The following is a 57,671-nucleotide window of genomic DNA, read 5'->3' on the forward strand; positions in this document are numbered from 1 at the left end:
TACAAAACCGGTGACCTTGCCCGCTTCCTAGACAACGGCGACTTGGTGTATCTCGGTCGTAACGATGAGCAGGTGAAAATTCGTGGTTATCGTGTCGAATTAGGCGAGATTGCCGCTGCTATTGTCGACCAGCAAGGCGTACAAAACGCTGTAGTGATTGATGTGCCTGCACCGCAAGGTAAAGCATTAGCCGCTTATCTTGTCGCAGAGCCTGACCTTGAAATTACCGAATTAAAGCTCACCCTAAGTGCTGCTTTACCTGAATACATGGTGCCCAGTCACTTTACTCTAATTGAACATATTCCACTTACGGGTAATGGTAAGCTTGACCGCAAGGCACTCCCCGCGCCAGAGCTTCAAGCCGACAACCTTTATGTAGCACCACGCAATGCTTTAGAGACCCAGCTTTGTGAGATTTGGCAACAGGTACTTGGCCTTGAGCAAGTGGGGATTGAGGATAACTTCTTCCAAATCGGCGGCGATTCAATTGTCAGTATTCAGCTGGTTTCACGCTTAAGAGAAGCAGGATTAACGGTACAAGTTAAAGAAATATTTGCCGCCCCAACTCCCGCGCGGCTGGCAAAGCTTATCAGTGCGAATGGCGACAAGAAGGTTACGATAAAAACCGAACAAGGCCAGCTTGAAGGCGAGTTCGATCTACTGCCTATCCAGCAGTGGTTCTTCGCAAATCAGTTTGCTAATCCCGCACACTTTGCCCAAACTTTTGCCACTGTAATGCCAAGCGCAATCAGTGATGAGAGATTAGTTGAGCTATTGTCCGAGCTTGCTGAGCAACATGATGTGCTACGCCTTGTTTTCAATCAAAAGACGGCGCATATTACCCAGCAGTACCAACAAAATAATACCATGGCGCCTCTAGTTAAACTTGATGCAGACACACTCAGTGACGACGAGCTTGCCAAGCAATTAACCCGCTTGCAGTCACAGTTTGCGTTAAATTCAGGCCCTTTATGGCAGCCAATTCGTGTCAAACGCCAAAGCCAAGATGTATTGGTACTGGCCTTCCACCACCTGATCATTGACTTTGTCTCTTGGCGGATCCTAATTGAGGACTTAAATAGCCTTTATCAAGGCAAAAAATTGGCGCAAAAAACCTCAAGCTATCGTCAATGGGTTGAGACCTTAACCCAATACGCACATGTTCAAGCCGAACAAATCGATTACTGGCAAGAAGTACTTGATACTTGTCAAACACACTTAGCAGCGAAGAACACACCGACAAACCAAGTGATTAGACTTGACTCTGCATTTACACAAACGCTGCTGTTTGACGCTAATCAAGGCTACCACACAGAGCCTCGAGACCTTGTCGTCGCTGCGCTTTCACTAACTCTCGCCCATATCACTGGTAGTAATGATCAGGTTATTGCGCTTGAAGGACATGGTCGTGAACACATCGCCGAAGATATAGATCATTCACGCACCGTGGGCTGGTTTACGTCATTATATCCACTAGCACTCCATGCGGGTTCTAGTCTCGAAAGCGCTATTGTCAATGCCAAAGAGCAGCTGCGTAAATTGCCAGACAATGGCGTTGGTTTTGGTCAATTCTATTTTTCCAAACAAGTGACGGGGACTTTACCAACCGTTGCATTCAACTATTTAGGCCAAATCGGTGGCACAAAAACGCAGCAACCCAGTGGTGACTTCTACTTAACTGAAGCCATTACAGGTCAACCAGTCGCAAGCGAAAATAATGGTCATTACGTTCTTGATATCAACGCGGCTATTATTCATGGTCAGCTTGTCTTAAATTGCACCACGGCATTGTCTGAAACCGAATTTGCCCTATTCCAAAGTCAGTTCACTGCCAGTCTGCAAGCGGTGCTGGACACGGCATTACATACCAAAGCGCTTGGCGCCAAACAAACGCCGAGCGACTATAACCTGACAGGCGTCAGCTTCGCCCACTTAGATGCACTGCGCACACGCTACGACCTAGCCGCGGTTTATCCCGCAACAAACTTGCAGCAAGGTTTTATCTTCCACCAGCTTAATAGCCCAGAAGATACCGCCTATCGGGTGCAGTCACAGATGCAGTATTTCGATAAAGTTGACACTGCGCTTTACTGTCGTGCGTGGCAACTAACCTCACTGCAATACCCAGCGCTGCGCTGTGCTTTTGATGTTGAAGAAACCATGCTGCAACTTATCGTAGATCACACCTGTGTTGATGAAGATAACTTTAGCGTGATTGACATCAGCCACTACTCAAAAGCAGAACAACAAGCACACATAGAAAAACTTGCAAACCAAGTGCTAAATCAGCCATTTAATTTTGCAAGACCGGGGTTATTTACACTGCATTTGGTAAAACGCGGTGAAGCGCATTATCACCTAATAAAAACAGAGCATCACAGCATTTGTGATGGCTGGAGTGGCCCGTTAGTTATGCAGACCGTTCACCAGAACTATATGCAATTACTACAAGGTCAAGAACCTGTTTTACCGGTGGATAACGCCTATTTAGATGCCCATGCTTACCTAAGAGATAATCAGGCCGCTACCAAAGCATTTTGGCAATATCATGTCGCTGATTTATCACAGGCAAACGATCTTAACACCCTGTTTAGTCACTCAACAGATTTAGAAACGCTCCGTCATAATCATGACCCGCAGACGCTGCATTTTGCTCTACCAAACGAGGCGTTAAGTAAGTTGCAGCAAGCGTGTCAGCAACATTCTGTCACGCTCAATGCTGCGGTACAATTTGCCTGGCATAAGCTTATCCAAATCTATACTCGCGACGAATTTACTTTAGTAGGTACAACTATCGCAGGTCGTGACTTACCAATTGACGGCATAGAGCAAAGTGTTGGAGCTTACATCAATACGCTACCGCTTTATCTTGATTGGCCTACAGATGCTACCATCGCGCAACAACTCGAGAAGATCCAAACTGCCATTTTGGACTTAAATAGCCATGCGAATGTGTCACTTGCGTCACTGCAACAAGGCGGTAATCGGCTATTCCAAAGCCTAGTCGTTTTCGAAAACTACCCAAGCCTTGAAAATGAACAAGCAGAGGCACAACAAGCTCGCTGGCAGTTTGACGCAGCACCAGAGCAAGTTGAATACCCACTTGCATTGATAGCAAAGGAGCAAGGAGAGCTGCAACTTGAGCTGATGTACGACGCCAGCTTGCTTTCGCCAGCACGTGCCGTACAACTGCAATCTCAACTGCTACTTATCCTCAAGCAAGTCGCTGACAATACTCACTTACCGCATCAACACATTGAAATTGCCAATACAGTGGAAAAGGCCCGTATTCTCAACGAGTGGAATGAAACCGAGCGCCAGTCATGTGGCTTCGAGAACTTCAACGACTTATTTAGTGAAAAAGTCGCCGTATTCCCGGATGCAACCGCTGTGGTCTGGCAAGATGAAGCACTAAGCTATCAAGCACTCAACCGCCAGGCTTGCCTGCTTGCCCAGCAATTATTGGTGATTAAGGCTGAGATTTACGGCAACGAGTATCAAGGTGATTTCCCAGTCTTATTGCTGCATGAAAAACAGTTGGATTCTATCGTTGCGATCCTCGCTATTCTTAAAGCAGGCGGTGGTTATGTTCCTGTATCACCGGAATTTCCTGACTCAAGGATTGAATATATTGCCAAGGACTGTGGTGCGAAAATCGTGGTCACCCAATCGGGATTAATGGATAGAGTTGAGAGTACAACACTTGCATCACTGACACATGTGCTCAGCGATGCACCAATGGAGGAAACAAGCTTAGACCAAGCGGTATCGGTGAGCCCGTCTGATTTGGCTTATATTATCTATACCTCTGGCACCACAGGTAATCCTAAAGGCGTAGAAATCAACCATGAGGCACTATTAAACTATGCCACGGACGACCATTTTATCGACCCCACACAACTGAACAAGGTACTTAGCTTATCGAGTATTAGCTTCGACGCGTTTATTTTTGACTGCTTTGTCACACTCAGTAACGGCGCAGCGCTACACCTGATAGATAAACAGACTCAACTTGATCCAGAACGACTGATTGAGTACTGCCAAGCACAGCAGATTGATACGTGCTTTGTAACCACTGCGCTATTTAATCGTTTAGCTAGCGAAGACTTCTTCTTACACGCCGGACTTAAACAGATTAATTTTGGTGGAGAGGCGGTCGACTTAGCTATGGTTGAGCGAGTAAAGCATCAAGCGCCAGAGCTGATGCTTTACCACGCCTATGGCCCAACAGAGACCACCGTTTATGCGACTTGCTGCTTACTTAACTCTGTAAATCACGGAGCACCTATTGGCCGCGCTATTGCCAATAAATCTGCTTACGTGTTGTCACCTGCTGGCAAAATACTTCCACCGGGCGTGGCAGGAGAACTTTATATTGGCGGCGCGGGTATGGCAAGACGCTATTTACACCGTTCAGATTTAACCGAACAAGCATTCTTAGTTAATCCGTTCGCATCGGATAGATACCTCGCAAGCGGTTGGAACAAAATGTATAAAACGGGAGATTTGGTTAAATGGCGTGAAGATGGCTTATTAGAGTATGTTGGTCGTAATGATTTTCAGGTGAAAATTCGTGGTTACCGCATCGAACTTGGCGAGATTGAAACTGCAATTAAGCAACAAGCGCAAATTCATACTGCGTTTGTAAACGTGAATGAACAAGATGGGGTTAAACGTATCGTGGCCTACTTGGTCATGGCAAATACTGAGTCACTAGATGAGGCAAAGCTCAAGCAAACACTCTCTCACATGCTACCGAGTTATATGCTGCCAAGTGCCTACGTCACATTAGACGCCCTACCGGTGACGGTTAATGGCAAGATTGATGCCCGAGCACTGCCGCAGCCCGATTTTAGCCAAACTGAGACTCACCATGCTCCAAACACAGAACAGCAAAAACATATCGCTAAAATCTGGTGTGCTGTATTGGGAATTAAGCAGATTGGCTTGGAAGATAACTTCTTCCATATTGGTGGTGACTCAATTATGAGCATTCAGCTTATGTCGGCTCTCAAACGTGCTGGCTATTCGCTGTCGACCAAAGATATATTTACATATCCAACCCTAGAAACGCTTTGTGCATTTTTGGCAAATAATGAACAGGTAGAAATCGAGGCTGAACAAGGTGAGCTCAGCGGAGAAATCAAGTTATTACCTATCCAGCAATGGTTCCTCAACTCCCATTACCGTCATAAAGCGCATTTTAATCAGTCGGTCATGCTCGCACTTCCACACAATACCGCGCTAGATACTTTGGAGCGTGCACTTACACAGCTGCATCAACAACATGACATGTTGCGCGCTCAGTTTAGCAAAACCGAGACTTGGCAATCCCAATATCAAAGCGTTGCTGCTTGTCCAACACCAAAGCTTATCCATTTGGACACCTCGGGGCTTGATGAGCAGCAAACCGGTCTGGCGTTGAGTAAAATACACGCCCGTTTTGAACTCGGTTCAGGTGCTTTGTGGCAACCAGTTTTACTCAGCGATGATACGCCGCTAACTAGGCTTGTACTTATCGTTCATCACCTTGTTATTGATGGTGTTTCGTGGCGTATTTTGGTCGAAGACTTAAGCCGCTTGCTACAAGGCGACACCTTAAGCGACAAAACCAGCAGTTATCGCCAATGGTCAGACGTTGTGGCCCTGCATCCTTTTGAACAACAAATACCGTATTGGCAAAATGTGCTAAGCACACAACAAAACGTACCTTACGGTAAATCACAACAGCGTCTTACGCATCAATTTGATACTCAGCTTACTGAGCAATTGCTACGCCTTGCTCCTGCTGGGTTTAACACAGAAATCAATGATCTCTTAATGAGTGCGTTTACTCGGGCTTGGTGCAATACCTTTGCTACAAACTATTGCCATCTCACGTTAGAAGGCCATGGCCGAGAACATCTGAGTGACCATACTGATACCTCAAGAACACTAGGCTGGTTTACTAGTATGTTTCCGGTTGCTCTGAAAAATGACACGGATTTATCGACGCTGATTATTCAAAGCAAAGAAACGCTTCGTGCCATTCCAGATAAAGGGCTAGGCTTCAGCGAATTGGTCAGACGTGGGGAATTTTCCTTCAATCAATTACCTAAAGTTAGCTTTAATTATTTGGGACAACTTGATAGCAACAATGATGCACAAGATCAGGGCATACGAATGCTAAATGCACACTCAGGCGATGCCAGCAGCAAGGATAATCAGGATGAAATGGCACTCATCGTTAATGCTGAAGTGCGTCAAATGAAACTGCAAGTGAGCATTGCAAGTCAGTTAGATGAGGCGCAAACCACCGCATTCATAGAGCAGTTCGACGCTGCCCTTCGAGCCGTCGTTTCACATTCGATTACAGCCGCAAATCCCCAAGGCATAAAAACCCTAAGCGATATTGAGATCGGCGTATTGGTGAATGAAGCCGATGCTCCTATTGAATGGTTTTTCTTCCCTCCTGGTGGCGGTGGTGCTGAGAGTTACTTGCAATCCATTGCTCCCAAGATTTCCGCGCCTTGTTATTGCTTCAATAACATCTATGCCGCACAGGAAAAACCAAAGGGCTCGCTCGCCTATGACTATTATCAGTTCCAAACATTGGCGTTGCAGTATGCTATTCATCTTAAAAAGCTAAAGCCTAGTGGTCCTTATCGGATTTTTGGTTGGAGTTTTGGCGCAACGCTAGCACTTGAGGTTGCCAAACTGCTGCAAAATGAGGGGGACACAGTCGAACACTTGGTGTTCGTCGACCCTTGTTTTGACTATGCCGCGATGCATGATGAAGTTTTTGCTCTACACCCAGAGTTCAGTCATCTTGAGCCCGATAGAATTAATTATCACTACCAAAATGATCCGGCATTTTCTAGCACCGCAAAGGTGACGCTATTTAGTGCTGGTTGTGCGGTTGAAGTGGCTCAGTCGGATAGCCTAGAGTTGCAACTTTCCAGTCATATAATCAACCGATACCTTGATAAGAATCAAAATCTTATTGAAGAAGCAATGCAACCCAGTCAGGTTCAAGTGTTCACCATGAAAGGGTCGCACAACAGTTGGGTAAAAACACCGGAAGACTTAATAAAAATGTCAGAAATTATGAACACTCTTTAACAATTTATTCGTTAATATAATGTTAAATTAGATTTTCTAGAGTGAGGCATTAAAGGGAGCTCCCCTCTTCACTCTAGGATTAATTAATTGCCACATTTTCTCACAATATATGATTAAGGAATTACAAAATGGCTAAGGAAAATGTAGATGTACTTATTATCGGCGCTGGACCTGCTGGGACAATGACCGCTGCAAAGCTAATTCAAGCAGGATTAACCGTGAAGATCGTTGAACGTAGCCACTTTCCGCGCTATGTCATCGGTGAAAGTCTTCTACCACAAAGTATGCAGCATTTGGAAGATGCTGGATTTATGGATGCGTTAGTTGCACGCAATTACCAAAAGAAAATCGGTGCTAATTTTAAACAAGATGACTTCCAAGAGTTTTTCGATTTCTCTAAAAATTACACCGATGGCTGGACATGGACATGGCAAGTTCCAAGAGATGACTTTGACAATGTACTGGCTGAAGAAGTGCAAAAAATGGGTGCCCCTATCGAATTTGGCACTTCAGTAGTCGATGCCAACATGGATCTAGAAGAGCCTATCATTAAGGTAGTCAATGAGGCCGGTGATGTGCAGGAAATTCAAGCAAAATTCGTTGTTGACTCAAGCGGCTATGGCCGAGTACTCGCAAACCTGCTTGATTTAAATGAACCTTCATCAGCGCCAACTCGCGCAACTTTGTTTGCGCAATTTAAACCTGCTGATGGCATAGAGACTGGGGCTGAAAACAATAAAGTAACGATTCTGGTTCACGAAGAGGATGTATGGGTTTGGCTAATACCTTTCTCTGACGGTCGTGTTTCAGTCGGTTTTGTTGGTAACCCTGAGTATTTGGAAAGTGCAGAGGGCGATGCTAAAACACGCTTTTTAACCTACCTTGCTCGCGATCAACATGCATCAGCAATGTTGGAAGGAATGGCACTGTGTATGGAGCCAAAGGAAATTAAAGGCTACTCAAAAGGTATTAAACAGCTGTTCGGCAAAAACTTTGTGCTAACCGGTAACGCCAGTGAATTTATTGACCCTGTATTTTCAGCCGGTGTTATGTTTGCGATTGAATCAGGCGCGCGCGCCGCTGATCTCATAGTCGCTCAGTTAAATGGCGAGGAAGCAGATTGGCAGCAAGATTATGAGGCGCATATGCTTAAAGGTATTGCTGTCATGCGCACCTACATTGAAGGCTGGTACGACGGACGTTTGCGCCGCCTATTTTTCTCAGACAACAAGCCTGAAAAAATTAAGAGCCAAATCACTTCTGTGCTTGCGGGCTATGTATGGGATGAGACTAACCCATTTGTAAACCGCAGCGAGAAAACCCTGAACCTGCTATCTGAACTCCATAACAACCCTGAAATGGCGTGATTTTAGCTTTTTAGACCGGCGTGGGAATAGTTTCTCACGCCACATAATATACTAACAAAGATGCGTTTCAGTAGTAGTGAAAGTAGTTGTGTGATGCCTATAGTTTCCCTAATTGATGATTAAGCAAAGTGGGAGAATTTTATTGTAGGCCGACCATAGATGTGGCACTTGGCGCTTTAAAGGACTTAGACAATGAAAACTAACTTTGTATACACTGCTGCACTTTCTGCGTTATTAACAGGCGCTGCACTTGCAACTCCCGCGCAGGCCGCTGAATATAAAACAATTCTAATTCATGGCTTTCAAGCAGACCAACTTAACCGCCCTAACAGTACCAATGTCGAGCTTGAGGGTGAAGAATATTGGTCATCTTTTTGGATAAACCACGCTGATGAACGTATTGATTGGCCTTCTTATGAACGTTTGCAAGGCAAAATCGCAACAGATTATATTTGGCCAAAGCTAAAAGCATTTGCAGAAAATGGCACTTGTAATCCTGGCTGTGTCTTTGTTACCCACTCAACGGGTGATTTGGTTGCGCGCTATATCTTAGATAATCAAGCAACTTGGCTTGAAAATGCGGGCCTTCAACCACTTAATATCGTTGCTACTTTTGACCTTGCAGGTGCGGGTGGCGGAAGCGAACTCGCAGACACGGCTATCAACGCTGCAACTTCAGGTGGTGTAGTTGGTGAACTAACTCGCCAAGCTGTTGAGGCTTGGCTTGGTAGCATGCCTGAAGAGTTTGGTATCATGTGGGATTTAAAAGTAAATAACGCGCGACAAGTTGCTCAGTACCCAAGTGACAACGCACCTCGCCTACGTTTCGTCGCTGATGCAAGCGACTACTACGGCCTCACTTCAGGTTTCTTACCAGGTAATGATGATGGAGTTGTATCAACACATTCTTCTTGTGGTGCATCGACAAAAGGTGACTTTGGTAGTTGTAGTACAAGCGTTGCTATCAACGGTCAACTAGCCTCTCAAGATGATGCGGTAACTAGCTTTATGCCATACCACTACCCATTACTAATGAGCGCGGAATATAGCCACGGTAACCTGCCAGATGCTGGATACCAAGGCAAAGTAACAGCGGCTCGTACTCAGTTTAACGCGGGTTATAAAACGATTAGCTACAACACCTATGAAGAAACAACGGGTAGCTGGTTTTGGAAAAAAACTTACCGTTATGTTAGCGAGTCTAACTCACAAAGCTTTTCACAGTTAATACTAAACTCACTGTAACTTAACGGTTATTTTGCTAATTTCTATACCCAAGGAACTGCTCCATGCAGTTCCTTATATTAACCGAGTATTGCTATGAAAAAGTTTTTGTTGATTAGTGTCATTCTTATTGTAATCTGTATCACTGCAGGCTATTTTGCCTTGCAGCGCGAAGCTCAGCCCTCACCTGAGTTACCAGCACCACAAGTCACCACAGCTATTTTGACACCACCAACAACGCAACCCACTACACCTAAAACTGCGATAACACAAAAACAATCACTGGTTGAATCACTACCACTGGCACAAGCTGCGCAAACAGCTGCGGCACATTATGAGTATAGTATTTCTTTACCTCCTTATTCACAGCCCCTTGGCAAAGGTGATTTTGATAGGCTCAATCCAAATCATTTTTATGCCGTCGAAATGCCAATTGAAGAAAATAACGAACAGGTGTCTTTGTCGCTGAATCAATATCGCTTTGTGCACCCCGCTACTATCGAGATAAGTTTATCTGGTAGTCAATTTTCTAATGCAACCGCAACGATACTCGACCCTACATCACAGCAAACCTTATCCACCACCCGCCTCAAAGAGTCTGATGGTATTTGGCTTGGTGCAGTCGATGGTGAGACAACATGGCCTCAAGAGCTGAATGTCGTCGTGCGTGCTAAGCCAAGCTCGGCTAAGGCTGTTGCATTAACGGCAAGTATCCGTTATTACCAACCCAGCGCCACACTGCTCGCTATTGCTACACCTTACCCCGAGCAAGCAGACTTGATAATTCCATTGCAGCTTGAAGTAAAGCAAAGTGGTACTTATCGTATCCGTGCAAACCTATTTACTCGCGATGGCACACCAATCAGTCATTTGGTTGAAAAACAAAAGTTAAGCGAAGGGAAACAGGTATTCAACTTAAAAGCACATCAGTCGGTGCTTGCTCCTTTTTCAGCTAAATCCGGTCCATCGCAATTCACGTTAAAGACATTTGTGATTGAGAGAATGTCGCCAATGCCCGGAGAGCTTGCGCAGTTTGGTGATAGCAAAATAACCGAATACCACATCACTGATTTCTACTTTGACGCACTGGAGAAGCGCCCATATCAGCCCTCGGCTGCCGAGCGTCAACGTCTGGGTTACTTGCAAAAAATGGCGGGTAAGTAAAGTAACTAACCTTTGCTTCGGATAATTAAACGGTGACCTTTTTTAGGTCACCGAGTTAGCTAAGCTATATCGCTTCAGCCGTCGTCTTAGGCTTCAGCTCAGCAATGCGATAAAACCCAAGCGCGGTGATAGATACTAAGGTCATGATGATAAACAGCATCATGCCGGAGTAAAAATCTAATATAAGTCCGCCTAAAATGGGTGCTAATGCATATCCTAATGAACACAAGCCAGCAGCACCAAAATAGCTAGCTTTCAGGTTATCTGGTGCCAACCTGTCAATATAGACATTGATGTTAGTAAACATAATTGCTTCGCTCAGACTCAACACCATCATGGCTGCAATCCACCCCCAGATATTTTGCACATCATTCAAGGCCATCATGACTTGTGAAATGATCAATATCACGCCACCCGCATAGAGTCTATTTTCAATACGCCAATTACGCATCAGATGTAGTAATGGAAACTGACAAACGATGATCACACTAGAATTAGCGATGATTAAGCTAGAAATTAGCCAAGCCAGATCGGGGACCTCTGCACGCGTCAAATACTGCACTAAACTAGAGTCACATTGCGCATAAACCAAATACACTAAAGTTGTAGCGATTAGCACAATTAAAAAGACTTTATCTTTTCGTAAGATCCCCAGCCATTTTGCGAACTTAGGCACCGACTGAGCGGCAGACTGCAAAGCGAAAGTCTGCGCTTCACTCAGTTTAGGTCTAAAGTAAAGCAGCGCGAGCAACAAACCAATATACGAAATGCCAGTATAGATAAAGCTAAACTGCTCACCATTAAGCCCCGCCCATAGCCCGTATAATGGCCCTAAAGCCGCCCCCACATTCACGAGAAAATAGAGTAAATGCAGTGCAAGCTCTCTGTCTTTTGCGTCAGCAAGTTCTTCAGTAAGTAACGCTTTACTAGGCGCATCCCAAAGCGTCCTAGGTAGACAAGCTAAAAACACTGAGGTTGCAAACAACCACAACGACTCAGCCACAGCCAACAGTGAAAAAGAAATCACACCAACAAACACTGCCGTGTAGAGCATTTTGGTGCGACCAAAGCGATCAGCGAGATTCCCCGTATAAAACCCCAAAAATACGGCGAAAGTCGCTGACACCGTCAGCAATAAACCGACCTCTGTTGCACTCAGTCCATAATTTTCGTAAAGAATAACAGCCAAAAAAGGCCATACCATGTAGTAACTAGCGCGAACGAAAAAGTTACCAACAAGCATTACCCAAACTAAAGGTGTAAAGCGCTTTAACCGCTCAATTGCAGAGCTATTCTCCATTGATGTTCCTTGATTATTATTGATTTACGCAGAACCCTAATTCCTAAACCTTAGTTTAGGTCAAGCGTTTAACTGCATTCTATTATCTTGGAAGCTGGAACTCTATAAAGGAAAAATGACGTTATTTAGTAAGAAAAAATTTCATCCTTGAAATCACAAAGGGAGATAAAACTAAATCAATGACATTAAGCGTTAAAACCGCTTAACATAGAACACATTTAAAAAATCAAGACCGGGGTTGTGGTCGCTCAAACCTGCATTAGAATAATGCAGATATCGGATCCCAACTTTAGTATTGGGATTCAAATTAACACTAAGTCCAATGCGGTCTTCAAACTGATAGTGAACACCAATATCTTTGCCCGCAAATCGAGTATCACTGACGTAGGTCATGCCAATCCCAAACTCAAAATTTACCGGCTTTCCAGCAAACTCGGTCAGTGGAACACTAAGCACTGGTGACAGTGCAATAGCAAACGTCGTGTCCGAGCGTTTTGGTTTGCCGTATTCCCAATAGTTGGTGCTCAACTCAAAATAAACATAGGCACCTTCGCCAAAACCATAATCCGCTAAACTATAATGCAAGGGACGATACCCAAGCCGCAGTCCTTTTACATCCCCCTCTCCCATCACATAATCAACTGCAACTTCACTAGCATATGAGTAAGTAGACACAAACAACATAAGCAAGAATAAAACTAAGCGCATAACGACTCCTCTACAACAAGAGCAATTTTACGCCGTTATTTAATTCTTAAAAGACACCAAAAAACCATATAATAATTGCCAATAAAGCACCAATATGGAATTTTAATGGGTACATTAATTTAACCAAAACCAATAACAAATTATGAGTTATACTGTTAAAAACGATCTTGAGAATGTGGTATGCAGTATATAATTGGGAGCGTTATAGGGATATTTAGTGTATTTAGTGCCTTAGCCGCAGCACCGACAAAAGTAGATATCTATACCGAGCATTTTCCTCCGTACCAGATAGAGCAAAAGAACGGCACCATTACTGGGCTTGCCACTGATATCGTACGCCTCATTATGTGGGAAGCAGAGCTAAGTTATCAAATTTATATGTTGCCTTGGACTCGCGCAAAAGCCTTCTCCAAAAAATCCCCTTATTCATTGCTCTACTCGATCGCCAGAACGGAGCAACGTGAAGAAAACCATGTCTGGATTGCGCCACTTTGTGAGCTAAAGGTCGCCTTTTATAAGCGTGCTGATATCGCCGATCAGCAAGAGTGGGAAATATGGAAAATCAAACAACATGTTGTCGCTGTTGCGGCTGATCAACTCTCCGAAAACTATTTAAAAGCACAAGGCTTTGTCGCCGATAAGAACATGCTATCAGTAACTAGTTTGAGTCGTGCAGGTGAGCTGCTTGAAAGAGGTAGAATTGACTTTATTTTTGGTGCCGAAAATTTTGTGGATAGAATGGCTGCTAGAATGGGTTTAGTGGAGCAATGGGACAAAGTGCTAGAAGTTCCAGAGTTAAGTAAAACCCTCTATTTAACCGCCAACCCCAGCGCCCCTCCAGAATATATAAATCGGCTACGCGCCGCCGCTGAACGAGTACAGATGCAACGCAAAAAGGTTGACGTCGGCTGCCCCATCGACGAGTAATTCATCGTTTGCTACTGAACTTTGTACGTCGCTATGATAGCATTTTAAAAATTGTATACTTTATTCAAAAAATAAAAATGAAAGTACTCACTGGAATGGTATTACTCATGCTCTTTGTAGCATGCGAAACGTACGCGAGCCCAAAAGTCATCAACGCGGTTTCACGCTTTGGTCACCCTCAGGTAATGAAGCCCGCAGACAAGTTTGGCCATAGTCCCTATTCACCACTGTTTGATAACGGCGCATGGCATGGTCACTTACTTCCTGATAGCGCTGCGGAATATGGTGGTTTCACGGGTAACGCGATTATCACCGAAGAGTATTTAACGTATTTATTTGAACGTATTGAGCGCCTACAAATTTTTCATGGTGAGACCAAATTGCAATTTGATGCAGTACTGTACAGCCTGCCTGGAGAGCTGGTGCAAACACTTAGACATGAGCTCGCGACAGTGACGATCCGCTTACGCTTTGTTAGCGAGCGTGTTTCTCTTATTCAAACCACGATTCATACAAAGCAACGACTTACTTTAAAATTGGACGGCAAATTACTCCACCAGCTTAATGATCAACAAACACTGGACCAACAATACCCTAAGCTCGCACCAACTATGGTTGCCAGCGAAAGTGGGATCAGTACCACTTTTGGTCGTGTTCGCGATCCGTGGGCGCTTCTGACCTCTGGTAGCAACGAGTACTCAATCGCCCGCACAATCCCTTTCAAAAATGCGGTAGAAAACAACCGTTATTATAGCGAGACGCAAACTTCTGGTGATCTGCAGTTTTATACCGCAATAAGCTATGTCCACAATCAACAAGAGCGCATACAAACAGCAAAGGCCGTTGCCAAAATTCTCTCATCCCCAGTTACGTATTGGCAACGCTCTAAAGCTCGCTGGACGGGCTATTTAGCACGCTATCAAACCTTACCACGAGATAAACAAACATTGGCGATAAAAGCCGTTGAAACCCTCATTGGTAACTGGCGATCTCCTGCAGGGGCAATCGCGTTTGATACCATATCGCCTTCGGTCACTGCTCGCTGGTTTTCCGGCAATTTAACTTGGCCTTGGGACAGCTGGAAACAAGCATCAGCACTGAGACTATTTGCACCAGATTTAGCCAAGGCCAACATTGATACCGTATTTTCCTATCAAATAGCAGCGAACGATCCTGTTAGACCCCAAGATAAAGGCTTATTACCCGATTTAATTGGTTATAACCTGCCACCAGAACGCGGTGGCGATGGCGGTAATTGGAGCGAACGAAATTCAAAACCCTCGCTAGCCGCTTGGGCGGTGTTGAATACCTACCATGCCAGCAAAGACAAAGCTTGGCTTGCACAAATTTACCCTAAACTTGTCGTCTATCGTGATTGGTGGCTGCGCAACCGTGATCACAACCAAAATGGTATTCCTGAATTTGGTGCAACCATAGATAAACACCATAATAATCAAGCGGGTGAGTTGTTATTTTATCTACATGAAGGGAAGCAAAAGCATGCCCGCTTTGGGCTAAAAGCCTATCGCGATGCGCAAACACAAGGTAAACAGATAAGTATTCCCGCACAGACCGCAGCGTCATGGGAATCTGGAAGAGACGATGCTGCTAACTTTGGTTTTATCTCACCACAGCAGCTTGAGATCTATGTGAAACAAGGTGGCAACGCTAAAGACTGGCAAGTCGAATTTGCTAGCAATAAGGATGCTCAAGGGCATCTGCTAGGCTACTCTTTGATGCAAGAATCGGTTGATGGGGCCAGTTATTTTTATTCTGACACCAAAAATTTGAGTACCATCGCCAATATATTGGCTAAGCCACAGGCAGCCAAAGCCTTTTCAGCACAAGCAAAGCAGATCGCCGATTATATAAACCGCTGCATGTTCGACGATAACAGCGGATACTACTACGACATTCGCATTGCCGCATCACCGCTTGAAAATGGCTGTGCAGGGAAACCAATCATTGAGCGTGGCCGCGGCCCGGAGGGTTGGGCTCCGCTCTTTAATCAGGTAGCAACAGCGTATCATGCTAAACGCGTCTCTGAGGTAATGCTCAGCCCCAGTGAATTCAACACCTATATTCCTCTGGGCTCTGCATCCCAGACCAACCCTGCATTTGGCGCAAACATCTATTGGCGTGGTCGTGTCTGGCTTGACCAATTGTATTTTGGCTTGATGGGACTACGCTATTATGGTTTTGAAACTGAAGCGAACACTTTGCTTCAGCGATTTATGAAAAATGCGGATGGTCTACTGCAAAACGCGCCTATTCGCGAAAACTACAACCCACTCACCGGCGAGCAGCAAGGTGCACCGAACTTTTCATGGAGCGCGGCCCATATTTTGCTCATGATAGAAACATTTGAGATGGACAAGCCCAAAGCGCCAATTTAAGAAGAAAAGCCAGTTTCACAGCAAATCACTACAAACTAGCCGAAAATTTGCTAGCAATTCAGTGATGATCCGTCTACATTTTTTAAATGATACAAAAACAAAATTAGACGGATCACAATGAGTTGGTTTTACCGTATTTACCACTTTGCCCTAAAGTGCATTGTTATTTTTATCGGGATCCCGAACCCCAAATTACATCAGGGAAAAACGGGGTTGTTAGACGCCATTGAGGCGCTGGGGTTAAAAAGTGGAGATAACGTCTTAGTCGTGACCGACCAAGTGCTGCTCAAACTCAACTTGCATCAGATTGTGGAAAACACACTACGTGAGTCAGAGTTAGTCACGCATTATTACGCAGATGTTTTACCCAACCCAACCATAACAAACGTTGAAGATGGTCTAAAGGTCTACCAACAGCATCAGTGTAAAGCAATTATCGCGCTTGGCGGTGGCTCGGTACTCGACACGGGCAAGCTGATCGGTGCTCGGGCTGTCAAGCCGAACAAACCGGTGACTAAACTCAAAGGGTTGTTTAAAGTCTTAAAACGCCTACCGCCGAATATCGCGATCCCAACAACAGCAGGAACCGGCTCGGAGACCACCGTTGCCGCCGTTGTTAACGATCCTAGCAATCACGCCAAATATGCCGCGACTGATTTTTGTTTAGTGCCGCACCATGCCGTATTATTACCTGAATTAACTACAAGTATGCCCGCACATATCACCGCGACTACGGCAATTGATGCACTAACCCACGCCATTGAGGCACTACTGAGCATTAACTGTCTTAAGTTTAGCCGCGAACGTGCTCTTGAGGCCTGTAGAGCCATCTTTGAATATTTACCCAAAGCACAACAAGACCCACAAAACTTAGAAGCAAGAACACAGCTACTACTCGCTTCCCATTACGCAGGACAAGCTTTTACCAGAACCTCTGTCGGCTACGTGCATGCAATTTCACACCAATTGAGCGCTCAATATGGTACGCCGCACGGGCTTGCCAATGCGGTGTTACTCATGCCCGTGCTAACCTGGTATGGCGAGCGCATTAACCAGCAACTTGCGCTCATCGCCAGATACTGCGGATTAACCTCGTTAGACTATCCCGTCGAGCGCCAAGCAGATGATCTTTTAGAGCACATTGAGCGCTTACTGCTTGATTTACATATCCAAACCACACTCGCCGAAGTACTTCCTGATGATGCTGCACTACTCGCAGAGCTGGCGCTAAAAGAAGCACATCCGGATTATCCGGTGCCCCATTTTATGGATCCCAGCGCCTGCCAGCGCATTATAAAAGGTATCGCTCCTACGCCTTAATAAGCACTGCGCTTAGTGTTTGGAATCAAAGCAATTTAAAATAAAGCTAATTTTTTTCATAACCTTACAATAAAACATTAAGTAAAAGCACTAAAAATATAAAATCTATTAACGAACAGTTTAAAACCAATAAACGCAAATAAAAACAATTCTCAATAACAAAAATTAATGCTAGTATGCGCGACTTTTGAAAAGCAAACTGGTGTATTTTGGAACGTTATTACTCAGAAGTATTAAGTTATATCGCTCGTTCAGTGGGGTGCAAAGATAAGGCTCAAAATATAGTCCAAGAGGCGTATACCCGAATACTAAGTTATAAAAACAGCAATCCAAAGCAGGATAACACGCAAGAGCGCGCACTATTTTTTAAAGCCGCGAAAAACATTGTGATTGATCAGTATCGCAAAAATCAAACCGTTGCTGAGCCCGACGACTTCGAATTAGTCGCGCCAAGTTATTATGAGCCCGAGGCTAAGCTTGCAAGTCAACAACAACTGGCATTACTTAATCGAAGTATCGACTCCTTACCTCTAAAAACCAAGCAAGCATTTGTGCTCTATAAATTTAAAAACTTAAGCCAGCCACAAATAGCAGAGCAAATGGGGATATCTATCAGCATGGTCGAAAAACACTTGGCAACGGCCATGCTCGCTTGCCGTAACGCATTACAAAAACAATAAGAGAATCGCAATGGACCGTCATAATGTATCAATACAACAGCAAGTGAACCACTGGCTGGAACTCGAAGGGCAAGGGCTCAATAAAGTGCAGCAACAAGCGCTCAATCGCTGGCTTGGTGAAAGCCGTGCGCACCAAACAGCCTATCAAGAAAGTAAACAGGTTGAGCAACTGTTATCGCAATTTTCAGAGCAAGACATTGCACAATTAGAGAACCCAGTTACACACTCTAAGCTTAAATCAAAGACAACTCAGCGGTACTTCGCCATTGCTGCATGCTTTGCACTTTTTGCGTTGAGTTTCGTTGGTTATCAAACGTGGTTCTTTCAAGTAAACAAAGACACCTTTCACGCCAGCTATCAGTCACCTCGAGGCGAATTACGCACTATCTCACTGCCCGATAACTCGCAACTGACCTTAGATGCAAAAACGTCCCTCGCTATTGATTTTGATGGCAATCGGCGCCGTAATAAGCTACTCAGTGGACGCGTATTGTTTGACGTTGCCAGTGACAAAAGCCGACCATTTGTGATCAGTGCCGGCAGCACAAAGATTACCGTATTAGGCACCCGCTTTTCAGTCGATAAAAAAGCCGATAGCGTTCGCATTGTGGTGGCTCATGGCCGTGTAAACGTGCAAAGCCAACATCAGCAAATAACGCTGACAAAAGGTCAAATGGCGGTTGTGGGCGGTGACGGTATTGTTAAGACTGAGTTTGGCCCAAACCTCAATCTCGTCGATGCGTTTAAGCAAGGACGACTCGTGTTCGACAATGCACCACTCAACGAAGTATTTGAGGAATTTAAACGACATCATGCGATAAGTTACACCTTAAGCACTCAATCAACTGAGCAATTGGTTATTTCGGGTACTTTTTTAGCATCAGAGCTCGAAAGCTTTTTAAACTTACTTCCACAGGTTCTCCCTGTAGAGGTTAAAGAGTCTAATAATCATATAGTTATAGTTAATTCTCGATAACAAGATAAAATATTCAATTTTTTATTGAGGAGTTCTCATTCTCATTCGTTTTCATCTTAGGTAATTTATTTTGGACGCATCACAATGAGAACTCGCTCTGTTTTAAACACAAGACTCACCCCCTTAGCATTTGCACTCGGGCTTAGCCTGAGCCTGCCTGCAACCGCGCAGAGTCAAGTTGCTATATATCAATTTAATCTTGCGCAGCAACCTATTAGCCATACCTTAACGCAGGTAGCTGAGGTTGCGAGTATGAATCTAATTGCCGATGCGAAACTCTTAAATGGCCTGCAAGCCCCAGCACTTAAAGGAGAGGTAAGTTTAACCGAGGCGCTAGAGCGTACATTGAAAGGCAGCCCGCTAACGGCGAGTATTATCGACAATAACATTATTATTAAAGCGGCGATTAACGGGTCAGCGCCAATAAAAAGCAAATCCAATAACACTCAGGCTAAGCACAAGCAAACACCAAATCCGCAAGATAATATTGAAGTCATCACTGTCAAAGGCGATAAACTCAATCTTAATCGTGAACAGATTGCTCGAACCAAGGGTTTATCTAACTCGGATATCTTCTCAACGTTTTCTGGTGTAGAGGCAAACAATATTCGAAACGAAGCAGGCGCACTTGATATCGGTATTCGTGGCGTGCAAGGCGAAGGCCGAGTGCCGATTTTCATCGACGGAAGTTTGCAATCAACGCACACAAACCGAGGCTATATGGGTTCGTCTGACAGAACCTATATCGACTCAAACTTGATAAGCTCAGTAAATGTCGAAAAAGGCGCATCGGCCAAAGCATCACCTTTTGGCTCAGGCGCAATCGGCGGAACAGTCAATATCCGTACCTTAGGCACGCAAGATATTCTCCAAGACGGTCAAAATCTCGGCGCTTTAGTTAAAGTAAATACGCACAACAATAATAGAACACCTGAAGTACCAGAGAGCTTTGCTCTACAAGAGTATTATGAAATCAGCAACCACAATGACACACTCGACTTTGCGGGTGGTGGATTTACACTAGCGGCCGCTTATCAACAGGATAACTTACAAGCGGTACTCGCTTACAGTAAGAAAAAGGTTGGTAACTACTTTGCTGGTAAAAATAGCTTTAGCGACTTTGTTAAAACCGTGGAGTACGTACGTTGGGTACCTTCGACTGAGCAAGAAGGTCAGTATGAGCTGATCGATGAAGTAAAGCTAATACCTCCACCGGTTAACCAAAATGGCGAAGTCGTCAATACGAGCTTTGAAAGCGACTCATACCTAGCCAAACTGACCTACGCATTTACGGACGAGCAATCGTTAGAGGTGAATACACGTTTTCACAAGCAAGAAGCGGGAGAAATGCTGGCCACCTATTGGTACAAGCAAAGAGCCGGTGACACCAAGGTTTGGCAAGTGATCGATGAAAATGGCCAAGAACAATGGATGTCTGAAAAAATTCCAGAAGGCGTTGAAACCATGCCGCAATGGGCTCCAGGGTCTGCTCTGGTAAACAGTGCCAGTGCCCTATACCGCTTTTTACCGAGTAATAACTCATTAGTCGACCTTAGTGTTAACGTTTGGCGCACCAGCGCGAGGTTACAGCAATATAATGCCCTTGGTAGCAACCTAGGGCCAAATGCTGGACAATACTTTCACCGTTATAATAATAAGCGTCATGGGATAAGTGCATTCAATACCTCCGCATTATCGCTGGCCAGTACACCAATTACTTTGACGTATGGCCTATCTTGGCAGGTTGAAAAATTAAGCCCTCATAAAGACTGGAAAGACAATTTTAATCGAGACTGGTACCCTGCTGACTTCAATTTAAAAGCCACTTCGCGACACGGTAAGCAAACAAAACGTGCATTATTTGCTAATGCCACTATCGATCTTGCCCCGGTAGAGCTTGCACTGAACGTAAACCTTCATGACTCGGTAAACGAGGACTATCAAACAGGTGAAAAGCTTACCTTTGATGCCAAAGCAGATGTGACTGTACAAGCAAATTACCAATTGCTTGATAATACAGTTATTAAAGCCAAATACAGCAACGCGTATCGAATGCCAAACCTGTACGAAACAACGGTTTCCAATGAGGTATTTTCTTACTCTAGTGACTATCCGATCACCCCTGAAAAAACGAAATCGTATGATATTGGCTTTGAGAGTGACTTTAGCAACTTACTCAGTCACGGGGATAAGCTAATTATCTCTGCGGAGTACTTCTACACCCATATTGAAGACATGCTAGCCACTGGCTTTTTACCTAAACTTGATGCACCTTCATGGGAACAAACATTTACCTTTACCAACTACGACAAGTTTGAACTACCCGGCACGGAGTTTGGTATTCATTACCAAAGCAACTTATTTTACAGCAAGTTATCTTACACCAAGTACACAAATGTAGAAATGTGTTCACGTTTAATTGCACAGGCTGAAGGCGCCGCGACTTGTAACGCAACGGGCTTTTCAGGCAGCTTAACCCCACTTCGTGTACCGCCAGAAAAAAGCTACATCGCTACACTTGGTACGACACTCTTTAACGACACAATTGATACGGGTTTTACCTACAAAAAACACTCTGAGAAACATCACCCAGGCGGCTTTTTGGCAGGGACTGGAGTAACTGCGCTTGAGTATATTCCAGCAGGCTATCAGCTCGACTTTTACCTTGATTATATCTTTAGCGATAGCATCAAAGGCAACCTAGCGATCACCAACTTGACCGATCAGTATAAAGTTTCAAGCGGCTCGATCGTTGCGATGCCTGAACCTGGCCAGACCATTTCAATTGGCTTAGAACTCAAACTTTAATCAACACTTAGGCGCTGTACTTTTGCTTAAAGACAGCGCTATATTTTTACATCACCTTGGAGCATCAATGACTACTGTTACCTCTGCACTTTCTCGAGCGCAAAACTTAAAACATGCAACTGCAGATACCCACGACAATGTAGACAAATCCATTATGGCGCAAAACCCATTCGCCAATACACAAAACTATCTCGATTTCTTACGACTACAGTTTTATTTTTTAAAAGATGTGAGCGCCCTTTATGAACACCCAGAGTTGTTAGCGCTTATTCCTGATTTGGCCGCGCGCCGCCGCTTAGGTTTGCTTGAACAAGACTTTATCGACCTTGGAACCACCATCCCTACTCCCTACTTAATGCCAGAAGTAACCAATCATACCGACCTCGCCAAAGCGCTCGGCTGGCTGTATGTGGTTGAGGGCTCAAAGGTAGGTGCGGCTATGTTGGGTAAACAAGTTGGGGCCAAGCTCAATTTTGATGCGCAGCACGGCGCTAGATATTTAGCAGGCCCAGGAGCTGGTCGCGGCAGCGCTTGGCGAGAGCTTGTGCAAATCATTGACGCAATTGAATTGAGCGAACAGCAAGAACAGGCGCTAATTGAAGGTGCTCGTCAGGCATTCACCCGTTTCCAAGCATTTCAGGCACACGTTTATTCATGATGTTTAAAGCCACCTTAGCCAACTATAAAAAAATAGCCCTACTGCTATGCGGATACCTATTTGTAGCCCTCGGTGTTATTGGTATTGTTTTGCCCGTCATGCCAACCACTGTGTTTTTTATTCTGGCTTTGGCGTGCTTTTCAAAAGCTTCTCCTAAGCTTGCCTTGTGGCTGCTAAATCACCCAAGGTTTGGCGCTTCATTAACGGAATGGAAACAATATAAGGTTATTCCGCTTAAGGCCAAAATCATGGCAACAGTGGGCATGGCTGCAAGTTATGCTTTACTTATTTTGCTCTCACCAGTGGCTTGGTTGGCCTGTGTAGTTGGCAGTATAAAGATTGCAGTGATGTCTTATATTTATTCCAGACCATCAAAGCGTGTGTAATACCAATTTACATTTTTACAATTTAAAACGCTCAACCAGTGTTGCTAGACGATGCGAGAAGCTACTGAGCGACTCGCTGCCTTTCGCCAAGCTTTGCATCGCCTGAGCGTTGTCGTTTGCGGTACTTTGTGCATCTAGCATCACCTGCTCAATTTGCTGACAATCCGTCGCTTGGTGATCAGCGGCTTGGCTGACTTCTTCACTCAACTGCGTAACCTGTAAAATAGCGTTGGCAATTTCATCCATGGCACTGGCAAGTGCCTCACTTTGTTTAACACATGAGGCAACATCACGTTGGCCGGAATTAATGGCCTCAGAGGCGGTATGTGTATCCTGTCTCAGTGCTGCGATCATTTGGTTAATTTCATTAGTCGACTCTTGCGTCCTAGACGCAAGCGTTCTAACCTCATCGGCAACCACTGCAAACCCTCTTCCTTGCTCACCAGCACGGGCCGCCTCTATTGCTGCGTTTAACGCCAACAAATTGGTTTGCTCAGCGATAGAAACAATGGTATCCAAGATACTGCCGATGTTCTCGCTATGTGTGGTCAACTTGGTCATACTCTCTACCGCTTCACTCATGCGCGTACTGAGCGATAGAATATGTTGTTTGTTGTCTTGCGTATATTTACTGACCTCGGTTTTACGCTGGTTAGCGGTATGGATACTTGCGAGACTATCTGACGAGCGCTCGGAAACCGCCAAAGCGCTAGCTGAAATACTTTGCGCTAAGCGATTGGCATTCTCCATGCGGCGCATTTGCTCGGTCGCATTATTGGCTATTTGTTTGCTTTCGCTTAATGATGACTCCGATAGTCCTTCTAACTCATGAACTTGGTTATTGATTGACTCTAGCAAAGCACGAAGATTGTCTTTAACCTGATTAATATTATCAATTAACTGACCAAATTCATCATCACTGCGCTTACTCATTTGCTTCGAAAAGTCTCCAGCAGCAAGGTATTTGAGCATTTTATTCACCGCAGCCAACGGCCCAAGCATTGCCCGGCTAGTTGAAACCGAGATAAACGCACCTAAAGCAATAAAGACAATCACCAATAAAATGGCGGTATTTTGCGCTCGCTCGATAAGGGTTTCAGCATTATTTTGAGAACGATTAAACGCCGCATTAGCGCTTTGCTGCATTTTCTCAAGCTCGGTTAAAATGGCAAACGCATGTTGCTCTGACTGCTTATATAACATTGCAGCTTGCTGCTGCTGACGCAGTTTCTCTTGTACCGCAACATAAAGATGACCTGGCTCTCCCAGCTTTGCTCTGAGCTTAGTCATACCCTCACTAAACTGATTTAACAAATCATCTGCATCCATACCATAGGCTTGGCGCTTCAAAAACGTTAAGTTGTTTTCAATATTATCTAACAAAAACAGCATGTCTTGCTGATGTTGCTCTACTTGCTCTAGCGTTAACCCGCTGATCCGCTGACTGTTGCTTTCCAAGGTAAACAACATGTCGTCGATACGAACACCGGTCCCGACCATTTCTTCCAACTGCCGTGTTTTGTCTGTCTCGATTAACTCAAGATCCAGCATGGCATTGCTGGCCTGTTCTTTATCCCGTTTAAGTGCTTGATATTGAGATTGGATCCGTTGCTGCGCCTGTACAACGTCTGCCTTAGCCTGCAACATTTGTTCTGCGGCACGACTGAGCTGCTCACCCAGCGCCAGAGTTTGCTTTAATGGTGTGACAAATTCAGGCATGGCTTGCGTCAATGACGTTAAGTGCTGCTGGCGCTCAACATACAGTTGCTGCTGTGAGGTAAATTGCTGTCGAGCCCGATTAATATCTTGCTCGCTTTCGAGGGTATAAGCTTGGGAAATCAATTTGCTGAGCTTAAGCTGCTCAAGCTGCAAGGCGTCAGCACTGCGCTGAATAGGTAAAGTGACTTGCCCCATATTTTGATTAGCGGACTTTATCTGCGCCAATGCTAAATAGGCAAGCACGCACGCAAGTAGTAGTAGCACGCCTAATGCACTAAAGCCTAAAGTAATTTTTTGTTTTATTGTTAGTTTACTTAGCATAATGTCATTGCTCTATTTTGAGTAAACAAACTATGTTACAAACGAGATAAAAAACCAAGTAAATACTCTAAAAATTACCAACATACCTTTTAAAAAGGTAGCTTCAAATTTGCGGTTTTGCTTACTTAGTTTTTGATTTTATTTTTAGTTTTAGCGATCATAGCAGTTAGAAGTTGTATTATTTAAGCACATAACAAGATGAGAGAAACCGCAATCAACGAAGCAAAGGCCTTATGCCAAAGCCATAAGAGCGCATTTTTATCTACCTTCTCTAACAATCAAAAGGGTTTTCCGTTTTCTTCTATCGCTCAATATGTTTTTCTTGAAGATAATCACTTTTACTTCTTTATTAGTGATATCGCCCAGCACACCAAGAATTTAGCCAAGCACCCGGCACTTTCGTTTATGGTGCTTGGTGATGGCGCGGTTGAAGATGTTGAAAATGCGCGAGTTACTATTCTTGGGCATGCACACAAACTACCAAGAGCGGATAGCGAAAGCCTGATTGCACAATTCGTAATAAAGCACGAAAAAGCTCAGCAATATGCCATGCTCGGTGATTTTCACCTGTGGCGAATTGAAGTGGCTAGGGTTCGATATGTAGGCGGTTTTGGCCGTGCATTTTGGCTAGAAAAACAGGAATGGTACTAAACAGCAAAAGCGTGTTCAAACTCGCTTTCTCGTCCAAGCGATTGATTGGTCATGTCAGCCAAGGTTTTGCGCCAGAACCCGCACGAACTTTCAATCTTATCTTGCATACGTACTTTCCAACGACCTTTGTATACCGACCAAATGTGTGTCATAAACTCAGTGGCGTAACGCTTTCTGCGCTCGGAAGGGGTAATATAAAGCGCGTAGACTTCAAACTCTCGGCGGTTTGAAATACCAATTACGGTAAAGCCAACCAGCTTACCATCTGCATAAAAAAGATAAGCGATATTGGTTGCGCTACACAGTTCAAACGAGCCCACTTGCTTTTGATAATGGCTCGCTTTTAGCAAATGTGTAAAAGTCTGCTCGCTGTATTTATCAACTCGAATTAACTCTAGTTCAACCACTTTTCTAATCTCCCGCTTGGTGTACGGTTGATCATGCTTAAAGTTTGTGGGCGAATTGTGAAGTTTAAAAAAAACACCAATAAAGTATTTTAACAATTTAATTTTATTTGAATTTTAGCGGCTTGACCTTTAACCAAATTTCCAGCGCAATCACCTTTTCACTTGGCGAGCCTCCATGTTCTTGTGAAATTACTTCAGGATAATGTTCTATTAAGGGCGCATCTTCTGGCTCGTACCCGCTTTGTGGCAGCCACTTTGCGAAAATATCTAATTGGAAACTCAACAAGTCTTTAATTGCTCCACGGTAGTCAAAAATTGCGTATATTCCCGCACTGAGCACATTGAGTTGATATGGCCGAGTCACCGCAGATTTTAATTCATCGTTAATCACAATTGCGCCATCGTAACGCGCTTTATCTAGTGGCGTAAAAACGGGATTATCATGACCAAAACCAAACTTTTGTACTTGGCTATAATCCAGTCCGTGTGCACTAGCCCACGCTGCAAGCTGCTGCCAACAGGCGCTAATTCCTTGCAATTGGTAGCCTTGTGACGCGCGTAATGTACATAAGGGTAGCTGTGAAATAGAGTGTAGTTTAATCGGCTGAATAACTCTGTGTCGCTCAGCTCTTAATGCGTGTATCCGGGTAAGTTGTGTCGTGTTAAGGGCCGGCTCAAAGTTATTGTTTGCCACCAGCTTACGTAGTTGTTCTGTTTTTCGCACACTTGAGGGAGTCACACCAAAGTGCTCTTTAAACGCTCGCGAAAAGTTTGCGCTACCAGAAAAACCAAACTGTAGCGCAATATCTGTCACACTGTACGCTTCGGCTAGCAACAGCATATTGGCCGCGCGCTCCAACCTCACGCGATTAGTGTACTGGCTCAAAGACTCACCAATCACAGCTGCAAAAATGCGCTGGAAATGAAACTTAGAAAAATGGCTCAGGCTCGCCGCTTGCTGTAACGAAAGCGGCGAACTTGGATTGCTATGCACCCATTCAATGACAGGCTGTAACCGCCCTAAATATACCTCTTCAGCGCTTAACTTTTGCTCAGTTGATTGATGCAAGCTGTATCTCTCCCGATTGGCTCTTAGCTTGTTGATAGTGTCGCCAACACAGTATAAGTGTTAACCCTGCCGCTATAAAATCAGCTCCCACAAGTGCCATAAATACACCATTTAAGCCAAAATAGTGTGGCGCAATAACGATTAATGGAACTAGAATAAACATCACCTTCAAGGCACTGTAAAAACAAGCGCGTTTGGCATCACCTTTCGCTTGATAAAATCCAGACGCTAAAATTACCACACCAAACAGCGGCATCCCCCAAAGTGCTGAGCGAAAAACACGCTCTCCTATTTCGAGAAATTCACTCGCTTCGGTAAACAGGCTCAGCCATAGCCTCGGCAATCCCATCAACCCTAGCGTCAATAACAGCGCAAATCCTGTCATACCTAAAAAAGCAACACGCGTACACGCTCTTACTCGCCCACTATGTCCTGCCGCTAAGTTATAGCCGACAATAGTTTGAAATGCGATCAACATTGCAATCGCGGGTAGAATTGCGAAATTAATAATACGTCCCAGCATGCCGTGGGCGACTACCCAATTTTCGTTTGCAAAAGACAACAGCTGCCAGTTAACCACCGCAGTTTGCACGCCAAGGCAAAATTGCGTGATCAAGATAGGCATCCCGATTGCGAGGATCGGTAGCCAAGCACAAGGTTTCCAACACACCTTAACCGCAAGCAAGTCAGTACGCTTTCTTTTGAGCTGAAGCGCAATAATCAATGCCCCCAATTGCGCTGCGATTGTCGCATATGCCGCACCTGCAACCCCCAAGCCAAATTGCGCGATAAATAGATAATCAAGTAGTATATTGAGCACAGCTGAGACTAATAACAACAGCATCATCAACTGCGGTTTACCCTGACCACGGAACATATCAGCCACAATAGGTAATAAAACTCCAGTAATGGCACAAAGATATAACGGCTGTATGTAGCTAAGCGCATCCTTTACAAAAACCGCTTCCACTTGCAAAAGTGATAAGAGCTCAAGTGGATAAAGCCAACCAAGTACCAAGAATACCACGCTAACTATACCGCCAATTATCAGTCCATGGCCGATAACCTCCGCGGCTTTATCTACTTGCTTTGCTCCGATTAACCTTGTCATAGTGGCCGCCATGCCTGCAGATATCATAGCGGTTAGCGCTATCATTAACACCTGCAGCGGGTAAACCATAGCCACCGCGCCAAATGCCATCTCTGACACATAGCGACTAATAAACCAGCCGTCGACCAAGGCATATAAACCCACAACGAGTAAACCGATACAAATGGGAATACAGGTTCGAATAAACAGCGCTAATATGGGCATCTCAGCGAGCTGCACGAGTCCTAATTGATTTTTATCTTTCATGTAAACTAATCCTCAGTTGCCATAACATGGCAAGGTAAAACTACTTATCTGGAGAGGTTACAAATTCCAAACAAAGATAAATATTCAAATATTGCGAAGTTGATGAAATTGACGCACAAAAACTGGCATAACAAAAAATCCCGCTAAGATAACATTCTTTTACAACTCTATTTTGTTCCTAAGTTAGTATATTTTGTAACCTCTACTTCTTTGATTCACTTTTGAAAGGATTTTACTATGCGTTTAGGATTAACTATTGCAGTTGCAACTATTACCCTACTAACTGGTTGCGGTGGCTCTTCAACTGACTCAAAAGACCAAGCACCACCACCCAAAACGGTCACGCCACCACCCACTGCCACAGAAAACAAACTCAATATCACAGCACTGGACCAAAACAATCATGTTTACTCGAGCGACTTGGGTTACACCACGACTTTGGAGCGCGTCTTCAACTTAAAAGACAACAAACTATTAGTGCTCGGAGAAACATCAAGTGTTGAAGAGCTAGGTAATAAAGAAGGTTTTTATGCGATCACGAACCTAGATGGCCAAACTTATCAATATGAACAAACGCAAGAAGGATTTGTTGATGCCTGTGTTTTTGACTCAGGAGAATACGTCATAGGCCGATTTAAACGTGAAGATACTGATCAGTTCAGTGTACAACTTGAACGCTACGATGGCTCTGGTACTTTGCTACAAAGTGCTGAAATGAAGGCGTTATCAATGGACGTTAAATATGATATCCCAGCTGATAAGAGTGCTTGGCTTAAAAAGCCATTCACTATTATTCCGACAGACAATCCATTGAGCGAGATTCCATATACGCAAACTAGCATTACATGGTGGCGCTTTAATAATGTAAAATTCTCCTGCCATGACAACAACTTGTACGTCAGTTATAACAACGGAGGTCAAAAGATTGCGAAATACGACGTAAACCTCCAACTTAAGTGGCAAAAGCTGATCGATATTCGTTACTGGGCTAACAGTTCGCGTGCGTCTGAAGCAATTGAAATGGCGCTCTCTGAGAACGGATTTTTATACACAGTGCAAAATATTAGTACTGATGCAATTCCTGCCTACAATCATAAGTTCTCAACCAACCATGCGATACCCGATAACACAGAGCAAAGTGCGATGCACATGATTGTAAAAACCTTTAATGTAGACGGCGAACAACTCAATGAACAATTTATCAGTGATACTGACTCATCGTTAGTTGAGGATGTTCAAGTACATCAAGACAGTGTATTTGTTGGTGTATCGGCACGCCGCAGCAAAACGGGTAAAACAAGATATTCAAGCGAATGGGATATTGGCTTAGTAAAAATTTCCCATGGTGAAAGGGCTGCTGAGCGTTATTGGTATGACTTAGATAAAGAAGATGTGCTACGTGGAGTAAAGATCAGCAACGGTACATTATTTGTGTACGGCCATACTGGTGGTGTACAAGTGGACACAAATAGCTGGGTCGAACATAGCAAGGCGTTTATTGGAAAAATCAACCTTGAAAACCTAGCCGATATTGCTGTTGAAACCACTAGCACAGCACGTTCCGCCAGTTTCCAAGATTTAACCATTCAAAATGGCGTGTTAAGCGCTGTGGGACTTGAGAATGCGCCCATGACACATTCTACCGATATCTCTATGGCAGGTTTGTTCATTAAAAAAACACTCAACGACTAGACCTGCCAAGTGGTGATAACGACCAAGTTATCACCACTTATTATTAACGCGAAAGCAAAGTAACCACAGCTTGAGCCCCTTTATTGTCCGGTAAATTCGCTAAATGCAACTCCCCTTGCTGATTACGAATAAGCTCTCGGCTCAACACCAAGCCGATACCTGAGCCATTTGGTTTAGTGGAATAAAATGGTACGAAAAGGTTATCTGGATTGGCGATACCAGCGCCATTATCTTCTAGGGTAAAGCGCCAATTTTTTGGTTTATCTAGGGTTAGCGTTATGCCATCATTCCCCGCAGATTGATTTGCTTGCTCAGCATTATTGACAAGGTTGATCATAGCCTGCGTTAGCTGTTCTTCATCACAATAAACCAAGCCCTTATTAAGCGCCTTTATCTCAACACCGGGAAATAAAGCTTGCCAGCGCGATACCAGCAACTCTACCTCAATGTTTTGCATATCAACGGGTGGAAGCTGCGCTACTTGTGCGTAGTTTGCGACAAATTGCTGTAAATGGGCTGCACGACTTTCTATTACCCCGAGCATAGTTTGCTGCATCTCGGGTGAAATGATATTGCCATCTTGTTGTAGAGATTGCGCCATTGAGTAGACCGGAGTTAAGGTGTTTCGCACCTCATGATTGAGTACCGATAGTAGCTTTTGCCATACCTGCTTTTCATTATCTCGCAGCGCTTGCTCTACTGAGAAAAACACTAGTAATTGATAGACCCGATGCCCCCGATATAGTTTATGAGCTGCAATGCTAAATCGAGAGATGTGCTGCGTATGCTGCCATTGTTCATCCACATACTGAAGCGCCAGTGCTTTCACATGTGCACCATGTAACACCTGCTCTGGATACACGGTATTCATGGCATGATTGGCAAAATACACATGATGATGCGCATCAAGTAGCACAATTGGCAGGGTGAGTTCGCTAATAAAATTAAATACAAAAGCTTCATTCTGACCATATTCTTGACGCTTTTGCTGTAATCGCTTGGCAGCTTCTTTGAGCTCGGCCTTGAGCAATTCAACCCGGCCATTGCGGTACTGCGCTAACTGCCATACACCAAACTCTTCGTTGGTTACACCGTCCAATTGGACCGCCAAACTTTCAAGCACCTGCATTACTGCCCGATAGCCGTAGCTCAGTGCGAATACAGAGGGGAGCATCACACCGAGCAACAAAGTGATTGCACTTAACAGCGTAAGCTCAAAATAGTAGATCATCCCAAGCGCGAGCATAGCAAGTGTAATTATAGGTATCGCAAAGCCAACAAGTAACTTGTGCTCAAGTGATGCCAACTTAGCCATCAAGCTCTGCCTTTGGGCTAATATCATGCTTTTCTAGGCGTCGATAAATTGCAGATTTACTCAAGCCCAAAAACTCTCCTGCGGCCACTACATTGCCATCGAAATGGCGGATCGCTCTTACAATCATGCGTTTTTCGGCTTCTTCAAGGCTCAAAAGTGGGAGCTCTTGCTCTGGTATACCTTCCTCAAGCTCAATATCATCCGCAGTTATCTCAGGCTGAAGTCCTAAGATCACTGCTCGTTCAATGACATGAGATAGCTCACGAATATTACCAGGCCAACTGTAACTCAATAATTTGTCTAGCGCCGCAGCAGTTAGCGAGCGCTCCCGTCCAGTATCATTACCATGGCGCTGGGTGTGTTTAGCTAAAAAATGGGCCGCTAAGCTTGGGAGCTCTGCTAATCTCGCTCTCAGTGGTGGCACCCTTAGCACCACCGTATTTAAGCGATAGAGTAAGTCCTGACGAAACTGCCCGGCGTTAATCGCTTCTGACAAATCCGTATTAGTGGCAGAAACAATCCGCGCATTACTGCGGCGCGTTTCAGAATCTCCCACGACTTCATATTCACCCGTTTCGAGCACGCGTAATAGCTTGCCCTGAAGTGACAACGGCAAACTGCCGATTTCATCTAAAAACAAAGTGCCATTTTCAGCCATTTCAAACCGTCCAGTGCGGTTTGCTTTTGCATCGGTGAATGCGCCTTTGCAATGGCCAAATAACTCACTTTCAAATAATTCCGTTGGAATAGCGGCCATATTCACGCTCACAAAAGCGTGCTCAGAGCGACCGCTCTTCTCATGAATATATTTAGCCAACTGACTTTTTCCGCAGCCATTTTCTCCCAGAATAAGCACGTTGGCATTGGTTTTTGCAACGCGCTGAGCTTGCTGAAATAACTGAGAGGTTGCGTTATTGTCTGCGTGTGATTCATGTGATGACGATAGTGCTTCAGCACTTTTGGTGTAGCGTCTAACGGTGTTCAGCAGCCGCAGGTTGTGCCAAGGTTTTTCAATGAGGTCACATGCGCCCAACTGCATTGCTTGGACCGCAAGTTCAACTTTGGCCCACGCGGTAATAACAACCACAGGCACACTTATTTGCGCTTGTCTCAACCAACTAAGAAATTGCAACCCTTCTTTTCCTGAGGTTGTATCTCTATTGAAGTTCATATCAAGCAAAATAAGCGCAACGGACTGCTCTGATAACATAGCCTTGGCTTCATCTGGGTGTGCGGCTTCAAGACTCATAAAACCATGACTTTGTAGCACTATGGTGGCTGACATTCGCACGTCAGGGTTGTCGTCGATGATTAAAACTGGCGTCATCACTTCCTACTTATATTTTGTTTGGGCTTACGCCCAAACTTTAATGTTTTAATGCACGCATTGGTGTCGAGTTTATTAACTGTTTCATTGGGTAAATTGCCGTGGCTAACGCAAAAGCCAACATGGTAACAATCACCACAAGCAACCAGCTAGATTTTGCCAACAACCAATCTGACGAAACACTCATATAAAATCCCGCAACAACCATAATGGCAGCCAACATCGCCACCAGCATGGGTGCGATGGTATCTGACAATAACAACCGATATAAGCGGTGTCGTTTGGCACCAAGTGCCATTCGCATCCCAAACTCGTAGCGTCTTTGTTGAAAGCTGTAGTTAAGCACACCGTAAATGCCCACCCCAGATAACAACAAACAAAAACCACAAAGCGCAAAGCTTAGCAGTAAAGTCAGGCGCTCCAAATAGGTAATGCTCTGATATGTCTTTGTTAAGTTTGAAAAACGCCATATTCCCGCCTGACCATTCACGGTGCTGATGGCATTTTGGATCTGAGCGCGAGTAAGTGATGCTCCCGGTTCCATTTCTATCATAAATGGATAACCCAAAGGCAGCGCGGGTAGCCAAACCGTTTTACCTTGAAGCTCATGGTGACGTTTAGGGTGATTGAAGTTTTTTGAGATACCGACTATTTCAGCAGGTACATCTGGGTTAAAGATAAAGTACGTTTCACCAATCACATCACCGCCCGGCTTTAACGCCTGTGCTGCAGCCGAAGAGATAATAGCCTCTTCCTTTTCACCTCGAATTGCAGCTTCGCTAAAAGTGCGCCCGGCAACGAGCTCAAGCCCTGTTAATGCAAAATAATCCGGCCCAACGTTACCTCTAACCATGCTCGGTGTCCATTCACCCGCCATATCCTGCATAGCAACCACAGGGACATCGCTTTGTAATGGACTTTCTCCATGGGCGACGCCTAACACGCCTGGAATGTTAGCCAACGCGAGTTTGAATCCTTCAATATTGGCGTAACGCGCGGGAAATGGAGTGGGATCTGCGGGAATATGCAGCATCACGCTATACATATTGTCCAACTTTGTTCCGAGCGGTCTAAGCAAGGTATCGGCGCTTTTACATAGCACCAAGGTCGCCCCAAGCACCAACACAGTGGTAAAAAACAGCTGTACCGCAACCAGTGTTTTTGTCGTCGCTATTCGTACCGCTTTTATGCTGCCTTTACCTGACGACTGCATGCTTTGCTTAAGCTGGCTAAAATCAATCATGCGTGAGGTGACAAACGCAAACAATAAAGCCAATAACAGTACGGTTAGGATAGCACTGAGCAGTACAGTGGTATCTAGGGTTAAGGTATCAATCAGCGGCAAATAGCCACTGGTGAGCGATTTAACTAACCTCAGCTCCCACGCGGCGATAAATAACCCCACCAGCACAGCGCCTGACACCAATAACAGCGCTTCTAGTAAAATGCCACGAAACAACAGCTTACGCTTCGCACCGAGCATAGCTTGTAAGGCCAGTTGCTGCTGGATGGTGTGAGCTCGAGAGATAAACAAATTACTCACATTAAAAATTGCAATGAGTACCAAGCATGACACACTCAACAACACGATAATGGCAAGCTTGTCATGTCCCGCCAGTTCTACGTCACGGTACGAACGCACTATAGGTTCAATATCAAGTAACGCTTCGTCAGCCGATTTCCATTCGCTTTGGTGCAGTTGAACATTTTGATATAGCTGCTCTGCGAGGATATCCTGACCACTATTGACTGGTAATATCGCCAGTAACTTCAAGTTGTTTAGCCTGCTACTCCACGGATGATACTCGCCGCGCTGATCACCAAAAAATCGCTCATCTTCAGAGAAACTAAGCCACAGCGCCCCATTTCCTTCACTTAAAAAGTAAGGATCAATATGCGTACGTGCAGCAACACCGACGATGCTGTACAGTCTGCCAACAATCCGTAAACTCTCCCCAAGCACATTGTCATCACCATTGAAGTATTGTTGCCAAAGTTGATAGGAAATAATGACCTCTGGATTTTTCTGGCTAATGCTTTTCGTCGGCGTTAGGTATCGCCCCAGTGCTAGCGGCATTTTCACCATACTAAAATAATCCGAACTTGCAAAAGTCAGCGTAAGCTTTGGCTTGCCAGCTAGATTTTCAACCACATCAGAGAAGCTACTGATCAGAGCTCGTTTTTTATACATGGAGGGGCTCTGATACCAGTTCAGCATATTTTGAAAGCTTTGCAGCCCTTCAGACGCCCTGTCTTGGTATACGTTTTTTTGTTCTACCACCACAAATCGCGATTCATTTTCAATCTCAAGCGGCTTAATAAAAAAGCCACTAAACAGACTCAGTGCGACAAAAAAGCAGCTTAACGCGAGTGCCAACGTCAGTACTAACGTGATACAAAAATTCGGTACTTGAAGCAAACTTTTGATTGCCAGCCCTAATTGACGCCGAAGTTGCAAAAACCCCATTACACCACCTCCGCAGTACAACTATCGCGTTTTGCAACGCTTGATGAAACCTGTACACCATCTAAAAGCTGAATTTGCCGCTTGGCATAACCTGCATAGCGAATATCGTGTGTCACCATGCAAATGGTTGTGCCTTGCCTATTCAACTCCCCCAGCAAGGCCATTACCGCATCCCCATTTTTAGAGTCGAGGTTTCCAGTTGGTTCATCAACTAATAAGATACTTGGCTCGCCTGCAAGCGCACGCGCAATAGCCACTCGCTGTTGTTGCCCACCAGATAGTTGGTTTGGTTTATGTTTTGCTCGGTGAGACATTTCAACTTGCTTAAGTGCGCCCATCACACGGCGCTCAATTTCGTCAGTCGCAAGCGCAGGCTCACGATATTGAAGCGGTAAAGCCACATTATCAAATACTGTTAACCCATCGAGTAGATTAAATGACTGAAAGACAAAACCGATATGCAAATTACGCAGCTCTGCTTGCGTGTCTGCATCTAGCGTACTGGTTTCTATATCTTGGATGCGATAGCTGCCTGAAGTGATGTCATCTAATAGTCCAAGAATGCTCAATAGAGTGGATTTTCCCGATCCTGAAGGACCAGTTATCGCAACGTAATCGCCCCTTTCAATTTCAAGGTTAATGTTACTAATGGCGTGAGTTTCAACATCCTCGCCAAAGAACACTTTGCTCACTTGATGTAATGCCAAAATTGTCTTGTCCATTTGTTCTTCCTTTACCGATTGAGTGATTTAATTGTTATTTTTTCTAGGTGCTGGTAATCAGACATTTCTGACACCACCACTTGCTCACCGGATAAACCGCCTTCGAGTACTTCTATGGCATTGCCGGCTAGTTTACCAAACTTAAAACTTTTTTTGATAAGCATGTTGTTTTGTTTATCTAAAACAAATAATTGACTCTGAGATAGTGGAGTTGCACGCGGTGGCTTAATCAGTGAAAGTGCGGCGGTCTTTTTTGCTGTAAAAATTTGCCCTTCAACAGTCAAAAGTGGGCGAGCATTGCTTGGCAGCTCCCCAAGTAATGTCAGTTCTATCGCAATACGCCCGTCTTGTACGATGGGCACAATGCGGCTGACCTTAGCCTCAACCTGACCAACAAAGGTGTCTACTACTGCTCGTTGACCTAAGATAATCTCGCTTGCTTCTCGCTCTGGCACCAGTAAGTCGGCTACCAAAGTTCGCTCACTGCCCACCACGGCTAGCGCCTGCCCGCGTGTAATTGCTTGACCTTGACTGACATGTACTTGCTGCAACATGCCGCTGATCCCCGCAGTGACTTGTAATTGCTCCACCGCCTGAAGCGCAACCTGATAGCTCAGCTCATATTCTTTTAATAGCTCTAGCTCAATCTCAATTCTTTGCTTATGTAATGCACTGGTTTGGCTAAGTTGCTGCTGAGCGAGCTTTACTCGCTCGCTTAACTGGGCGACCGTTAAGATTGAGCGCTGATGATCTAAGCTTGAAACTATGCCTTGAGTGACTAGTTGGCGCTCAGCCTGCTCTCGCAATTTGGCATTTTCAAGCTCACTACTGAGTAGAGTATTTTGCCCTTTCAATACAAGTCGCTCACTTTCTTGGCTTAGCCTTAACGCTTCAACATTGGCTTTTTGCCTAGCGAGTACCAGTCTTTCTCGGTGGAGTTGCTGAGTTAACTCAGGATTGGTTAACTGTAAAATAACGGTGTCTGGCGCTACCCTGCTGCCTGGAAGATGCAGTACGGTTTCAACTTGCGCTGCAAATGCGGTCGTGATCTCTCTACTGATCTTTGAGCGTAATCGGCCATAACCTTTAACACTAAACTGTATCGGTCCGGATTGAACGGTGGAAAATTTAAGCTTTTTTGCATCTATTTGCTGGTCGTGAGGCACAATCCATACGCCCATTGCAGCAAGCAAAATAAGAATTGTTAACAGCCACCACCGACGAAATGGCTTTTTAGCCGTTTTGGCAAGGCTAGTGTGAATATCCATCGAATTACCATGTTATTATTTTTATACGGTAATACGATATTTAGGCCAAATTTAACCTATTGATTCTTATAAAGTTAAAATAATTCGCCTGTATGAACTTTCCCTAACTTGGGACTGTGTAATATCAGTTGTGGGAAACCTGCTGCTCAACAAAGAACAACAGGCTCAGATAGCCTATTTAATTCGCCAAATTGCTTTAAAGGTTTTACTCGCCAAATAGAAAAATAACAGCGGCATCAGTACTAACTTCAGTACCAAAAGCGATACCACGTTTAAGAAGTCGATAAAGAGTGACTCAGCAGCGTCGAGCATATCGCTAATACCACTAGAAACCGCTTTAATTGCTCGGCTTAGCGTCCCCTCATTGCTACCGTGAAGCTGCTCATTGAGCTTTTCGATTGCGTGTTGATGTTGATCTTTTTCTCTATTGATAAGCGCTATTTGAGTGTCGAGTTTTGTTTTATCGCTGGCCAACCTTTGTTGCTTTTCAATCAGTGGCTTTGCCTCTTCACTTTTGGTAAATGTTAACCACTCGGATAAACTTCGGTTCGCTTGAGCCGCTTCAATATCACCTTCCAAAGCGGTAATTTCAGCATGTAGCTCGGTCGCTTCACCATGAAGACGGATCTGTTGTTTCGTCAATAGCGCTATTTGCTCACTATGGCTTTGCTTTTGACTGACGATTTGAGACTTGATTTTTGCACTTTGCGTGCTGGTCTTTGTTGCTTGAGATTGAAAGAGGTCAACACTGCTCGACACCACTTCACTTTGTTTATTTATTTCTTGGTCCAGTAACAGTTGGCTAGTGAGACCCGTCGATAGAATTACAAAGGGAACCACAAAACGGATCAATAGCATCGTGGCTAATATTTTAGTTCTAACCGTTTGCCAAAGCCCTAGATAGCAGCACACGAAATATCCAATTACAGTGACGGTAAAAGCGACACTAAACAATACATGAGTAGAAATGGTGTAGAGAATTCGTTGTATAAACAAAGAGCCAATGGCTAGTTGCATCACATCAGAAATGTATTCAGCTAAATCATTGATAGGGTCGAGTAGCTGCGCAGGCTGAATGCTTGCAACACCAATCCCAACCTCGGCAGATTGCAACAAAGAAATAGCGCCATTTACTGTACGTGCTGAAGCATAGACGAGCGAAGATTGTAGCAGCGCATCATCAATAAAGGTCATCATGGCAGTATTAAATTCTGGCAACCAACTTATCACCACAAGGATGACCAACAGAAAATATAAAGCTATTTTTCCACTTTTTGTTTGCATATCAGCCTCAGCCTTTTAGCAGTTTTTATCAAGCTTTGTTTGCTTGCCCTAGCACAGTGATAGTGCGCTCAATGAAGCGGGTAAGCGCCCGCTCTGGAAGAAAGGGTTGTCGCCCTTCAAGATTAAACTGCGCTAATAAGCGCTTGATCTTAGCATCGTTCTTTATTTGCTCAACCGACTTACCCGCCTGATTCAAAATCTTCACCCGCTCAACCCAAGCGAATGTTTGAATTCTATGTTGTTCGAGTTCACTTTTCGATGTGGGTTTGCCATGACCTGGCACAATCAGCGTATTTTGATCGCCAATCGACAAAATCAAATCGACCGCTTTATTAAAACCCGTTAAGCCCCCAGCATAAAATGTTGGATGCCAGTTTGTGGTGTAAATGTCTCCGGTAAACAAAGTATTGCTCGTGGGGTGATAGAGAATGTTGTCATTGGCGGTATGTGAAACGGCTTGAGTATGCTTTATCACCCCAAGCTCCTTTAACCCTTGCGGGCTCTCAATAAGTGTAAAACCTTGCTGTTGGAAAAAAGCATTACCGCCAGTATGATCCGAATGACTATGTGTGTTTAGCAGGTATTTTTTCTCGGTCTGAAAGCTATTCTGTATCAAATCATTGAGCTTTGGCAAATCCGTATCTTCAACTGTGGGATCAATGACCACCACTCCCCTTTTCGTTGCAAAGATCCCAACGTTTGTGCCATAACTTTTATCTCTAACGACTTTTGCTGTGTCAGATTGATAAAGCACTTCAAACTCACCGCTATAAGTTGGCTGAACAACAATTAAGCCCAATAAGATGAACCCCGTAATAGACCGCATTTCACACTCCTTTCTACATTAGACTGTTCACGTTATAGCCATTATGACTTCTTTACAAGCCTATTGCTCCACCAGCCTACTTTCCTCTCGGTTTTATGGAGCGGCCGGGCTTTTCCTCAAGCGGTTTATCTGACCATCGGTGTTTTGGATATCGACCACGCATTTCTTTGGCCACCTCAAAATAAGAAGTTTGCCAAAAGTTGCTTAAATCACTGGTGGTTTGGATTGGCCTTTTCGCTGGAGATAACAGCTCAAATCGCACTGCGACTTGACCATTGGCGAGCGTTGGCGACGTCAATTGACCAAACATTTCTTGTAACACCACAGAAACGGTTGGCCCTTGGTGCTCATCGTAGCGGATCGCGACTCGCTTATCGCTTGGCGTAACATAAAACTCAGGTGCTTGCGCCTCGAGTTGCTGTTGCTGCTCCCAAGTGAGTGTCGCTTGAAGCAGGTTAAAAATATCCAGTTGCTTCAGTTGTCTGATAGTATTTACGCCCGTCAAATAGGGCAATAACCAAGTATCAAGCTGCGCTATCAAACTTGCCTCAGATATCTGTGGGAAGGTATTCAAGTGCTCACTTAACCATTTAGCTCGAGCGAGCCAAGCGTGACTTTTTGCGGACCAATTGAGCAAACCAAGTCCTTCCGATGTGAGAATATCCTTCACACATTGGGCAAACGCTTCTTTGGGGATCTGACTCAGGTTTTGCTCTTTTAATACCAGAGCATGATATTTAACTTGTTGCCGGCCCTGAATCGCCTCTTTTTTACTATCCAGTTGATACTGCACCACCTCACTCAAATATGGCGCTAGCTGCTCAAGTAATGTGCTCTTTTCGATTGCGCAGCATAGAAATACCAAGCCATCTTTATTTTTGCCATCCACATCACAAACAATCAAATAGGCCTGACCTTGCAGCGGATCGCCGTCACGTAATGTTACTCCCCGGCCATTCGCAAGCAAGTAGCGGTTATCCCCTTGAGGACGTTTTTGCGCAGCTCTGTCGGGAAAGGCATGGAGCAATAAAGTGGGCACTAAGGTTTGAATATCTACAAGGTTGATTGCTTCACTCTTGAGACTAATTCCCAGTTTGTGTGCAAATGATTTGGCCAATTTTACGGCCTGCTCTGTGGCAGCTCTGTGCAAGCGATATGCTTTGGCGGCACGGGTACGGTCTTGCACAAACTCAATCAACGCCAATACTCGCTCACATATATCGCTTGTGTTGGCTTGTACTACAATATCGCGCTCGCTCAATATTGCCGCCAAAAAACAAGCTAGTTGTTGCGAAATTAGCGTCTCACATCGCAGCAGCATGCTGGCAAGACGAGGCGAAACACCTAGTTGTAGTGCACGTTGCCCAGCACTTAACACTTTATTCTGTGCATCGACCAAGCCAAGCGACTGATTCAATTGACAGGCCACCGAAAAATGTTGCATCGGTGGCGGTGTTAGCCAATTCGCGTCCTTGTATTGTGTCACTCCCCACGCGCTTAGCTCTAACGCTAAGTCAGAAAGGTCAGTGGTGGTTATTTCTTCTGGCTGAAAATCACTTAAATTATGATGCTCACTTTCGCGCCAAAGACGTAAACAATGGCCCGCTTGTAGACGACCCGCACGCCCTGCACGTTGTGTTGCTGACGCCTTTGAGATCATCACCGTATCGAGCCGCGAGAGACCGCTTTTAACGTCATAATTCAAGCGTTTTTCAAGGCCAGAATCTATAACCATAGTGATCCCGGCTATAGTCAAACTGGTCTCAGCAATATTGGTCGAAAAAATAACACGTCTTGATGCACTGGCGCTTTTACTGAGCACCTTTTCTTGTGCAGATAAGGGTAATCCGCCGTACAAAGGTAGAAGCTCAACATTACTTTGTTCAAGCTCTTGGCACGCCTGAATGCAGCGCTGAATATCAGCCTGCCCGGGGAGAAATACCAATACATCGCCATCGCTTTGTAGAGTGAAAGCATGGCGCAGCGCACTTAACACCTGATCTGCCAAGTAACGACTCGCTTTACTGATATATTCAATTTCAACAGGATAGGTTTTACCAGGGCAAGATAACCTTGGTGCACCATCCAGATAATTCGATAATAGCTCAGTGTCTATGGTGGCGGACATCACTAGCAATTTGAGGTCATCGCGATATGCTTGTTGCACTTCAAACGAGAGCATTAAAGCTAAATCCGCATGAATCGAACGCTCATGAAATTCATCGAAAATAATAAGTGCAACATCACTGAGTTCGGGATTCGCTTGAAGACGGCGAGTCAATACGCCTTCGGTGACGATTTCCAAGCGGGTGTTGGATGAAACACGTTGCTCGTTTCGAATTTGATAACCGACTCGCTCGCCGACCGATTCTCCCAGCTGTTTGGCTAAATAGGTTGCAATAGATTTTGCCGCCACACGACGTGGCTCAAGCATAATTATTTTTTTACCTGAAAAAATATCAGCTTGCAGTAAACGTAGCGGCACTAAGGTCGATTTACCTGCGCCGGGTTCGGCCTGTAATACCAGACGTTTATCATTGGTTAAGGTGGAAATAATCTCGGGGATGAAGGCTTCAATCGGCAGCAAAACTATAACGCTTTATTATTCTATCTTGCTCAATATGATACACCTAAACTGGATGTCTCCAAACAGCCGAATTCGCTTATCGGGTATTACAAGCATAAATAAGATCGGATAGATTTGACCACGTTTTTAATTTGCCAGCTTGTAAGTATGAGCGTAAATTTTGCACCATGTGCTCTGCCGGACTTTGCACTTCCTCGTCTCCAGTGTGGACACCAACCCAAGCATTACGATGAGATTCCTTCGCTAGATATAAACCACCGTCGGCTAACTCCAACACATGCTCCCAGCTAAGCTTATCTGGTTGCGTTGGATCAAACGGGAATGGAGCAAAACCGATTGAGCAAGTACAGTTGATAGATTGATCGTTCACCACAAATGGATAGCTCTCCACTTGGCGACGGATCCGCTCTGTCACTTCGTGCGCAGCCGCCCTGTCCATATCTGGCATCACCAGCAGAAACTCTTCCCCACCCCAGCGCACTATAATATCTGACTCACGTGTGCATTGCTTAAGGATTTCAGCAAAATCTTGCAGCACGATATCTCCTGCTGCATGACCAAAACTATCATTGATATTTTTAAAGTGATCGATATCAATAATCACAAAAATCAGATCGGTATTTTGTTGTAATTCAGGTGTTTGCCATCTTTGTTTGTATACTTCAATGGTGCCATCAATGACGCTAAAAAAGTGATGTCGATTACTCAGCCCGGTTAAGCTATCGGTGAAACTGAGGGTTTGCAAACGTTTGTTTCGCTCCGCCAGTTCCTCGGTCCGCTGCGCAACCTGACTCTCTAACAGCTTAGTGTATCGACGATTCTGCCAGCGCCAATAAAAAACCAGCAACAAGGTAAATGCAAGCAAGGCTATCAACAACCAACGCTGCTGACTTAATCTTGCGTTTTCTATCTGTTGCTGATGCGCCATAATCTGCTTTGCCTGCTGGGCATTGTCTCGCTCAAGCTCATTAAGCGCCTGCTTTTGTTGGGCAAGAGAATATTGCGCTTCTAGCTTAAGTAGTTTGTTATTACGCTTTTGCAAATTCAGTGACTGCTCAGTAACGGCATAGCGTTTTAAATAACGATGCGCTTGCTGATAGTCTCCAAGCTGGGCATAGGCTGAAGCCAGTATCCATTGCAACTGAGATTGAAAAAGTAAAAAACGTGTGCCGAGTGTATCTCTCAGCCCTGCCTGAGCTAAATCAATTGAAACTGCAAAATCACCACTTTGTAAAGCGACTCTGGCACGCTGCACCGCTGCCATAATCCGCATTCTTTGGTTTTGAACCAAATAACCTGCATTGTCTAACTCATCTAGAATTTGTTTGGCTGGTAAATATTCACCGAGCTGTAAATGAGCCCAAGAACGCGTCAGCTTTAACTGCGCTAGTGTCTCCTGTCGAATACCTGAAATCTCTGGAACGAAAGAGGACTTGAGCGCTAAACGATAAGCGCCCTTATCCATATTCAAGCGCGACTGCCATAAACTGATATCGGCTTTTATCTGGGCATTATCATCAATTTGCTCAGCCAGCAATGAGGCTTTATCTAAATAACGCTGTGCTAACTCATAGCTCTCTAAGTCAATATCAAGGTGAGCGATGGCGAGATAGGTGTTTGCCTTTAAAAATGTATTGTTATCTGCTTCGGCCAACTGCAATGCTTGTTGGTGCAAGTCCAAACCATCCTCAAACTCACCAAAGTGTTGAACTATACTACCCTCTAACAGTAATGCTTTGATTTGCAGCGGCTTATTACCTTGCGCACGCGCTTGTTCTCGCAGCGCTCTGATGTCCGGTAATAAAGACAAGTCATAATCTTGTTCAGCCGACATTTGTAGCGCATTTAAATTGCGCTGTATTTGTTCCGAAGATTCGTAAGCAAAACCACAAAATGTAATTAGCGCACTTACCAATATGCAAAGCGATACCACAGCTGGCTGCATTAGTCTCCCCCCACCAGCATTTCAGCGTTAGCCACCTGCCAATTCGCCACTTTTTTGTTGATAAAACCAGATTCTGTCAACGCCCGTTTTAGCACGCCTCGTCGTTTAAGTATTTTTAACCCACGATTGAGTGCCGCAAATATTTGCACGCCTTCAGGATGGTTTTTACTGACGACAAAATGCCGAGAGTCTGGCAAGACAACCTTAATATTTTCGATTGGGACATATTCTTTACCTTCAAAATTTAGAGTTAAAGAATCACTCACGCTAAAATTAATCAACATAGTGTCAACGACATCGCTTTCTACCATTGCCAACATGGTTTCCCACGGGCCAATAAAGCTCACCATGTGTAAGTCTGTATTCATCAAGGCACGCCAATCCACTTCCCATTGCGGGTTAGAAACAACATTCAGCTGCCGAAGCTGTGAAAGCGGCGTTTGCTGCAGTGCGACGTTACGCTTGGTGACGTAAAGCCCTGCTTCGTAATCTCCAACTTCAACAAGCGGATCTGAGATAAATAATGAGCCGCGATAGTCCACGATATTTTCATGCCAAACACTACGAGCAAGGATTAAACTTTCCCCAGCGATCAGATCAGAAAACTCTAGAATATTCACCGAAGGTTTTGGATTAAATACGACTTTACGTGTTTCACCACCAAGAAATAGAGCCTGCTGTAATAGTACCATTTCGATGATTTCAATATGAGAACCTTTGGTGGTAGGAAAGAAAGAATCAACGTCTAAGACGTCACGACCAGCAAGAAAGTGCTCATAACGCTGACTGAAATTTTCGCTACTGATTATATCAACAACCAGCTGATTACTCCCCCAACAGAGATTGGAAATAAAAAGGAGTGAAAACAGCCACTTCATCTTCATTGTTGAGTAAAGCCTTATTATTAACAGTTATTCAATTCAGTATACTTGAATTTAGCGCGCTCTGTTAACCACTAAACAACATATTCTAATGAATTTGGATTTGAAATTTATCAGCCCGCAAATAACCGTTAAAACTCACAAAGTGAAGGCAACAAAAAACCTAGGTTACCTTAGGGCCTGTTTATCTTTCAAGTTTGTTTTTGCAGCAGTTTGATTGGTATTTATACAAGGCAGAGCCCGCGTAGCATAGTTGCTCTATGTGAGTCAGGCGATAACAAAGTAGAAATGCCAATCAAGCGCTGCCCTTTGGGTTCACCTGAGTGCGCTTTGTTCATTGTTGCTCAACTTTTGCCTAGATTACTAGGCGGCAAGTCGAGCGTCGCGACCAAAACACACTCAGAAGAACAAAAATCAAACAGCAAAGGTCAACAGGCCCTAGTCTTGAATTAAGTTAAGCTGGGCTTCAATTCGGCTATTATGCGGGTTCATATCCTAAGTTAGGACCAAGCCAACGCTCCGCTTCTTCTAGCGACATAGCTTGACGCGCTGCATAATCTTCTACTTGGTCTCTTTGAATACTCGCAACGGCAAAGTACTTAGAATCTGGATGTGAGAAATACCAACCCGACACCGCTGCTCCCGGCCACATGGCGTATGAGCTAGTCAGCTTCATACCGATACGGTTTTCGACATCTAACAACTGCCAAATTTTTTGTTTCTCGGTGTGTTCAGGGCACGCTGGATAGCCTGGTGCTGGACGGATCCCTTGATAGTTTTCACGGATAAGTTCTTCGTTACTTAGCGCTTCATCCGCTGCAAATCCCCAGTGCACTTTACGCACTTGCTCATGTAAGTATTCAGCAAATGCCTCGGCTAAGCGATCTGCGACCGCTTTAATCATGATCTTGTTGTAGTCATCTTGCTTGGCATCAAATGCATCTGCTAAGTCATCTTCTTCAAGACCACCAGTGACGGCAAATGCACCAAAATAATCAGGCGTGCCTTTAGGTGCAATATAATCCGACAAACAATAGTTTGGGAAGTCGGTTTTTTCGGTTTGCTGACGTAACTGACATGACGTAACCAAGACTTCGCTGCGCGACTCATCGGTATAAATTTCAATATCATCACCGACGCGGTTAGCAGGGAACAACCCAATCACACCCAGTGGCTGCAAAGTACCCTCTTTTTCTAACTGATCTAACATGGCATTGGCATCATGAAACAGTTTTTGCGCCTCTTCACCAACCACTTCGTCTTGTAGAATACGTGGATATTTACCGGCCAATGACCAGGTCATAAAAAATGGCGTCCAGTCAATATAATCACGCAGTGTTTTAATGCTCACGTCTTTAAATTCAGTGATCCCTAATTTACTTGGGACCGGTGGCGTGTAGCTTTGCCAATCAAGTTTTACCGCATTATCGCGCGCACGCGCCAAAGTAACCGGTTTTGAACGTGGCTTTTTACGCGCCTGCTGCTCCCGTACTTTGACGTATTCGTCCGCAGTTTTTGCTAAAAACTCTGGCTTTTGGGTTTTACTTAGCAGGCTAGATACCACACCAACCGCACGACTGGCGTTATTGACGTAGATCACACCTTTGTCGTACTGAGGTTCAATTTTAACCGCCGTATGCGCTTTCGATGTGGTTGCACCACCAATGAGTAGGGGAATCTCAAAGCCGCGACGCGTCATTTCTTTCGCAACATGCACCATTTCATCAAGGGATGGCGTAATAAGACCGGACAGACCGATAACATCAGCGTTTTCGTCAATGGCCGTTTGCAGAATTTTCTCTGCCGGCACCATCACACCCAAGTCCACGACTTCGTAGTTATTACATTGCAATACCACGCCCACGATGTTTTTACCAATGTCGTGTACATCGCCCTTAACCGTGGCCATGATCACTTTACCGTTACTAGAGCCTTCTTCTTTTTCGGCCTCAATGTAAGGGTCTAGATAGGCAACCGCGCGCTTCATCACTCGAGCAGATTTCACCACTTGAGGCAGGAACATTTTGCCCGCGCCAAACAAGTCGCCAACCACGTTCATGCCATCCATCAGAGGCCCTTCAATCACTTGAATTGGCTTATCAAACTGTTGGCGACAGGCCTCGGTATCCTCGTCGATAAACTCGGTGATCCCTTTAACTAAGGCGTGCTCCAAGCGTTTTTCAACTGGCCAAGAACGCCACTCTAAATCTTCCTGCTTTTCGGCTTGCGCCATGCCCGAGTATTTAGGCGCGATTTCAACCAATCGCTCGCCAGCACCGGCGTCGGTATTGAGGATCACATCCTCAACGGCATCACGGAGCTCTTTTGGAATATCGTCATACACGGCTAACTGACCCGCATTGACGATCCCCATATCCATGCCCGCTTTAATCGCATGGTAAAGAAACACAGAGTGGATGGCTTCACGCACCGGGTTGTTACCACGAAAAGAGAAAGAAACGTTCGATACGCCCCCTGACACTTTACAGTGCGGTAGGTTTTGTTTAATTCTGCGCGTGCCCTCGATAAATTCTACGGCGTAGTTATCATGCTCTTCGATACCCGTAGCGACCGCAAAAATATTAGGGTCAAAAATAATGTCTTCTGGCGGAAACCCAAGCTCGTCAACCAAGATTTTGTAAGAACGCTGACAGATCTCAAACTTTCGCTCTGCGGTTTCCGCTTGACCAACTTCATCAAATGCCATCACCACCACAGCAGCACCAAAGCGCTTGATGATTTTGGCTTGGTGGATAAATGGTGCCTCACCCTCTTTTAAGGAGATTGAGTTTACAATGGCTTTACCTTGAATACATTTTAGGCCCGCTTCAATGACTTCCCATTTAGAAGAGTCGACCATGATGGGGACTTTAGAAATATCCGGCTCTGACGCTATCAGATTAAGAAACTTCACCATCGCAGCTTTTGAGTCCAACATGGCTTCATCCATGTTGATATCGATCACTTGCGCGCCGCTTTCAACCTGCTCTCTGGCAACATCCAGCGCGGTTTCGTAATCTTCTTCTAAAATTAAGCGCTTAAATTTTGCCGATCCCGTTACATTGGTACGTTCACCGACATTGGTAAATACTGCTGTTTGTGTCATGGTGAATTCCTAATTTAAGTTACAGGCTTCAAGACCTGCCAAACGCATCCGCACTTCGATGTCAGGCAAGCTGCGCGGCTGAGTTCGTGCAAGTCCTCTCGCGAAGGCGCGAATATGTTCGGGCGTGGTACCACAGCAGCCGCCAACAATATTGATAAACCCTTCATTGCCCCAATCGATAATCTCTTTTGCCATGTCGTCGGCTTCTAGGTCGTATTCACCAAACTCGTTAGGAAGCCCTGCGTTTGGATGCACAGAGGTAAAGGTCTCACAAACCCGTGACAGCTCTTCTACATATTGTCTTAATAAGTCTGGGCCTAGCGCGCAGTTGAGGCCGATAGAGATTGGCTTAATATGGCGAATGGAGTTATAAAACGCCTCGGTGGTTTGCCCTGACAGCGTACGACCGGAAGCGTCGGTGATAGTGCCCGAGATCATAACAGGCAGAGTGACACCCGCTTGCTCGAACGCTTCTTCTACACCGTAAGAGGCGGCTTTGGCATTGAGCGTATCAAAAATAGTTTCAATCAAAATAAGGTGAGCACCGCCCTCGATAAGAGCAAGCGTTGATTCAACATAGGCTGCAACCAATTTGTCAAAAGTGATATTGCGAAAACCAGGGTCGTTTACATCTGGAGAAATCGAACAGGTTTTTGACGTTGGACCAAGCACACCAGCCACATAGCGAGGCTTGCTAGGATCTTTGGCGGTAAATTCATCACACACCGCACGTGCAAGCTTCGCCGATTCAAGATTAATCTCACGGCTTAGGCTTGCCATATCATAATCTTCCATCGAGATGGTGGTAGCATTAAAAGTATTGGTTTCAATGATATCCGCGCCAGCAGCTAGATAATCGCGATGGATCTGTTTGATTATCTCAGGCTGCGTCAAACTTAGCAGATCGTTGTTGCCTTTAATAAGGACATGCCAATCTTTAAAGCGCTCACCGCGATAGTCTTCTTCTTCTAATTTGTGCTTTTGGATCATGGTCCCCATTGCACCATCTAAGATCAGAATACGTTGCTGCATTGCTTGCTTAAGCTGCTCTGCTATTTGCTCACCGTTTACGGCTACATTATTCGGCATAATTGTTAGTCCTTACATCTTGGCTAACTAAGTTAATATCATAAGGTGTGGTTTGGTAAACATAGTAGTTTAACCAATTTGAGAATAACAAGAATGCATGGCTTTGCCATGTTTTAGATGGACGTTTGCTGGTGTCATTCTCAGGAAAATAGTTCTCAGGCTGCGGTGCGTTGGCCATCTTTTCACAATCGCGAAGATATTCTTTTTGTAGCGTATCGGCGTCGTATTCAGGATGACCGGTAATGTATACTTGGCTACCTGAGTGATTTTTAATTAAGTAAGCGCCCACTTTTTCAGAGCCTGCTAACACCACTAGGTCTTTACACGCATTAATTTTATCGATGTCGATGTGGCCATAACGTGAGTGTGGCACCAAAAACTCATCATCAAAGCCGCGAGTGAGCGCCCCGTGGTCAAAATAACAGTGGTGCTTAAATACGCCACACAGTTTGTCATTTTTTAGTGCTCGCTTTAACCCATAATGGTGATACAAACCGGCATGTGCGGCCCAACAAGAAAACAGAGTTGAAGTAACATGGTGCTCAGCCCAATCAAAAAACGCCTGTAATTCCTGCCAATACACCACATCGTCATATTCAAGATGCGCCAGCGGCGCACCGGTGACTATCAAAGCATCATAATTTTGCTCTTTTACATCCGAAAAATAGCGATAAAACATATCTAGATGTTGTTCTGAGTTTTCAGAGCTGCGGTGGGTGTCTAGTCGCAACAAATCAACATTCACCTGCAAAGGGGTATTTGCCAGTAATCGGATAAATTGCACCTCAGTCTCCACCTTATTCGGCATCAAGTTTAATATCGCGAGCCGCATTGGGCGGATCTCTTGAGTTGATGCACGACTTTGTGGCATCACGAACACATTTTCATGACGCAATTGGGCAATGGCTGGGAGTTCGTCGGTGACGGTGATTGGCATGCGCTGCTCCAGACTAATCGAATGGCATTATTATGGACAAAAACTGGAAAAATTCAACCTCTAGATGTATGGACGTCTAAACATTTATAATAATAATTTAATGCCTCACCTCTCACTGACTATTTCAATTTATGTATACTTGCCACCATATTAATAAACACATGAAACTTGATATTTATGATTGGTATTGGCGAAGCGGCAGCGATTGCGGCGGCTGGGGTATGGGCTGGCTCAACTATACTGTATAAACGATTTAGCCATCACCTTAGTCCATTTGAGTTGAACGTCAGCAAAGGCGTCATCGCTTCTGCTTTGATGATCTTGTGTTTGCTCATCGCAGGTGATGCTATGTATCCGACCTTACTCTCGAGCTGGGGCTGGCTGATAGCCAGTGGGATACTGGGCATAGCGATTGGTGACAGCGCTTACTTTGCCGCACTCAGAAATATAGGCCCTGCTCGCACTTTGGTTATTGAAAGTCTTGCACCTGCCATCGCGGGGATCTTAAACATTGTGCTCCTTGGTGTTTATCTCAGCGCATCCGCTTGGCTCGGCATTGCAGTGACGACCGTTGGTGTGATGTTGGCGATTAAGCCAAGTAGAAGCCAGCCGGTATTAGACAAAAAACATTATCTCTTGGGAGTCTGTTTTGCACTCACGGCTGCCATTTGCCAAGCGGCGGGTATGGTACTGTCCAAAGGTGCGCTAAATAACGAAAGCATTAGTAGTCTGTGGGCGGCACTTATCCGCTTAGGGTCCGGCACCCTATTTGTGGCCTTTATTGTTGTTTATTTGAAATCACAAAGCCTGTTTAAAGCACTCACACTTAAACAAATCGACAGTAAAAACTGGTTATTCGTTGCAGTGTTTTTTGGCACCTTTATTGGCCTTTGGCTACAGTTGATTTCCGTTAATCATACTGATCCCGCTATCGCACAAACCATCTTTGCAACGGCACCGCTCATGGTCATGACGATTGGACTACTGCGCAGAGAAGCTATTACTAAGTCTATGATGTTTGGAGGCCTAATTGCTTTGGCTGGAGTATTTTTATTGCTAAAAGGATAGCCAATATACACACTTAATATGTGTGCATATTGGCCTGAGTTTGGGGTTAATTTGCTACCGAAATAGAAACTGTCGCTGGCGCGCTTGTAATATCATAAAGGTTGTTACCCTTAATGCGATATTGGAACGAATCCTGGCCAATGAACCCTGCTTTTGGTGTGTAGGTAATGGAATAGTCACTGTTAACAGATACTGTACCGTTAGCTGGTGAGCTAAAAATCTCAACACCATAATAATATGGTACGCCACTATCGTTATCTTTAACGTACACATCAACAGATTGACCAGCAAAGGTTTGTGCCGAGTCATCACTCGGATACACATCGTAATTACCACCAAACGCTTGGTCTAAGCTAACTCTGATCTCTCCCCACTCCGATGTTTCTCCAGCGGGATTAACAATGCGAAAAGCAATCGTATCTATCTTTTGGTTACCGTTGTCTTCGCCTGAAAAATAAAGCACCTTACCCTTAAATTTAACCCAACGTCTGTCTAATGTGTTGTATGCAACCGCCTGACCGTATGTAGTGTAAGTTTTGTCATAAAAGCCAATTTGATCGTAGCTTTTGCTACTATCCAATTGAATACGTAGCTCACTATTTGGATAATTTGGATCAGTCACGTTACCATCGGCAAAGATATTAAATTCCTCTTGGATGTTTAATCCAGCATTGTACTCAAATATGGCTTTATCAAGCTGAGGAGCGGCACTCACTAATGGTGAAAATAACGCGACACCGACGCTAAGTGACTTTAGCCACATTGTATTTAACTTCATTTTTATTTCCTTATGGATTGATTTCCAGCTTCTTCAGCTGGGCCTTAATTAGCAACAAGACCATACCAAAAACACATTAAACTAACAATATTAACAAATCGAGACTTGGTCGTACTGGCAAAGTTAAACAACAGCAGCTAGACAGCAACAAAATACAAAAAATAGTCCACCTGAGATTTATTAAAGGCAGACACGACTTTTTGTTACCACTATATTAATATGTAAAAACAATGTATCTAGACTAATATTTATGCCTTTGCTTTTAGCTTTACTGCTCGTTGTGTTACCGGCGCATGGTTCAGAATGCCCAAGTGCTAATAATGCTAACCTCACAAGCCAAATTTTGTCTTGTAAGCAACATCTTGAAACGCTTGAACCCAAGGGTGCTCAAGCTTTTGATGCACATCTTGAGCTTGTGAGCTTGTATCGTCGAGCGGGTGACATAAAGCTCAGCAATCAAATACTGGATGAGTTGATGGCATGGAAGTTAACCACACTTCAGCGCTTTCAGGTGTTAAGACAAAGTGGTATTAATCGTTACCGCCAGCGCAATTATATTCAAGCGCTGGAGAGCTTCCACGAAGCGCAAACGCTTGCGGCTAAGTTGCAACAAAACGAACTCCTGGGTAAATCGGCAAACGATTTAGCGAATGCTTATCAGGCACTCGGAGATTTAGACACCGCCCTTACTTTATTTTTAGAAAGCTACCAAATAGCGAAAGCAACAAATGACCGACAGAGACAAGCAATCACACTTAACAATTTAGGGAATGTATCGAGGGATATTAATCAGTTGGATGATGCCATTCTCTCGTTTCGCCAAGCCCATGCGCTCCACCAGCAAGCTGGCGACCAAGTCAAAGCGAATCACACCTTGCTAAGCATCGCGGAGGTATTTTACAAAAAGCGCGACTACAACAAAGCAACTGAAATCATTGAAGATTTACTTCAACCTTTGACACAAAGCGGTGCCTATACTCAATTGTCTCGAGCCTATTTATTATTGGCCGAAATTGCCATTGCTCAAAATCATATCGCTCAGGCACAACAGCAACTTGCTTCGTTCAAACGCACTCGGCAACTTATTCAACACGGTAAAGTTGATCAGCGAGCACTGCTTATTGAAGCCAAACTCAAGCAGCTTGAGGGCGATAACCTAACAGCACAAACGTTACTTAAACAGGGGCTTGAAGCACATAATCAGCAAAATAGTCAGCTTACGGAGTTATTTTACATTGCCTTATTGCAGTCTCAATTACAAACACACGCTTATAAAGAAGCGGTAGAGACCGCACAGCGTTATAATGACATGCTTAAAAGTAGTCGTGTACAAAGTGAAAACCTTTATCAATTTCGCCTTCAAAGCGCTAACGTCTTGGCCGCGCCTAAGCACCAAACAGAGACAAGTATTTTGTCTCATGTACTCGTCGGGTTTATCGCATTTGTAGTGGGTGTGCTGGTTACTTACAGCTTTGCTCGCTATACCGCCCGCACGGGTACTAATGGATTACACGGTGGACATATGAGCATTGACGAACAGGCCGCTAGACAATTGATGGTTGAAGTAATGACACTCACTTTGACGCTTTGGGAGCAAGGTAGTGGCAAAACTCGTGTCGAATTAGCGGAAGAAAGCAAAGTGTGGAAAGTGAATATCGATGATGGTCGCTTACGAGTGCGTACTCTTGAACGCTATCTAAATATCAAAACGCTGCCCAAAAAGCCGCGTATTCGAAATATTGTTACCACGGCACAATATGTACTCACTCAATGCCAAGACGCTAATTTCGATACAGCACCTCTTTGTGAAAAAGTTGCACAACTGGAGCAAATCTTAGCGTGCTCCAACGCTACTTGATGTCTACAACAAAGGGGCTTTCGCCCCTTCTGGTATAAACAGGCCCTAGTTAACCGTCGCGGTCTCACATAAATAGCATGCTAAAGTCACGCCCATACCGGCCTCATACTCTTGGTGATGACGATCTCCTTTGAATTCAAAAGGCCCTTCGAAGCGTGGATACACTGCCATATCAGGCTTTAAGCTATTACTAAAGCCTTTCATATTTTGATGTAGAGATTGACACATTTTATTACCCATATCATAAGCAAGCCGCCAATCATCAAACTGGCCACAATCTAGTTGTGGTGTAATGCGACCAGGAATACTCTGCTTAGGACTGGTACAAACGTTACTTCCTTCACTATGTAAATATTTAAAGGTTCCAGCAGTTAATGTCATTTTACCTAGCAAAATCGTTTGCCGCTTTGGACATTTCGCCCCATCAGCAACTTCGAGCTGCGCTATCATTTCTGGGCTATGGGCTTGTACAAAGCTCGCAATCAAAGTTGCTCCCAATACTATTATTCGTCTCATAACTGTCTCCTTATTGGTTATGACACCGTTATTCGATTGCGAATGTACTCACGCTGAGACTCCAATAACGGCGATAGCAAAATCCTGCCTCAAGCGAATATTGATTGCAGCAAAAGTTACGGGGCAATTGGGTAAATTTGGGTAAAAATATAAGTAGACCTTTGATATTTAAGTTTTTATTTACCACAGCTTGATATCTAAACTTACCTAACCCAAGGCGTCCGTTTAATATCAAAGGTTTTACCCAAGTTGACCCTAACTGGCCCTACAACCTCCTATTCAATCGCTGAAAAAGTTTCCAACATCACAAGGCAAGTTAACAATGCATGAGGCATGTTGACTCAGCACAACGATGAAGGAATAGAAAAATGAAACAGAGAAATTTCACCCCCAAATTAGTCAGCCTAGTTACCAGCACGTTGTTACTGGGTAGTATTTCGCTACAAGCCGCAGAAGAATATGGAGAAATGGCCCCCTCTCAAGTAAGCCCAGAAGCGTGGCAAGCCATTTCAAACTGGTCTCAAGACCGTGTTTCCTTGCTTGAATATATCTCCGACAACGACGAAGAATATGAATTAGACCGCTACGTCGATAGCTTGATCCGCGACTATCGAGATGGCGAGATGCTAAGCCAAGCAAAAGCTATCGATCAAAACGTGTTATCAGCATGGGAAAATGCTTTTACCGAGCAAGCGCCTGAAGATAACTTTTTCTTTACTCGATATCTTATTCAATTTAAACCGACGGTATTCGAAAAATGGACACAACAGCAAAAAGTGCCAACGCTCAGCCAACATTTAGAGCTAAATGCACCGCAGCTATACAGCACTTGGCATAAGGAGTACGCAGCTCCTAAACGTAAAGGGCTCTCGGTACTTGAATACGATAGGACGCTACCGTCAGATATTCTTGCCGAATTAAAAGAATTGCTGACTAAAAAACCCATCTTCGGACCTAAGTCACAATGCTCATGTCAGATGGTGACCCCTTCAACCAGCACAGGCCAAGTGGTAACTAACTACCCATCAACCCAAACGCCTTGGAGCACATCCACCAGCGATGGTAGTGGTTTTTCTAAGCACCATGCTTATGTCAATACCTCAGCCTACGGCGCCTTTCACTCAGCTAAGGGGAAACGTTGGTCAAAAAATAAAGCGCTCAGTTTCGACAACACCTCAGCCCATAACTCGACAGAGTTCCACGTCAAAATGTTGTGTGCAGACACTGGGGGATTTGCATGTAATCAAAGCAATGCCTGTTCGGGCAATTTAGAAGTCAGAGGCACTTATTCAGCTCGCTACCATGTAACCGGGCAAGCTAAAAAAATCTGGTCAAAAGGTACCAATTCACATGCAACTGACGGCGCAAAATTTGCGGTCGATTTGCCAGGAGCTGCACCTGAAGTCATCTTGTTCAATAAAGCCGGTGGCGCAGCCATGGGATACAACACCACATGGAATTTAAACTCCACCATTGGAGTCGTCAAAGCCGCACTTGGCATTACTTCTGCAATCGTCAATGGCAACCCTGGCAGCTTGCTGGACGGTCAATTGGCCGATGCGCTTATCACCAACTTGGCAGGCATGATCACGCGTTCGGGTAATCAAGCCAGTGTTACCACCACAATGCGCGCGCGCTTTGATTCGTCCGATGTCAGCCCTTTCTTGTTGCAACCCAATGAAGTGTATCACTTTACCCTTGATTCGAAAGGTCGGGTACAAGCCAGAGGCTACGGTGGTTATTCGGACAGTCATTACGAATATGGTAGCTCAGGCGCGGTGATGTATGCGGCAAATCACTTTACCTGTGGCAGCAATGTCAATGCTCCAGCACCAACAGGGTTATGGTTCTATTCGTCACAATCAGGTCCTGATAGCGACGCATCATTACGTAGTGACGTTGAAAACTGGCTCTCTGTGCAGCTCAACAAACCCGTTAATGCAGGCCAACGCCAAGGCATCATTCACTAGGTTTTTGTCAAGGGTGGCTATACGCTGCCCTACTCCAATAAGGAAAGATTATGAATAAGTTCATCGCCACCACGCTTACCTGCTGGGCTTTGTCTTTAAGCGTTAACGCCTCAGCAGAGTCAGAGCACTACGATACATCAACCTTACCGCTATTATTTCACGCAGGACAACAAGGTTATCAAGCCCTTTCACCTTGGTATTCTTTTCAATATCAGGACCAAAGGATCACCTTACAAACATGCGCAGAAGATGCCTGCAAACAAACGTTGCAATTTCCCCAATTAGAGCAAACCGCACCATTCAATAGCGAGACGTATGAGCCCAGCTATCAAGGTGAAGCTGGAAACATGAAAAAGTTAGAGAGTTACTCTCAACTCCAGCTCGGTTATCTAAAAGAAAACAGACTCTATGCCAGCGGCAATCAACGGCGCTTACTGTTCACGTTACAACTCGCCTCGGGTAAAGCTGAGTTACCCTTTGTATTTAGTGATAACTATGACGAATCTCTGACAAAAGACAAGTCATCCCTTACTCGAAGTTCCCCCTCCTGCGCTAAAACCTGTAATACCACTTGGCAAGCATTTAGCGTGGATAAATCTGGCCAATATATCCCGGCTATTTTTGTTCGAGATGAAACAGGAAACTGGCTTATTCAAAGTACTCGCGACGCCATTCGCATTGAACTGACCACCTTAATCGGACAATATCAGCCGCCGGCGCTGCGTCATCACCACAATGACACCACACAGTCTAGTTATTCGTTGAATGACGATAGTTTAATTGTTACTCGCCAAGCTGATAGCGTATCTCGCCACATTCTTAATCAAACTCAGGTTGTTGGCCTAAGTGATAAGCATTGGTTGCTGCTTCAAAATACCGACCTCACCCTCACGGATACTCGCTCAAATATACAAGCCAAGCGTCCAATCGCACAACTTGAGCTATCACGCTTACTAGCAAGCTATCTTGATAACGATCGCTTATATTTATTGGGATTATCACCAAGAGACGCTGTGATTAAACCATCGCAGCAAACGATTATGACGCAGTATCCAAAGCTTCATGAAGATGCCCTCGTTGCCACCTCTCTACTAGAACTAGATTTAGGGCTACAGGTTATTTCGGCCACAACGGTATTTATTCCTGACACTGAGTTTGCTGATATTCGCATTACTCGCAATGCTTGGGGAATATTGGTTAGCTCCGGCGAAGTTTCGGCACGTTCAACAACACATGCGTATGAAAGCAACCAATCGGCATCGGCAATGTCTGGCTGCCCGATGATAGCCAGTGGCTATGGTTATGGCTTGCTATGCTGGAAGGCGTTAAATAACCCAACACTCACCTACACCCCCAATGCCGCAAGTACAATGATCCCAACGACTGTGGTTGACAACACAACGCCAAATCTAATGAATCAATTAGAAAACAATCAATATGGGATTATTTTTAAAAATGGGGCAACGCCAACCGATCCGGGTGGAGTGTGGACTCAT

The 57,671-nt window shown here is 44.6% G+C and carries 39 protein-coding genes (1 of these 39 running past the window's edge); 18 read left to right on the top strand and 21 right to left on the bottom strand.

The window, feature by feature from the left end:
* Window positions 1-45: 45 nt before the first annotated feature.
* The 4 genes from BB427_RS19425 (at window position 46) to BB427_RS19440 (ending at window position 10,856) form a co-directional block, all read left to right on the top strand.
* Window positions 46-7,101 carry a non-ribosomal peptide synthetase gene (locus BB427_RS19425; RefSeq protein ID WP_217492918.1) on the top strand — a complete coding sequence of 2,352 codons (7,056 nt, stop codon included), beginning with the start codon at window positions 46-48 and terminating at the stop codon, window positions 7,099-7,101.
* Window positions 7,102-7,229: 128 nt separating this feature from the next.
* Window positions 7,230-8,468, top strand: coding sequence for an NAD(P)/FAD-dependent oxidoreductase (locus BB427_RS19430; RefSeq protein WP_010604067.1), 1,239 nt, complete (start codon window positions 7,230-7,232; stop codon window positions 8,466-8,468).
* 192 nt (window positions 8,469-8,660) lie between these two features.
* Complete coding sequence (locus BB427_RS19435) at window positions 8,661-9,713, top strand: hypothetical protein (RefSeq protein ID WP_010604068.1); 1,053 nt, start codon at window positions 8,661-8,663, stop codon at window positions 9,711-9,713.
* 75 nt (window positions 9,714-9,788) lie between these two features.
* Complete coding sequence (locus BB427_RS19440; protein WP_069022653.1) at window positions 9,789-10,856, top strand: hypothetical protein; 1,068 nt, start codon at window positions 9,789-9,791, stop codon at window positions 10,854-10,856.
* Between the two features lie 64 nt (window positions 10,857-10,920).
* Here BB427_RS19440 and BB427_RS19445 read toward each other — a convergent pair whose 3' ends face one another.
* The gene (locus BB427_RS19445; RefSeq protein WP_069022654.1) at window positions 10,921-12,156 is read right to left on the bottom strand and encodes an MDR family MFS transporter; all 1,236 of its coding nucleotides are present in this window, start codon (window positions 12,154-12,156) and stop codon (window positions 10,921-10,923) included.
* A gap of 192 nt (window positions 12,157-12,348) precedes the next feature.
* Window positions 12,349-12,864, bottom strand: coding sequence for an acyloxyacyl hydrolase (locus BB427_RS19450; protein WP_069022655.1), 516 nt, complete (start codon window positions 12,862-12,864; stop codon window positions 12,349-12,351).
* A 180-nt stretch (window positions 12,865-13,044) separates the two neighbouring features.
* Between BB427_RS19450 and BB427_RS19455 the strand changes: the two genes are divergently transcribed.
* From BB427_RS19455 to BB427_RS19490, 8 genes are all read left to right on the top strand, one after another.
* On the top strand, window positions 13,045-13,791 hold the full coding sequence (locus tag BB427_RS19455; RefSeq protein ID WP_017219007.1) for a substrate-binding periplasmic protein: 747 nt from the start codon (window positions 13,045-13,047) through the stop codon (window positions 13,789-13,791).
* Between the two features lie 77 nt (window positions 13,792-13,868).
* On the top strand, window positions 13,869-16,187 hold the full coding sequence (ygjK, locus tag BB427_RS19460) for an alpha-glucosidase (protein WP_254663675.1): 2,319 nt from the start codon (window positions 13,869-13,871) through the stop codon (window positions 16,185-16,187).
* Window positions 16,188-16,304: 117 nt separating this feature from the next.
* Complete coding sequence (locus BB427_RS19465; protein WP_069022658.1) at window positions 16,305-17,507, top strand: iron-containing alcohol dehydrogenase; 1,203 nt, start codon at window positions 16,305-16,307, stop codon at window positions 17,505-17,507.
* 209 nt (window positions 17,508-17,716) lie between these two features.
* Window positions 17,717-18,187: a sigma-70 family RNA polymerase sigma factor gene (locus tag BB427_RS19470; protein WP_045988377.1), complete on the top strand. Its 471-nt coding sequence runs from the start codon at window positions 17,717-17,719 to the stop codon at window positions 18,185-18,187.
* A 10-nt stretch (window positions 18,188-18,197) separates the two neighbouring features.
* Window positions 18,198-19,163: a FecR family protein gene (locus tag BB427_RS19475; protein ID WP_069022660.1), complete on the top strand. Its 966-nt coding sequence runs from the start codon at window positions 18,198-18,200 to the stop codon at window positions 19,161-19,163.
* 84 nt (window positions 19,164-19,247) lie between these two features.
* Window positions 19,248-21,971 carry a TonB-dependent receptor gene (locus tag BB427_RS19480; RefSeq protein ID WP_069022662.1) on the top strand — a complete coding sequence of 908 codons (2,724 nt, stop codon included), beginning with the start codon at window positions 19,248-19,250 and terminating at the stop codon, window positions 21,969-21,971.
* Between the two features lie 67 nt (window positions 21,972-22,038).
* A complete protein-coding gene (locus BB427_RS19485; protein ID WP_069022664.1) occupies window positions 22,039-22,629 on the top strand; it encodes a biliverdin-producing heme oxygenase in 591 nt (196 codons plus the stop codon).
* Window positions 22,626-23,015: a YbaN family protein gene (locus tag BB427_RS19490; protein ID WP_069022666.1), complete on the top strand. Its 390-nt coding sequence runs from the start codon at window positions 22,626-22,628 to the stop codon at window positions 23,013-23,015. The genes BB427_RS19485 and BB427_RS19490 overlap by 4 nt, the downstream gene beginning before the upstream one ends.
* A gap of 15 nt (window positions 23,016-23,030) precedes the next feature.
* On the opposite strand, the gene BB427_RS19495 is transcribed toward BB427_RS19490, so the two are convergent.
* Window positions 23,031-25,055, bottom strand: a complete 2,025-nt coding sequence (locus tag BB427_RS19495; protein WP_069022668.1) for a methyl-accepting chemotaxis protein — start codon at window positions 25,053-25,055, stop codon at window positions 23,031-23,033.
* A gap of 198 nt (window positions 25,056-25,253) precedes the next feature.
* On the opposite strand from BB427_RS19495, the gene BB427_RS19500 reads away from it, so the two are divergent.
* Window positions 25,254-25,706 carry a HugZ family pyridoxamine 5'-phosphate oxidase gene (locus tag BB427_RS19500; RefSeq protein WP_039491160.1) on the top strand — a complete coding sequence of 151 codons (453 nt, stop codon included), beginning with the start codon at window positions 25,254-25,256 and terminating at the stop codon, window positions 25,704-25,706.
* Here the strand turns inward: BB427_RS19500 and BB427_RS19505 are convergent.
* The 3 genes from BB427_RS19505 to BB427_RS19515 form a co-directional block, all read right to left on the bottom strand.
* Window positions 25,703-26,113 carry a GNAT family N-acetyltransferase gene (locus BB427_RS19505; protein WP_239652617.1) on the bottom strand — a complete coding sequence of 137 codons (411 nt, stop codon included), beginning with the start codon at window positions 26,111-26,113 and terminating at the stop codon, window positions 25,703-25,705. The genes BB427_RS19500 and BB427_RS19505 overlap by 4 nt on opposite strands.
* Window positions 26,114-26,216: 103 nt before the next feature.
* A complete protein-coding gene (locus BB427_RS19510) occupies window positions 26,217-27,182 on the bottom strand; it encodes an AraC family transcriptional regulator (protein ID WP_069022670.1) in 966 nt (321 codons plus the stop codon).
* Window positions 27,166-28,539: an MATE family efflux transporter gene (locus tag BB427_RS19515; RefSeq protein ID WP_069022672.1), complete on the bottom strand. Its 1,374-nt coding sequence runs from the start codon at window positions 28,537-28,539 to the stop codon at window positions 27,166-27,168. The genes BB427_RS19510 and BB427_RS19515 overlap by 17 nt, the downstream gene beginning before the upstream one ends.
* A gap of 237 nt (window positions 28,540-28,776) precedes the next feature.
* Here BB427_RS19515 and BB427_RS19520 point away from each other — a divergent pair, with 237 nt between their 5' ends.
* Complete coding sequence (locus BB427_RS19520) at window positions 28,777-30,231, top strand: hypothetical protein (protein WP_069022674.1); 1,455 nt, start codon at window positions 28,777-28,779, stop codon at window positions 30,229-30,231.
* Between the two features lie 43 nt (window positions 30,232-30,274).
* On the opposite strand, the gene BB427_RS19525 is transcribed toward BB427_RS19520, so the two are convergent.
* The 13 genes from BB427_RS19525 to BB427_RS19585 form a co-directional block, all read right to left on the bottom strand.
* Entirely contained in the window at window positions 30,275-31,546 is a 1,272-nt protein-coding gene (locus BB427_RS19525) for a sensor histidine kinase (RefSeq protein WP_069022676.1), read from the bottom strand.
* Entirely contained in the window at window positions 31,539-32,873 is a 1,335-nt protein-coding gene (locus BB427_RS19530) for a sigma-54-dependent transcriptional regulator (protein WP_069022678.1), read from the bottom strand. Before BB427_RS19530 ends, BB427_RS19525 begins: the two co-directional genes overlap by 8 nt.
* A gap of 40 nt (window positions 32,874-32,913) precedes the next feature.
* On the bottom strand, window positions 32,914-35,340 hold the full coding sequence (locus tag BB427_RS19535) for an ABC transporter permease (RefSeq protein ID WP_069022680.1): 2,427 nt from the start codon (window positions 35,338-35,340) through the stop codon (window positions 32,914-32,916).
* Window positions 35,340-36,062 (bottom strand): ABC transporter ATP-binding protein, encoded by a 723-nt coding sequence (locus tag BB427_RS19540; RefSeq protein WP_069022682.1) that lies wholly within the window; start codon window positions 36,060-36,062, stop codon window positions 35,340-35,342. Before BB427_RS19540 ends, BB427_RS19535 begins: the two co-directional genes overlap by 1 nt.
* An 11-nt stretch (window positions 36,063-36,073) precedes the next feature.
* Complete coding sequence (locus tag BB427_RS19545; protein ID WP_069022684.1) at window positions 36,074-37,330, bottom strand: efflux RND transporter periplasmic adaptor subunit; 1,257 nt, start codon at window positions 37,328-37,330, stop codon at window positions 36,074-36,076.
* A 174-nt stretch (window positions 37,331-37,504) separates the two neighbouring features.
* A complete protein-coding gene (locus BB427_RS19550; RefSeq protein ID WP_069022685.1) occupies window positions 37,505-38,614 on the bottom strand; it encodes a hypothetical protein in 1,110 nt (369 codons plus the stop codon).
* A gap of 28 nt (window positions 38,615-38,642) precedes the next feature.
* The gene (locus BB427_RS19555) at window positions 38,643-39,440 is read right to left on the bottom strand and encodes an MBL fold metallo-hydrolase (RefSeq protein ID WP_069022687.1); all 798 of its coding nucleotides are present in this window, start codon (window positions 39,438-39,440) and stop codon (window positions 38,643-38,645) included.
* A 76-nt stretch (window positions 39,441-39,516) separates the two neighbouring features.
* Window positions 39,517-42,027 carry an ATP-dependent helicase HrpB gene (hrpB, locus tag BB427_RS19560; protein ID WP_069022689.1) on the bottom strand — a complete coding sequence of 837 codons (2,511 nt, stop codon included), beginning with the start codon at window positions 42,025-42,027 and terminating at the stop codon, window positions 39,517-39,519.
* A 76-nt stretch (window positions 42,028-42,103) separates the two neighbouring features.
* Complete coding sequence (locus BB427_RS19565) at window positions 42,104-43,972, bottom strand: GGDEF domain-containing protein (protein ID WP_069022691.1); 1,869 nt, start codon at window positions 43,970-43,972, stop codon at window positions 42,104-42,106.
* The gene (locus BB427_RS19570; RefSeq protein ID WP_069022693.1) at window positions 43,972-44,856 is read right to left on the bottom strand and encodes a hypothetical protein; all 885 of its coding nucleotides are present in this window, start codon (window positions 44,854-44,856) and stop codon (window positions 43,972-43,974) included. The genes BB427_RS19565 and BB427_RS19570 overlap by 1 nt, the downstream gene beginning before the upstream one ends.
* A 475-nt stretch (window positions 44,857-45,331) precedes the next feature.
* A complete protein-coding gene (gene metH / locus BB427_RS19575; RefSeq protein ID WP_069022695.1) occupies window positions 45,332-47,959 on the bottom strand; it encodes a methionine synthase in 2,628 nt (875 codons plus the stop codon).
* Between the two features lie 9 nt (window positions 47,960-47,968).
* A complete protein-coding gene (locus BB427_RS24650; protein WP_039491124.1) occupies window positions 47,969-49,048 on the bottom strand; it encodes a homocysteine S-methyltransferase family protein in 1,080 nt (359 codons plus the stop codon).
* Window positions 49,038-49,985, bottom strand: coding sequence for a homoserine O-succinyltransferase (locus tag BB427_RS19585; RefSeq protein WP_039491121.1), 948 nt, complete (start codon window positions 49,983-49,985; stop codon window positions 49,038-49,040). The genes BB427_RS24650 and BB427_RS19585 overlap by 11 nt, the downstream gene beginning before the upstream one ends.
* A 177-nt stretch (window positions 49,986-50,162) precedes the next feature.
* Here BB427_RS19585 and BB427_RS19590 point away from each other — a divergent pair, with 177 nt between their 5' ends.
* The gene (locus tag BB427_RS19590) at window positions 50,163-51,053 is read left to right on the top strand and encodes a DMT family transporter (RefSeq protein WP_039491119.1); all 891 of its coding nucleotides are present in this window, start codon (window positions 50,163-50,165) and stop codon (window positions 51,051-51,053) included.
* 46 nt (window positions 51,054-51,099) lie between these two features.
* Here BB427_RS19590 and BB427_RS19595 read toward each other — a convergent pair whose 3' ends face one another.
* Window positions 51,100-51,831, bottom strand: coding sequence for an Ig-like domain-containing protein (locus BB427_RS19595; RefSeq protein WP_069022696.1), 732 nt, complete (start codon window positions 51,829-51,831; stop codon window positions 51,100-51,102).
* 250 nt (window positions 51,832-52,081) lie between these two features.
* Here BB427_RS19595 and BB427_RS19600 point away from each other — a divergent pair, with 250 nt between their 5' ends.
* The gene (locus BB427_RS19600) at window positions 52,082-53,689 is read left to right on the top strand and encodes a tetratricopeptide repeat protein (protein ID WP_069022698.1); all 1,608 of its coding nucleotides are present in this window, start codon (window positions 52,082-52,084) and stop codon (window positions 53,687-53,689) included.
* 45 nt (window positions 53,690-53,734) lie between these two features.
* On the opposite strand, the gene BB427_RS19605 is transcribed toward BB427_RS19600, so the two are convergent.
* The gene (locus tag BB427_RS19605) at window positions 53,735-54,205 is read right to left on the bottom strand and encodes a hypothetical protein (protein WP_069022700.1); all 471 of its coding nucleotides are present in this window, start codon (window positions 54,203-54,205) and stop codon (window positions 53,735-53,737) included.
* A 368-nt stretch (window positions 54,206-54,573) separates the two neighbouring features.
* On the opposite strand from BB427_RS19605, the gene BB427_RS19610 reads away from it, so the two are divergent.
* Together BB427_RS19610 and BB427_RS19615 are read left to right on the top strand one after the other, a co-directional pair.
* Complete coding sequence (locus BB427_RS19610; RefSeq protein ID WP_069022702.1) at window positions 54,574-56,175, top strand: hypothetical protein; 1,602 nt, start codon at window positions 54,574-54,576, stop codon at window positions 56,173-56,175.
* Between the two features lie 50 nt (window positions 56,176-56,225).
* Window positions 56,226-57,671 carry the 5' portion of a hypothetical protein gene (locus BB427_RS19615; protein WP_069022704.1) on the top strand. 543 nt of this gene lie beyond the right edge of the window, so 1,446 of the gene's 1,989 nt are visible here — the first part of the coding sequence; the start codon lies at window positions 56,226-56,228; its stop codon lies beyond the right edge, outside the window.

Source organism: Pseudoalteromonas sp. BMB (assembly GCF_001709235.1).
In the GTDB taxonomy this organism is placed as follows: Bacteria; Pseudomonadota; Gammaproteobacteria; order Enterobacterales; family Alteromonadaceae; genus Pseudoalteromonas; species Pseudoalteromonas maricaloris.

Coding starts and splice junctions, on each gene's coding strand:
- BB427_RS19430 (WP_010604067.1), top strand. CDS start 7,230: ATGGCTAAGGAAAATGTAGATGTACTTATTATCGGCGCTGGACCTGCT.
- BB427_RS19435 (WP_010604068.1), top strand. CDS start 8,661: ATGAAAACTAACTTTGTATACACTGCTGCACTTTCTGCGTTATTAACA.
- BB427_RS19440 (WP_069022653.1), top strand. CDS start 9,789: ATGAAAAAGTTTTTGTTGATTAGTGTCATTCTTATTGTAATCTGTATC.
- BB427_RS19445 (WP_069022654.1), bottom strand. CDS start 12,156: ATGGAGAATAGCTCTGCAATTGAGCGGTTAAAGCGCTTTACACCTTTA.
- BB427_RS19450 (WP_069022655.1), bottom strand. CDS start 12,864: ATGCGCTTAGTTTTATTCTTGCTTATGTTGTTTGTGTCTACTTACTCA.
- BB427_RS19455 (WP_017219007.1), top strand. CDS start 13,045: ATGCAGTATATAATTGGGAGCGTTATAGGGATATTTAGTGTATTTAGT.
- ygjK (WP_254663675.1), top strand. CDS start 13,869: ATGAAAGTACTCACTGGAATGGTATTACTCATGCTCTTTGTAGCATGC.
- BB427_RS19465 (WP_069022658.1), top strand. CDS start 16,305: ATGAGTTGGTTTTACCGTATTTACCACTTTGCCCTAAAGTGCATTGTT.
- BB427_RS19475 (WP_069022660.1), top strand. CDS start 18,198: ATGGACCGTCATAATGTATCAATACAACAGCAAGTGAACCACTGGCTG.
- BB427_RS19480 (WP_069022662.1), top strand. CDS start 19,248: ATGAGAACTCGCTCTGTTTTAAACACAAGACTCACCCCCTTAGCATTT.
- BB427_RS19485 (WP_069022664.1), top strand. CDS start 22,039: ATGACTACTGTTACCTCTGCACTTTCTCGAGCGCAAAACTTAAAACAT.
- BB427_RS19490 (WP_069022666.1), top strand. CDS start 22,626: ATGATGTTTAAAGCCACCTTAGCCAACTATAAAAAAATAGCCCTACTG.
- BB427_RS19495 (WP_069022668.1), bottom strand. CDS start 25,055: ATGCTAAGTAAACTAACAATAAAACAAAAAATTACTTTAGGCTTTAGT.
- BB427_RS19500 (WP_039491160.1), top strand. CDS start 25,254: ATGAGAGAAACCGCAATCAACGAAGCAAAGGCCTTATGCCAAAGCCAT.
- BB427_RS19515 (WP_069022672.1), bottom strand. CDS start 28,539: ATGAAAGATAAAAATCAATTAGGACTCGTGCAGCTCGCTGAGATGCCC.
- BB427_RS19520 (WP_069022674.1), top strand. CDS start 28,777: ATGCGTTTAGGATTAACTATTGCAGTTGCAACTATTACCCTACTAACT.
- BB427_RS19525 (WP_069022676.1), bottom strand. CDS start 31,546: ATGGCTAAGTTGGCATCACTTGAGCACAAGTTACTTGTTGGCTTTGCG.
- BB427_RS19530 (WP_069022678.1), bottom strand. CDS start 32,873: ATGACGCCAGTTTTAATCATCGACGACAACCCTGACGTGCGAATGTCA.
- BB427_RS19535 (WP_069022680.1), bottom strand. CDS start 35,340: ATGGGGTTTTTGCAACTTCGGCGTCAATTAGGGCTGGCAATCAAAAGT.
- BB427_RS19540 (WP_069022682.1), bottom strand. CDS start 36,062: ATGGACAAGACAATTTTGGCATTACATCAAGTGAGCAAAGTGTTCTTT.
- BB427_RS19545 (WP_069022684.1), bottom strand. CDS start 37,330: ATGGATATTCACACTAGCCTTGCCAAAACGGCTAAAAAGCCATTTCGT.
- BB427_RS19550 (WP_069022685.1), bottom strand. CDS start 38,614: ATGCAAACAAAAAGTGGAAAAATAGCTTTATATTTTCTGTTGGTCATC.
- BB427_RS19555 (WP_069022687.1), bottom strand. CDS start 39,440: ATGCGGTCTATTACGGGGTTCATCTTATTGGGCTTAATTGTTGTTCAG.
- BB427_RS19565 (WP_069022691.1), bottom strand. CDS start 43,972: ATGCAGCCAGCTGTGGTATCGCTTTGCATATTGGTAAGTGCGCTAATT.
- BB427_RS19570 (WP_069022693.1), bottom strand. CDS start 44,856: ATGAAGATGAAGTGGCTGTTTTCACTCCTTTTTATTTCCAATCTCTGT.
- metH (WP_069022695.1), bottom strand. CDS start 47,959: ATGACACAAACAGCAGTATTTACCAATGTCGGTGAACGTACCAATGTA.
- BB427_RS24650 (WP_039491124.1), bottom strand. CDS start 49,048: ATGCCGAATAATGTAGCCGTAAACGGTGAGCAAATAGCAGAGCAGCTT.
- BB427_RS19585 (WP_039491121.1), bottom strand. CDS start 49,985: ATGCCAATCACCGTCACCGACGAACTCCCAGCCATTGCCCAATTGCGT.
- BB427_RS19590 (WP_039491119.1), top strand. CDS start 50,163: ATGATTGGTATTGGCGAAGCGGCAGCGATTGCGGCGGCTGGGGTATGG.
- BB427_RS19595 (WP_069022696.1), bottom strand. CDS start 51,831: ATGAAGTTAAATACAATGTGGCTAAAGTCACTTAGCGTCGGTGTCGCG.
- BB427_RS19600 (WP_069022698.1), top strand. CDS start 52,082: ATGCCTTTGCTTTTAGCTTTACTGCTCGTTGTGTTACCGGCGCATGGT.
- BB427_RS19605 (WP_069022700.1), bottom strand. CDS start 54,205: ATGAGACGAATAATAGTATTGGGAGCAACTTTGATTGCGAGCTTTGTA.
- BB427_RS19610 (WP_069022702.1), top strand. CDS start 54,574: ATGAAACAGAGAAATTTCACCCCCAAATTAGTCAGCCTAGTTACCAGC.